General features: G+C 58.3%; 53 protein-coding genes, 1 tRNA gene and 1 pseudogene (2 of these 55 cut by a window edge). 32 read left to right on the top strand and 23 right to left on the bottom strand.

What is annotated here, in order from left to right; translation table 11 throughout:
* The 3 genes from ACR0ER_RS15145 to ACR0ER_RS15135 form a co-directional block, all read left to right on the top strand.
* Positions 1-236, top strand: the end of a protein-coding gene (locus ACR0ER_RS15145; RefSeq protein ID WP_480769652.1) for a helix-turn-helix transcriptional regulator. The gene continues 484 nt to the left of window position 1, outside the view; the window shows 236 of its 720 coding nt (coding positions 485-720); its start codon lies off the left edge, out of view; its stop codon occupies positions 234-236.
* A gap of 129 nt (positions 237-365) precedes the next feature.
* Positions 366-1,991, top strand: coding sequence for a L,D-transpeptidase family protein (locus ACR0ER_RS15140; RefSeq protein WP_480769651.1), 1,626 nt, complete (start codon positions 366-368; stop codon positions 1,989-1,991).
* Positions 1,992-2,103: 112 nt separating this feature from the next.
* On the top strand, positions 2,104-4,848 hold the full coding sequence (locus ACR0ER_RS15135) for an AsmA family protein (protein WP_480769650.1): 2,745 nt from the start codon (positions 2,104-2,106) through the stop codon (positions 4,846-4,848).
* A 3-nt stretch (positions 4,849-4,851) separates the two neighbouring features.
* Here the strand turns inward: ACR0ER_RS15135 and ACR0ER_RS15130 are convergent, their stop codons facing one another.
* The 7 genes from ACR0ER_RS15130 to ACR0ER_RS15100 all read right to left on the bottom strand — a co-directional run bounded on the left by ACR0ER_RS15130 (position 4,852) and on the right by ACR0ER_RS15100 (position 11,600).
* Positions 4,852-5,352 carry a hypothetical protein gene (locus ACR0ER_RS15130; RefSeq protein ID WP_480769649.1) on the bottom strand — a complete coding sequence of 167 codons (501 nt, stop codon included), beginning with the start codon at positions 5,350-5,352 and terminating at the stop codon, positions 4,852-4,854.
* Positions 5,353-6,025: 673 nt separating this feature from the next.
* The gene (locus ACR0ER_RS15125) at positions 6,026-6,229 is read right to left on the bottom strand and encodes a hypothetical protein (protein WP_480769648.1); all 204 of its coding nucleotides are present in this window, start codon (positions 6,227-6,229) and stop codon (positions 6,026-6,028) included.
* Positions 6,230-6,459: 230 nt separating this feature from the next.
* Positions 6,460-8,307, bottom strand: a complete 1,848-nt coding sequence (locus tag ACR0ER_RS15120) for a hypothetical protein (RefSeq protein WP_480769647.1) — start codon at positions 8,305-8,307, stop codon at positions 6,460-6,462.
* A gap of 390 nt (positions 8,308-8,697) precedes the next feature.
* Positions 8,698-8,952, bottom strand: coding sequence for a hypothetical protein (locus tag ACR0ER_RS15115; protein ID WP_480769646.1), 255 nt, complete (start codon positions 8,950-8,952; stop codon positions 8,698-8,700).
* A 174-nt stretch (positions 8,953-9,126) separates the two neighbouring features.
* Positions 9,127-10,326, bottom strand: coding sequence for a tyrosine-type recombinase/integrase (locus ACR0ER_RS15110; RefSeq protein WP_480769645.1), 1,200 nt, complete (start codon positions 10,324-10,326; stop codon positions 9,127-9,129).
* Between the two features lie 151 nt (positions 10,327-10,477).
* Positions 10,478-10,554 (bottom strand) — tRNA-Met (locus ACR0ER_RS15105).
* A gap of 83 nt (positions 10,555-10,637) precedes the next feature.
* Positions 10,638-11,600 (bottom strand): alpha/beta fold hydrolase, encoded by a 963-nt coding sequence (locus tag ACR0ER_RS15100; protein WP_480769644.1) that lies wholly within the window; start codon positions 11,598-11,600, stop codon positions 10,638-10,640.
* A 439-nt stretch (positions 11,601-12,039) separates the two neighbouring features.
* Here ACR0ER_RS15100 and ACR0ER_RS15095 point away from each other — a divergent pair, with 439 nt between their 5' ends.
* The 3 genes from ACR0ER_RS15095 to ACR0ER_RS15085 all read left to right on the top strand — a co-directional run bounded on the left by ACR0ER_RS15095 (position 12,040) and on the right by ACR0ER_RS15085 (position 15,113).
* Positions 12,040-13,587, top strand: a complete 1,548-nt coding sequence (locus ACR0ER_RS15095) for a trimethylamine methyltransferase family protein (RefSeq protein ID WP_170333967.1) — start codon at positions 12,040-12,042, stop codon at positions 13,585-13,587.
* A gap of 63 nt (positions 13,588-13,650) precedes the next feature.
* On the top strand, positions 13,651-14,382 hold the full coding sequence (locus tag ACR0ER_RS15090; RefSeq protein ID WP_480769643.1) for an SDR family NAD(P)-dependent oxidoreductase: 732 nt from the start codon (positions 13,651-13,653) through the stop codon (positions 14,380-14,382).
* Positions 14,379-15,113: an SDR family NAD(P)-dependent oxidoreductase gene (locus ACR0ER_RS15085; RefSeq protein ID WP_480769642.1), complete on the top strand. Its 735-nt coding sequence runs from the start codon at positions 14,379-14,381 to the stop codon at positions 15,111-15,113. Before ACR0ER_RS15090 ends, ACR0ER_RS15085 begins: the two co-directional genes overlap by 4 nt.
* Here ACR0ER_RS15085 and ACR0ER_RS15080 read toward each other — a convergent pair whose 3' ends face one another.
* Genes ACR0ER_RS15080 through ACR0ER_RS15065 form a run of 4 tightly spaced genes read right to left on the bottom strand, consistent with a single transcriptional unit; the run spans position 15,114 to position 19,586 of the window.
* The gene (locus ACR0ER_RS15080; protein WP_480769641.1) at positions 15,114-16,454 is read right to left on the bottom strand and encodes an NAD(P)/FAD-dependent oxidoreductase; all 1,341 of its coding nucleotides are present in this window, start codon (positions 16,452-16,454) and stop codon (positions 15,114-15,116) included.
* Entirely contained in the window at positions 16,451-17,947 is a 1,497-nt protein-coding gene (locus ACR0ER_RS15075; RefSeq protein ID WP_480769640.1) for an aldehyde dehydrogenase, read from the bottom strand. Before ACR0ER_RS15075 ends, ACR0ER_RS15080 begins: the two co-directional genes overlap by 4 nt.
* A 3-nt stretch (positions 17,948-17,950) precedes the next feature.
* Positions 17,951-18,868, bottom strand: coding sequence for a dihydrodipicolinate synthase family protein (locus ACR0ER_RS15070; RefSeq protein WP_480769639.1), 918 nt, complete (start codon positions 18,866-18,868; stop codon positions 17,951-17,953).
* Positions 18,869-18,875: 7 nt separating this feature from the next.
* Positions 18,876-19,586: a GntR family transcriptional regulator gene (locus ACR0ER_RS15065; protein ID WP_480769638.1), complete on the bottom strand. Its 711-nt coding sequence runs from the start codon at positions 19,584-19,586 to the stop codon at positions 18,876-18,878.
* A gap of 139 nt (positions 19,587-19,725) precedes the next feature.
* Between ACR0ER_RS15065 and ACR0ER_RS15060 the strand changes: the two genes are divergently transcribed.
* The 4 genes from ACR0ER_RS15060 to aspT (ACR0ER_RS15045) all read left to right on the top strand — a co-directional run bounded on the left by ACR0ER_RS15060 (position 19,726) and on the right by aspT (ACR0ER_RS15045) (position 25,042).
* Positions 19,726-20,676: a GlxA family transcriptional regulator gene (locus ACR0ER_RS15060; RefSeq protein ID WP_480769637.1), complete on the top strand. Its 951-nt coding sequence runs from the start codon at positions 19,726-19,728 to the stop codon at positions 20,674-20,676.
* 408 nt (positions 20,677-21,084) lie between these two features.
* Entirely contained in the window at positions 21,085-21,591 is a 507-nt protein-coding gene (locus ACR0ER_RS15055; RefSeq protein WP_480769636.1) for a hypothetical protein, read from the top strand.
* 92 nt (positions 21,592-21,683) lie between these two features.
* Complete coding sequence (locus ACR0ER_RS15050) at positions 21,684-23,342, top strand: bifunctional aspartate transaminase/aspartate 4-decarboxylase (protein WP_480769635.1); 1,659 nt, start codon at positions 21,684-21,686, stop codon at positions 23,340-23,342.
* 26 nt (positions 23,343-23,368) lie between these two features.
* Positions 23,369-25,042, top strand: coding sequence for an aspartate-alanine antiporter (gene aspT, locus ACR0ER_RS15045; protein ID WP_480769634.1), 1,674 nt, complete (start codon positions 23,369-23,371; stop codon positions 25,040-25,042).
* Between the two features lies 1 nt (position 25,043).
* Here aspT (ACR0ER_RS15045) and aspT (ACR0ER_RS15040) read toward each other — a convergent pair whose 3' ends face one another.
* Positions 25,044-26,744 (bottom strand): aspartate-alanine antiporter, encoded by a 1,701-nt coding sequence (gene aspT, locus ACR0ER_RS15040; protein ID WP_480769633.1) that lies wholly within the window; start codon positions 26,742-26,744, stop codon positions 25,044-25,046.
* 685 nt (positions 26,745-27,429) lie between these two features.
* On the opposite strand from aspT (ACR0ER_RS15040), the gene ACR0ER_RS15035 reads away from it, so the two are divergent.
* The 4 genes from ACR0ER_RS15035 to ACR0ER_RS15020 all read left to right on the top strand — a co-directional run bounded on the left by ACR0ER_RS15035 (position 27,430) and on the right by ACR0ER_RS15020 (position 32,106).
* The gene (locus tag ACR0ER_RS15035; RefSeq protein WP_170333951.1) at positions 27,430-28,380 is read left to right on the top strand and encodes an ABC transporter substrate-binding protein; all 951 of its coding nucleotides are present in this window, start codon (positions 27,430-27,432) and stop codon (positions 28,378-28,380) included.
* A 77-nt stretch (positions 28,381-28,457) separates the two neighbouring features.
* Positions 28,458-29,495 (top strand): quaternary amine ABC transporter ATP-binding protein, encoded by a 1,038-nt coding sequence (locus tag ACR0ER_RS15030; protein WP_480769632.1) that lies wholly within the window; start codon positions 28,458-28,460, stop codon positions 29,493-29,495.
* Entirely contained in the window at positions 29,488-31,077 is a 1,590-nt protein-coding gene (locus ACR0ER_RS15025) for an ABC transporter permease (protein ID WP_480769631.1), read from the top strand. Before ACR0ER_RS15030 ends, ACR0ER_RS15025 begins: the two co-directional genes overlap by 8 nt.
* Before the next feature lie 54 nt (positions 31,078-31,131).
* Positions 31,132-32,106 (top strand): arginase family protein, encoded by a 975-nt coding sequence (locus ACR0ER_RS15020; protein ID WP_480769630.1) that lies wholly within the window; start codon positions 31,132-31,134, stop codon positions 32,104-32,106.
* On the opposite strand, the gene ACR0ER_RS15015 is transcribed toward ACR0ER_RS15020, so the two are convergent.
* Both ACR0ER_RS15015 and ACR0ER_RS15010 read right to left on the bottom strand, forming a co-directional pair.
* The gene (locus ACR0ER_RS15015) at positions 32,103-33,071 is read right to left on the bottom strand and encodes an agmatinase (RefSeq protein ID WP_480769629.1); all 969 of its coding nucleotides are present in this window, start codon (positions 33,069-33,071) and stop codon (positions 32,103-32,105) included. The two genes, ACR0ER_RS15020 and ACR0ER_RS15015, sit on opposite strands and share 4 nt — an antisense overlap.
* A 30-nt stretch (positions 33,072-33,101) precedes the next feature.
* A complete protein-coding gene (locus ACR0ER_RS15010; protein ID WP_480769628.1) occupies positions 33,102-33,944 on the bottom strand; it encodes a trimethylamine methyltransferase family protein in 843 nt (280 codons plus the stop codon).
* Positions 33,945-34,421: 477 nt separating this feature from the next.
* Between ACR0ER_RS15010 and ACR0ER_RS15005 the strand changes: the two genes are divergently transcribed.
* From ACR0ER_RS15005 to ACR0ER_RS14990, 4 genes and pseudogenes are all read left to right on the top strand, one after another.
* The gene (locus ACR0ER_RS15005) at positions 34,422-35,297 is read left to right on the top strand and encodes an NAD(P)/FAD-dependent oxidoreductase (protein ID WP_480769627.1); all 876 of its coding nucleotides are present in this window, start codon (positions 34,422-34,424) and stop codon (positions 35,295-35,297) included.
* Positions 35,222-36,364 (top strand): annotated as a pseudogene (locus tag ACR0ER_RS15000) (hypothetical protein). The gene ACR0ER_RS15005 and the pseudogene ACR0ER_RS15000 overlap by 76 nt, the downstream one beginning before the upstream one ends.
* Positions 36,365-36,367: 3 nt before the next feature.
* Positions 36,368-36,553 carry a glycine cleavage T C-terminal barrel domain-containing protein gene (locus ACR0ER_RS14995; protein WP_480769626.1) on the top strand — a complete coding sequence of 62 codons (186 nt, stop codon included), beginning with the start codon at positions 36,368-36,370 and terminating at the stop codon, positions 36,551-36,553.
* Between the two features lie 81 nt (positions 36,554-36,634).
* Positions 36,635-37,606, top strand: a complete 972-nt coding sequence (locus ACR0ER_RS14990; RefSeq protein ID WP_480769625.1) for a LysR family transcriptional regulator — start codon at positions 36,635-36,637, stop codon at positions 37,604-37,606.
* Here the strand turns inward: ACR0ER_RS14990 and ACR0ER_RS14985 are convergent.
* A complete protein-coding gene (locus tag ACR0ER_RS14985; protein WP_480769658.1) occupies positions 37,603-37,947 on the bottom strand; it encodes a substrate-binding domain-containing protein in 345 nt (114 codons plus the stop codon). The genes ACR0ER_RS14990 and ACR0ER_RS14985 overlap by 4 nt on opposite strands.
* A gap of 148 nt (positions 37,948-38,095) precedes the next feature.
* Positions 38,096-38,197, bottom strand: coding sequence for a LacI family DNA-binding transcriptional regulator (locus ACR0ER_RS14980; protein ID WP_480769624.1), 102 nt, complete (start codon positions 38,195-38,197; stop codon positions 38,096-38,098).
* Between the two features lie 152 nt (positions 38,198-38,349).
* Here ACR0ER_RS14980 and hisD point away from each other — a divergent pair, with 152 nt between their 5' ends.
* From hisD to comE, 4 genes are all read left to right on the top strand, one after another.
* On the top strand, positions 38,350-39,657 hold the full coding sequence (gene hisD, locus ACR0ER_RS14975) for a histidinol dehydrogenase (protein ID WP_480769623.1): 1,308 nt from the start codon (positions 38,350-38,352) through the stop codon (positions 39,655-39,657).
* Positions 39,658-39,836: 179 nt separating this feature from the next.
* On the top strand, positions 39,837-40,247 hold the full coding sequence (locus tag ACR0ER_RS14970; protein WP_170333935.1) for a universal stress protein: 411 nt from the start codon (positions 39,837-39,839) through the stop codon (positions 40,245-40,247).
* A gap of 48 nt (positions 40,248-40,295) precedes the next feature.
* On the top strand, positions 40,296-40,802 hold the full coding sequence (comD, locus tag ACR0ER_RS14965; RefSeq protein ID WP_480769622.1) for a sulfopyruvate decarboxylase subunit alpha: 507 nt from the start codon (positions 40,296-40,298) through the stop codon (positions 40,800-40,802).
* Positions 40,799-41,353 (top strand): sulfopyruvate decarboxylase subunit beta, encoded by a 555-nt coding sequence (gene comE, locus ACR0ER_RS14960; protein WP_480769621.1) that lies wholly within the window; start codon positions 40,799-40,801, stop codon positions 41,351-41,353. Before comD ends, comE begins: the two co-directional genes overlap by 4 nt.
* 51 nt (positions 41,354-41,404) lie before the next feature.
* Here the strand turns inward: comE and ACR0ER_RS14955 are convergent, their stop codons facing one another.
* Genes ACR0ER_RS14955 through ACR0ER_RS14940 form a run of 4 tightly spaced genes read right to left on the bottom strand, consistent with a single transcriptional unit; the run spans position 41,405 to position 46,942 of the window.
* Positions 41,405-42,145 (bottom strand): maleate cis-trans isomerase family protein, encoded by a 741-nt coding sequence (locus tag ACR0ER_RS14955; RefSeq protein WP_480769620.1) that lies wholly within the window; start codon positions 42,143-42,145, stop codon positions 41,405-41,407.
* Positions 42,142-43,224, bottom strand: coding sequence for a pyridoxal phosphate-dependent aminotransferase (locus ACR0ER_RS14950; RefSeq protein WP_480769619.1), 1,083 nt, complete (start codon positions 43,222-43,224; stop codon positions 42,142-42,144). The genes ACR0ER_RS14955 and ACR0ER_RS14950 overlap by 4 nt, the downstream gene beginning before the upstream one ends.
* A complete protein-coding gene (locus tag ACR0ER_RS14945) occupies positions 43,221-44,870 on the bottom strand; it encodes a hydantoinase B/oxoprolinase family protein (protein WP_480769618.1) in 1,650 nt (549 codons plus the stop codon). The genes ACR0ER_RS14950 and ACR0ER_RS14945 overlap by 4 nt, the downstream gene beginning before the upstream one ends.
* Positions 44,867-46,942, bottom strand: a complete 2,076-nt coding sequence (locus tag ACR0ER_RS14940) for a hydantoinase/oxoprolinase family protein (protein ID WP_480769617.1) — start codon at positions 46,940-46,942, stop codon at positions 44,867-44,869. The genes ACR0ER_RS14945 and ACR0ER_RS14940 overlap by 4 nt, the downstream gene beginning before the upstream one ends.
* A gap of 537 nt (positions 46,943-47,479) precedes the next feature.
* Between ACR0ER_RS14940 and ACR0ER_RS14935 the strand changes: the two genes are divergently transcribed.
* From ACR0ER_RS14935 to ACR0ER_RS14890, 10 genes are all read left to right on the top strand, one after another.
* A complete protein-coding gene (locus tag ACR0ER_RS14935; protein ID WP_480769616.1) occupies positions 47,480-48,199 on the top strand; it encodes a hypothetical protein in 720 nt (239 codons plus the stop codon).
* Between the two features lie 30 nt (positions 48,200-48,229).
* A complete protein-coding gene (locus tag ACR0ER_RS14930) occupies positions 48,230-48,418 on the top strand; it encodes a hypothetical protein (RefSeq protein WP_174823077.1) in 189 nt (62 codons plus the stop codon).
* Between the two features lie 98 nt (positions 48,419-48,516).
* Entirely contained in the window at positions 48,517-48,894 is a 378-nt protein-coding gene (locus tag ACR0ER_RS14925; protein ID WP_480769615.1) for a cytochrome-c peroxidase, read from the top strand.
* 110 nt (positions 48,895-49,004) lie between these two features.
* Positions 49,005-49,253 carry a hypothetical protein gene (locus ACR0ER_RS14920; RefSeq protein ID WP_480769614.1) on the top strand — a complete coding sequence of 83 codons (249 nt, stop codon included), beginning with the start codon at positions 49,005-49,007 and terminating at the stop codon, positions 49,251-49,253.
* A complete protein-coding gene (locus ACR0ER_RS14915; RefSeq protein WP_480769657.1) occupies positions 49,135-49,533 on the top strand; it encodes an MbnP family protein in 399 nt (132 codons plus the stop codon). Before ACR0ER_RS14920 ends, ACR0ER_RS14915 begins: the two co-directional genes overlap by 119 nt.
* Positions 49,534-49,801: 268 nt before the next feature.
* Entirely contained in the window at positions 49,802-50,932 is a 1,131-nt protein-coding gene (locus tag ACR0ER_RS14910; protein ID WP_480769613.1) for an ABC transporter substrate-binding protein, read from the top strand.
* 52 nt (positions 50,933-50,984) lie between these two features.
* Positions 50,985-51,905 (top strand): branched-chain amino acid ABC transporter permease, encoded by a 921-nt coding sequence (locus tag ACR0ER_RS14905; protein WP_480769612.1) that lies wholly within the window; start codon positions 50,985-50,987, stop codon positions 51,903-51,905.
* Positions 51,902-52,888 (top strand): branched-chain amino acid ABC transporter permease, encoded by a 987-nt coding sequence (locus ACR0ER_RS14900; protein WP_480769611.1) that lies wholly within the window; start codon positions 51,902-51,904, stop codon positions 52,886-52,888. The genes ACR0ER_RS14905 and ACR0ER_RS14900 overlap by 4 nt, the downstream gene beginning before the upstream one ends.
* On the top strand, positions 52,881-53,630 hold the full coding sequence (locus ACR0ER_RS14895; protein WP_480769610.1) for an ABC transporter ATP-binding protein: 750 nt from the start codon (positions 52,881-52,883) through the stop codon (positions 53,628-53,630). Before ACR0ER_RS14900 ends, ACR0ER_RS14895 begins: the two co-directional genes overlap by 8 nt.
* A complete protein-coding gene (locus ACR0ER_RS14890) occupies positions 53,627-54,313 on the top strand; it encodes an ABC transporter ATP-binding protein (protein ID WP_480769609.1) in 687 nt (228 codons plus the stop codon). Before ACR0ER_RS14895 ends, ACR0ER_RS14890 begins: the two co-directional genes overlap by 4 nt.
* A gap of 121 nt (positions 54,314-54,434) precedes the next feature.
* Here the strand turns inward: ACR0ER_RS14890 and ACR0ER_RS14885 are convergent, their stop codons facing one another.
* The 3 genes in view from ACR0ER_RS14885 to ACR0ER_RS14875 are tightly spaced (at most 56 nt apart) and all read right to left on the bottom strand, a layout consistent with a single transcriptional unit that may run on beyond the window.
* Entirely contained in the window at positions 54,435-55,187 is a 753-nt protein-coding gene (locus ACR0ER_RS14885; RefSeq protein ID WP_480769608.1) for a porin family protein, read from the bottom strand.
* Between the two features lie 56 nt (positions 55,188-55,243).
* Entirely contained in the window at positions 55,244-56,488 is a 1,245-nt protein-coding gene (locus ACR0ER_RS14880; RefSeq protein ID WP_480769607.1) for a DUF3179 domain-containing (seleno)protein, read from the bottom strand.
* A 31-nt stretch (positions 56,489-56,519) separates the two neighbouring features.
* Positions 56,520-57,204 carry the final stretch of a sulfatase-like hydrolase/transferase gene (locus tag ACR0ER_RS14875; RefSeq protein ID WP_480769606.1) on the bottom strand. 983 nt of this gene lie beyond the right edge of the window, so only the last 685 of its 1,668 coding nucleotides appear in the window; its start codon lies beyond the right edge, outside the window; the stop codon is at positions 56,520-56,522.

The following is a 57,204-nucleotide window of genomic DNA, read 5'->3' as shown; positions in this document are numbered from 1 at the left end:
GGCTGCATCCCAAAACGCTGCAAAGAGAACTTGCAAGACACGGCACCACAGGAGCAAATCTCGTAGACAGAGCGAAAATGCGTCAGGCGGAGCAATGGCTGACCGAGGGGCGCCTTTCCATAACAGATATCGGAAAGAACTTGGGCTACAAAAACCCAAGTGCGTTTACACGAACGTGTCGCCGTTGGTTTGGATCGTCGCCTTACCGGTTAAGGCACGACCTCGATGTTCGATGATATGCCCGTGAAGTAGGTCCGCTTTGCGAGCAAAATCTGAGTACAATAAAATACGATTTGATTATACAAAATGTTGGAGTATCCTTTGTGGCAGTAACTACATATAGATTGACTATTTAGGAGGGGATGGTGAAAGCTCTTAGATCAGCGGTTGCAACTGCACTGACTGCAACGCTGATAACATGCCCTAACTTGGGCGCAGCGGACCAAGTCTCGGAGCAGATAGAAGCGCTGATACGGTCAAATACGAATGCGAGTAGTACACTTTCAAACAGCAAGAGTTTGGACGCAGCAATCCTTGTACCTCGTTTCTATACGGACAGAGAATTTACGCCAGCTTGGACCAGTTTTGAATTGGTTGACGAGCTTTTTGAGGAGTTGGATGGAGCAATTGATCAGGGCTTTACGCCGAGTGACTTCAAACTAGAAGAGCTTCGATCCACATTCAAAGCCTCACAGGATGGCGATGCCTCCAGTCGAGCTTTATTCGATATTCTGGCAACTGACGCGGCCGTAAAACTCGTACACCATTTGGTGTTTGGAAAAGTCGATCCAAATGCGCTAGACGACGATTGGAACTTCTCAAAGCCAGTAATTCAACAAGACCCTTCCGTTGTATTGAGCCAATATCTTCAGGGTGAAGGCTTCAGCGCTTTAATTGAACGCATCGATATCGACAACGCGCAATATACTATGCTCGTTGATGCATTGAGCAAATACAGAGCTATCGCATCAAAGGGGGGCTGGAACACAGTCCCCGAAGAAACGGTTCTGAAGCCGGAAATGGTGGATCCTGCCGTCGCCGAACTGCGCAAAAGGCTAGCGGCAGAAGGCTACGATGGAACAAATGAATTTCCAGAAATCAGCCAAAACGGTATAAATCCAGCTTGGGTTTATGACGACAACTTGGTGCAGTTGGTTAAAACCTTCCAAAATCGTCATGGCTTGGAAGCAGATGGCGTCGTTGGTGGTAAGACTTTCGCGTCTCTCAACAAACCTGTCGAAGATCGCATAAATAAGTTGCGGCTCAGCCTTGAACGAGGCCGCTGGCTCATGCGCGAAATCGACGAAGAGTTCGTGCTGGTAAACATTGCAGGCGCTCGTACTTACTTGGTCACGTCCGATGGGACGCTTTGGACCACTCGGTCGATCACAGGATCAGCCTACCGAAAAACCCCAGTGTTCCGAGATGAAATTGAATATATGGAATTCAATCCGACGTGGACCGTTCCCGCCTCGATTTTTCGGAAGGATAAGCTTTCGCGCATCCGCAAGGACCCAGCCTATCTGGCGCGCAACAATTACGTAGTTCGGAACAAAGACGGGCAGACGATTCCTGCCAACGCTGTGAACTGGGGGGCAAAGAACCCCGGCGTCACTTTGGTTCAGCAGCCGGGCCCAGACAATGCCTTAGGTTTAGTCAAGTTCATGTTTCCCAATAAATACTCTGTGTACTTGCATGATACCAACGACCGCAGTCTTTTCGACCGAAATGAGCGGAACCTAAGTTCCGGCTGCGTGCGTCTTGAGTATCCGTTCGAATTTGCCAGCCTTTTGATGGAGGGAGAGCCCGACTGGAGCCGGCAAAAGATGCAATCCATTCTGGATAGCGGGAAGACAACGCGCGTTAACCTGCCCGAGCCCATGCCTGTCCTTTTGACCTATTGGACTGCGTGGGTCGAGGATGGGGTCGTTCATTTCCGTGAGGACCCATACGAACGAGATGCTCGAATACTTGCAGCTTTGGACCGATGAACACGTCATCCTCGAAGAGATGCGCAATTCTGAGCGTGCTAAATTGCTAATAGGATTGGTGACTTCCAATTGGTGGAAATTCAAAGCAGTGTGAGCAGCAATAGGAGAGCACATGAGGGTTTGGCTCGTAAGAATAGTTGGTATTGTTGCACTTCTCGCCTTCGCTGCAATCGCTTTTGTCTGGTTGTTGCTTGCGTCTCCAATGTTCTCGGACATGCGGCGTGGCCTTTTAGAAAGAGTTCTTTCGGAACAAATTGGCCGGCCACTTCTCGTCAACGATGATGTAAGCGTCGCGCTTGGACGCATTAGTCACATATACGTCGGCGGGGTGATCATTCCGAGCCAGACAATGCCGGAGTCACCACTTGTAGAATTGAACCTGCTGGAACTGGAGCTGGACATTGCCGCTTTGACCAATGGGCGTCTGCATTTTGACAATCTGGTAGTAGAAGGCCTCCAAGCGAATATTCTTACAGCCGCAGACGGTACAACAAGCTGGCGAAAAGACAGGCCAACACCCAAGCCCGCGTCTGAGGAACCTGTATCAGCGGATGAGCAAAAAGACGTCGCTGGCGCTGATAGTACCAATGAGAGCGACACAGAAGGCAGTGGAATCCTGAACTTCCTGAGCGACAAGAATGTCAGCTTCACGTCAATCGGGTTAAACATCGACGACAAGGTCTCGGGCTTCTCGTTTGTGTTTGACCTACAGTCACTCGCTCTTGAACAAGCGGACAATGGACAAAGAACAAAGGTCTCTGGTTCCGGCTCCGTCAACGGTCAGGGTTTCCAAGTCGAAGGCGACTACCCACACGCCGCACCGTTTAGGACACGCGCCAGTTTTGGGGAAATGACCGTAAGCTACGATGGTGAGCCTTTCTCGGAGGACGAAGGGGGTGGCTATCGGGCTGTCTTGGAAATGGACACCGGTGAATTCGGTGATTTTCTAGATGTCATTGGGCTGGAACGCGTTTTAGAAGGCAATGGGCAGCTACAGGCTGAACTCGTGTCTCAGGATGCTCTGAAGATCGAGGCGTTTACAACCACCGTAAGCCTGGAAGATGGGCAGAAACTCGAAGCAGAGGGCGCAATAGATGACCTCTACACCGCTCAGGGTGTCGATCTGCTTTTCAAAGCGCGACTTCATCCTGAAGGACAGCCGCCGCCAGCAGCAAAAAGTATCCAAGAGCTGAAATTCACCGGCTTTGAAATGCATATGGTCGGATCCCTGGCTTCCTTCGAATTTGAGAAGTTGCTGTTCCAAACCAATGCATTTGACCAGGGGTTAGACGTAATCGGTCCAGCCTCTATCGAAAGCATTCGCCGCATGCCAGACGGCCGGCTCGCCATGCTGGGCATTGCGCTGCAAGCCGGGCCAATTGAGGAACCGGTCCTCAAAGCCGAAGGTGAAATCCTTGATCTGCTTCAGCTTCAGGATGTAACTTTCGATGGTGTGCTGAACGGACCCGCCAAGTTGATTTTGCCAAACTTAGACGAAGGCTTTGTTGGTCAGTTTGGCGGCATTAAAGCCGACTTCAACATATCCAATGCAGGCGGCCCGGTTTCTCTCAATAGGTTTAATGCTACCAACTATGGCACCGAACTCTGGGCGCTCGACCTTGCACTATCGGTGAACGAGCTAAAAGGGCTGGCCGGTCTCGATTTCGACGTGGAACTGGATGTCGAGGACGGTGCCCAGTTTCTGACCGCGCTCAACTTGCAACCTGTCGAAATCGGATCACTAGCTATCGATGCTGAAACCTCTAGGCAGGGCGAGGACTTTGATGCCGCAATCCAGTTCGAAGCCGGGTCTTCCGATCTTCTTGCTGCTTTGGATGCGCGGTTTCCCGAAGGTGCATCCGTCGTCCGTGGCAACATTACGAGCGAGAGACTCGATCTCAACGACCTGAAGAACCTGACAGCCGTACTGGACCAACTGAAAAGCCTGGTAGGTGAGGCCTCGCAAGAACCTGACGCCGAAGTTCAGCCCTTGGTTCTGCCGAAGGAGACAGACGTTCAGCCCTTGGTGTTGCCAAAGGACAAAGGGAAACCTGCCGATCTTCTGGATGTGCAACGTGTACTGAAAGAGGCTGATGTCGAGGTGCAGATCGACTTCAAAGAGATAATAGGCCAGCAAGGCGTAACTTCTGTTTCAAGCCAATTGTCTGCAAAAGACGGAACCATAGATTTTGGTCCTCTTCAAATGGCGTATGGCGGCGGAAACTTCAGCCTGCGGGCGGTCATGGACCTGATTGACTCACCTGATTGGCTTTCATTGTCAGGATCGACCTCAGGATGGGAATTTGGTGAAATCCTTGATGAATTGGGAATTGGCATTGATGCCTATGGACGTTTGACCGGTGAGTTCAACGTTTCTGGCAGTATCGCCTCGGCCGAGGCCTTCATCAACTCCATGCGCGGCAATGCGTCTTTGTCGATGTCGCAGGGCTACATAAGCACCAGCCTATTGGAACTGGCGGGGCTGGGTATCTTCCCATGGCTGTTTTCAGAAGAGTTCAGACAAGGTTACACCGATATCACTTGCGTGGTTGCTCCGGTTGAAATTCAGGCCGGGCGAGTCAGTTCAAACTCCGTCGTCATTGAAACGGGATCGGTTCAATTGGTGGCCAGAGGACAAGTGGACTGGCTGAACGATAGCATAGCGCTCAGAGCGGAGCCTCGGCGCGTTGGCAAACCCCTATCCCGAAGCGCCTGGCCCTTTGATGTGACTGGCCAGCTTTCATCGCCGAAGTTCAAGCTGGATGTGGGCGGGTCGAGAAACAAGGCCCCGGAAGGCGCTGATGCCATGCCTGTCGACAGGCGACCCTGTGTGCCAGACATCAATCAATTGCAATAATACCTAATTCTTCAGTGGTTCTGGCTGTTCGGCCTGGCACTCCAGAACGGCCTCAATGGCTTTGGCAGACCCGCTGAGGTCAAGTTCCACCTCGGCCCCGCTTTCGCCAATAATCGTAACACTCTGGCGTTTTCCAAACTCGGTCACGAACGCCGGGTTGTCGAAAAAGGCGTAGCCACCGGGCACGCCATTCTTGAAGACCCCAACCGCTTCGCCTTCGAATTTCGCATCACCAAAATCGAACTGTACAATCCCGGTCGCCCCGTCCTCGATTTGCACCCAGGCCGGATTAAAGGCTGCAAAAAAGCCACCCGCCTGATTGGGTGCCGCGCCAATTTCAACGGTCATTTCATTTTCAAAGGGTTTCCAAGCTAGACAGCCGTTGCCCTTTTCGGGGTCAATCAGGATTGTCCAGCCCCCGGACTCGCCCCACCGCTCCATGCCGGCGGCATGAAGTAAGCTTGCACAACACAAAGCCAGTATTGTCAGCACATACCTGTACATTTTTAACCCCGGATTAGTTTTGAAGGTTTACTCATCCTACCGATCAAGGAAGATCAATCAAACGATACAAAAGAAGCTTCATCAGGACACAAGTTGTCGGGGCGCAAACGTGAAGTCTGCTTCCAGCTCACACCGCATACGCTGCTATTGGAAGGAATGCCCGCTTTGAGCAGTCTGCTGCACTTTGCAAAGTCCGCTTTCTGCGCATCGAAGACCTTCGCGCCCTGAGCACCACTGGCAACTTTGGGCTCGATGCGGTCATCTGAGTCTTTCTGTCAGATGACGGCTTAGGGGCGGATAGCGGTCATTGTTGGTGGTCATTCCGAGAAATTTCGCCTTAAGGTCTGCATAGAACGGTAGCGGACGTTCGCTGGACGGCTTTCTTAGTGGCCTTGCGGCTCGCCATTTTTCCCCTGCATCTGGCGCTGCAACGGTTGATAATCCGATTGCAGAGCATGGCTCACTCGCCACGGGTTGACCGGGTCGGAAAATCCCACCTGCTAAAACGCGAAAGGACTAGACCTAATCGCGATTACAGGGTCATTCGCCGCCGATTTTGCCCTTTTTCTTTTTTATAAAGACCCTCGGGCACCCTGCCGTTGTTTTTTATAACTTCCATGCGGCGTTGGTCCCTTTGTCTTTTATACAATCCATGATGCGCGCTCGCGGGCGATTACCGGCCTGTTCTTGCGTCACCATGCCCGCCGGGTGCATTCCGCTCACACACGGGCGATTTTCGGGGGTCACTGGCGATTTCCTGAAATGCTGCCGGGTCGTCAATTGCAGCGATTTGCAGCAGGGCGAGACGCTCATGCCGTTTGAGTAACCTCCAAACCAACCGCATCTCGGTGACGTGGTCAGGCTCGCTTTCGGTCATCTCGTTTTCTCCTGTTTAGCCCAATTTTACCGCCATTTTGAAAGTGCACCCCAGTTATTCCAGTCCTGCCCAGTTTTCAGAGACTATTACTGTGAAGTCTCTCTGCGCTGCAGCATAAATTCCCGTAACTAGTCCCTCAGAACTGGAATAACTATGGGTGCGCTGGGGTGCACTTTCTTCGACCGTGCCGCAGTGCAGCAGAAATTTGTTGATGGTTTTGGGCTTTCCCATCACTCTTTCCGATCAATCCACACGTTTTCGATGCCATAAATGGGTTTTCTGTTGGGTCGAATGCCGACCTTTTGCCGGGTCAATTTCCATGTTCCGGCCTGTGTCTGGGCCGGTGCCCCCATGATCGACCTAAGCTTGATTGGGACATTCTTTGCCCCGATCCGTTTAAGCGCGTCGGCGTCCGTTTCGCCGTCTTCTTTTTCAAGGTAAATCAGGGCGGCAAGTTCGTCTGGGCAATACTCAATCAATTCACTGTAGGTCATGCCGTAAAACGGGCCGACCAGCTTGAACTGCCGATCTGGGTTTTTCGACATGTTTTCCATCTGGGTAATTTCTCGAACGTGTTTCATCCGTTCACACAGAGCGATGATTTCCTCGGTCTTGTGGCCTTCGCCCTCGGCGCTTTCTTCCCAGCTTTCAAACAGGTTTTCCCGATGTCCTGCTTGCACGGCATTGCCCACGTGCTTTGCCCATCCGGGGAACCGGCCTTTGACCGTGCTAGTGTTGTTCTTCTGACCCTCCTGCCAGATGCGGTAGAGCGCGCTGATTAGTCTGCTTCGATTAGCTTCGGCCTCGGCGAAAATGTCGACCTTGTAATCGCGGGTGGCAGGGCTGTCGGTGGTGGGTTCGATCCTGCAAGTCACAACGCGGTTGGGAAGGTCGCCGCCGGGTTCAATGTTGTTGCCTGTCAGGACGGGGATTGTTGACGTTGGTGTTTCGGTGACTTCGTGACGGCCCAGTGTGCGCGGCCTGTAAACGCCTGCTGTGCTGTAACCCTCAAGATGGGATCGTTTGACCACTTCCCCGCGCGGCACATTGTCGAACAGAACCACGGGGCAGCCTGTCATAATCGTAGCCGCAAGGGTCTTTTCGAATTCTTCCTCTCTGGACGGCCAAGGGGTGATGGGGACGTCGCGCCCTGTGATCAGCTTGTGAATGGCACGGACCACCATCGTTTTTCCCGATGAAGAAAGCGACGCGGTGAAAAAGAACACGGGCGATGGTTCGCCGCCGTAAAGCGTCTTGCGCGTGAGTAAGGTCAATGCAAACGCGATTGCGCGCCGAAAGTCCGCATCACTGGCCCACTCGATTTCATCCAGCCACGCTGCCAGAACAATCCACGCGCTTTCGACGTGTTCAAACTCCGTCAGTTTGATCCGTTGTTCGATGGCATAAAAAATCCCGGTGGCGGGGTCGTATTCGTTGCGGCTTTTGATCAGGTCTCCGTTCTGCGCGATCACGGGGTGGTCGATCACCGTGTGTAATGCTGGCAGGGTGACGCCGCACGGTGCGGTGCCGCCTGTCGCCAAAATGTTCGCGCCCACTTCGCGCGTGGGTCTGACCGCGTGCAGTTTACCTTGCTTGTCCTGTTTGATGAACCGGACCACGTTTTCAATGTCGGTTAAAATCTGGTGTGCGTCGGTTGGTCTGACGATGTGGGTGGCGCTCAGTTCTCGGGTGCGCTGGACCAGTTCGCCGTTTTCGTCTCGCCTGAATTGCAGGACCGGGGGCAGGGCGCGGGTGACCACTTTCCCGATGTGTCCGGCGTAAGAGTAAAGCTGGTTGCGTTCGGCCATTCGGCCCAGAATGATGTTTTGCAGCAAAGACCAAGGCCAGCTTGTGTAAACGTCCTCTCGGGTATCGTTCGGCGTCGAGTGCACGCTGTTGTTGAACCCACGGACGTTGTCTTCCAGCGCGTCTTGGTCGATTTCCGCGCCGTCGGGTTTTGGGTGCGGCTTTTCCGCTTCCTCGGCTTGTTGCTTGGCGAACTCTGCGGTTTTCGCCTTTGCGGCGTCGTCCATTTCGTTTCCGAACATGTCTTTTTCTGGTTTCTGTCCATCAGCCATGGTGCGGCATTCCTGTTTTTTTGCAGGACGCCCAGACTTGCCACCTTTTCGTGAAACCCGTAGACTGCCAGTGATCACTGTAAGTCTTTGGAGCTAGTCTCCGGATTTCAAATTTGGGTGGGACGTCCTTCGGGGCGTCCTCATTCATTTTGGGATTGCTCGCGTCCTGTTGCCGTCTTGTCCAAGAATTGCCCCGGATGCGTGGGGTGCGGAGTTTCACCGTCATTGACCGGGGGCCTTGGGTCCGCCCGATTTGCCTGTTTTTCAGTCTGGCGTGTTTGGCGATTTGGGTCCAGTGAGATCGTCCCATCCCTGATCAATCCAGCCCCATTTCGTCGTCTGGCGAGATGAGATTGAGGACCATCGCTTTTCTACCTGAAAATTCGGCGATCATGCGGCCTCCGCTTCGATCTCTGCCTCGCGGTGGGCGATAATGTCTTTGACCCGCCACTTGGCTGGCATCCCGCTTTCGGGCGTGTTGACCTGTTTTGGGAATTCATTGGCTTTCAGCTTTTTCCACGCGAGGCTTCGGCTGTAAGGAAGGTATCCACGCTTCTCGCGGGTGCTTACGAACTCGCGCATTTCCACCAGTTCGTCGGGTGGCATCGCCGCAAACTCGGCAGGCGTCATTGGAAATCGGGTCACCCCGGCATCCTTGTCTCGGGGCGCAGTCAGGACAGAAGCGCAAAACGAAACGACTGCGCCCCGGTTGGAGCATCGCCTGCGCGCCTTTCTGTCCTTTCTGAAATGTCGCGGGGTGATCCGGTCACCCTGCAACGGTCAAACGCTACCCGCCCAAGGCTGGTCAGTCAACGCCACTCACTCGGCGGCAATGGGTAATGGTTCGACAACCCTGACCTGATCCAGCCAATCGGCCCACGCCTGCATCATGCGCTGGCGTTCTGTGCGCCACTGGGTTCGGTTGTACGCGCGCCCATGTAGGTCGCGGGGTTGGTGGCTCAGTTGCATCTCGACAGTGGCCTCGTCAAAACCCATGCGCTCGACCAGCGTCGTACGGGCAATGGCACGCGCACCATGTGCAGTCATCTTTCCCTTAAAGCCCAGCCGGTCGATAAATTGGCTTGTAGCTACATCTGCCGGTGGCCTTCCACCCAATGTGGCAAAGACCCAGTCGCTGTCCCGGTTGCGCTGTCTTAGGTCAGCCAGTAGGGTGAGGCTCTGGGCACTCAGCGGTACGATGTGATCGATCAGCCCCACCTTGGTCACGTCGAAGACCCACTCGTGCGTGGTCCAGCCGATTTGGTCCCAGCGCATCCTGCGGACCTCGCCGGGCCGTTGAAAGGTCAGCAAGCACATCTGCATCAGCGGCTTGCTGATCGTTGGCGTGTTCCAGCCCCACAGCTTGGTCAGAAAAGGCCGCAATGCGTCCGGCTCTGTTAGCGCGGGGCGGTGCTGTTCCGGTGGCGTGTCAGGCAACGCGGCGGTCATCCCGGTGGCCGGGTTGGTTCGGCGCAGGCCTAGTGCGATGCTGAACGTCAACACCTGACCGATCATTGCTGTGACCCGTTTGGCGGTGTCGATGGCACCCCGGTCGGCGATGGGTTTGACCGCCGTCAGCACGTCGATGGCTTCGATCTGGTCGATGGGCATTTGCCCAATGGCGGGCCAGACGTCCTTGGTCATGCGATTGGTGAAGCGGTTTTTGTGTCCAGCACACCAGCGGGTTTTGGTGTCGAGATACGCCTGCGTCAATTCCTTAAAGGTCGTTCCGCTGATAACCTTGGCGCGGGTCTGTTCCCTGCGGCGTTCGACTGTAGGGTTTTTTCCCTCTGCGATGGTGTCGCGCGCAGCCTGCGCCTTTTCGCGCGCCTCTGCCAGCCCAACCGTCGGGTATTCACCCAGCGCGACATCAGTGTCTCGACCGTCTTTTCGCACCCGAAGTTTCCAATGTTTTGCCCCGTTTGGCTTGATCATAAGAACCAGCCCGCGCCCGTCTGACAGCTTTTTGACCCGCTCGGCTGGCCTTTCCTTCCTGATTTTCAGGTCCGTGAGTTTCATCGTTACCCCCAAATCAACCCCCGTTTTGACCCCCACATTACGTGGATTGGTCTGGACGGGTTGTGTACGGGCAACACATTAAGGAAACAGTCAAGTCATTGCAATTCAACGACTTTATGGACGGGTCTGGACAGGTCTGGATGGGGTGGGATGGTAGCGGAGGAGGGACTTGAACCCCCGACACGCGGATTATGATTCCGCTGCTCTAACCAACTGAGCTACTCCGCCATGAGTGAGAGGCGATTTACGGGAGGGGCTGAGAAGGGTCAAGAGGGAAAAGACGGTTAAAGCCGGATTCTTTTTTGCCCCGGTCAAACCGCTTCGGGCTGGGCGGGTATAGCTTTGGCGATCCGCCGAATGAATGCTGCGCAGGCGTCCGGTTTGGTTATCAGGATCATGTGGCCAGCGCCCTCGATCCGTTCGAGGGGTAGGCCGAAACGGGCCATCGGCTCGCCCTGCGCCTCCGGCGACAGAATAGCGTCCTGTGCGCCATACAGAATTCCGCCGGGAACGGTCAGTTCTCCATACCTCGCCATCTGCGTCTCCAAGCTGGCGTCAATGCCCGCAACATCCTGCGCTCCGGTGATGAAAGCTGAGGGTCGCAGTCCCAGTGCGCCGCCCGCGCGGTCGAGGAAATCGGCAGGCGCGGGTTCGGGGGCAAAAACGATCCCGAGGGTGTGCGGCGCGGTTTTAGCGGCCAGCGGTACGGCCAGAGTGTTGCCGATCAGGCTTCGCAGCCATTCGGTGCGAATCTCCAGCGGTTTGAAGACTTGTGGCGTGGACGGAAGCTTTTGAGTCAACGGAGCCAATAAGGCCAGTGCCTTGGTTTTTTCGGGATAGTCCAGCGCCATGGCCAACGCGATCGCACCACCCAGAGAGTGGCCGACCAGAACCGCGTCAGTAATGCCCTTGTAGTCCATTAGCTCTTGGATCATGCGGGCCTGTTCGGGAAGGCGCCCCAGATCGGACGTGTCGCGGGTCGAATACCCGCAGCCGGGCCGGTCGACTGCGATGACGTGGTAGTCGTCGACCAGCATATCGACCAGCGCGTATGTGAAATGCTGCAACTGACCTGCAAGCCCGTGGATCATGACGATGGTCTGTTTCGAGGGGTCGCCTCGCTCTACAAAATGAATGCTGCCGCCGCTTACAGGTGTGACAACGCCAAGCTGAGGGACTCGTTTTTGCCCATCAGCGGTCAGCTTGCGGGTCCAAAGATGCAAGCTGACAAAAAACGCGATGACCAGAAGGGCAATTATCAGGATAGTGTTCATCTCAGCAGTCTCCGCCGTGGCAAGGGCAGGGTGGTATTGTTCCAGCCCGGTCTGGATCATACGTTTTTAATACTCGGATACGGGCTCTCGCTAAAGCGTTGTGTTACAAACCTGACCGTTCTGATGTCCGGAGCAATCGCCCGATTGCCTTGTGTAACTTGAGACTTGCAAGGCGACACAACCGATTTTCGACCCTTCATCTCGGTAGGCTTTTTGAAGGTAGGTTTGCACCTCGACCCATTGATCATAGTTGCGAGTGCAGTCCGGGTTTTAAAAGAGCTAGTGCTTTGCGGTTTGGCAAGACAAACTAGCGCCAAACCGCTGAGGCGACGCTTCATGTTTCAAAAACGGTGTCGCTTCCTGCAAACAGATATCGCAATCAGTGAGGTGAAAGGCTCGCGAATCCCCCAATCTGGGAAGCAAGATTGGAGGATTGCCCGTGAACATTCGAACCGCGTCCCGCGCAGGCGGCCGTTCAGCCCGTCGCGCCCTGCGCACCGCCCCGAATTTTGAAATGCTGCCCGGCCTGACCCGAGGCATCCCCTTGTGCGAGGTGATGGACGGTAGCCAGGTTGAACGCATCGACAATGCCGCCATGGACATTCTGGAAAACGTTGGCGTCCAGTTTCGAGACCCGATTGCCATAGAGGACTGGAAAAAGGCGGGTGCCAAGGTCGATGGTGAACTTGTTTATCTGGACCGCAACATGGTGCGAGAGCTGATCTCGACCATTCCGACGCAGTTCACCTACCACGCCCGCAACCCCAAAAACAACGTCAAGCTGGGTGGTAAGCATTCGGTGTTCGTGCCGATGACTGGCGCGCCGTTTTTGCGCGATTTGGATGATGTGCGCCGCAATCCGCTGTTGGAAGATCTGGCGATGTTCCACAAGCTGAGCCACATGATGCCCGCGCTGCACAGCTCGGCCCACCACATTGTCGAGCCCTATGATCACCCGATCAGTCAGCGCCATCTGCAGATTACGTACTCATCGATGAAATACTCGGACAAGATGTTTATGGGTATGACCACCTCGCCCAAGAACGCCGAGGATGTGATGGATATGTGCGATATCCTGTTCGGTGAAGGCTTCATTGACGACCATCCAGTCACAACCGGCAACTGCAACGGTAACAGCCCGCTGGTCTGGGATGAGACCATGTTGGGCGCGATGCGTGCCTTCTGCCGCCGCAATCAGCCGGTTTTGTGCTCTCCCTTTGTTCTGGGCGGTGCGAACACGCCCGCGTCGGTGCCCGCAACTGTGGCGCAGCTGACCGCCGAGGCGCTGAGCGCTCTGGCTTACACACAGGTGATCCGCAAGGGCGCGCCGGCGATCTGGGGGCACTATCTGTCGACAGTGTCCATGAAATCAGGCGCACCGATGGCTGGCACGCCCGAGATTAGTCTGATGAACTTTATGATCGGCCAGATGGCGCGGTTCTATGATGTTCCTTGGCGCACGTCGAACACGCTGGGCGGGGCCAAGACCTTTGACGCGCAGGCGGGCTATGAATCCGCCACCACGCTGCAAGCGGTCATTCATGCCGGTGCCAATTACATTTGGCACTCTGCGGGCTGGAATGAGGCCGGGATGCACTGTTCTGTCGCCAAGTTCATCGTGGACGCGGAGCAATGTGCCATGGCCTATCGCATGGCCGAGGGGCCGAAGTGGCACGATTTCGATCAGGCCATCGCCGCAGTGCCCGATGTCGGCCCCGGCGGGCACTACCTTGGCCACCCGCACACACAGGACAACTTCCAGAGTGCCTTCTTCATGCCTGAACTGTTCGACAACAATTCGATCGAGCAATGGCAGGCTGAGGGCAGTGTCGAGATCACCGAACGCGCGCTCAAACACGCCAGGAAACTGTTGTCCGAATACCAGGAACCTAAGCTGGACGAGGCGAAGAACGAAGAGCTTCTGGATTACATCGCCCGCCGCGAGCGGGAAATTCCTGCGGCTGACGAGCTGAACCAGAGCTACTAAGGAATTCTCCCTGCAACTCACCCGCCCAGATCATCGGGCGGGTTTTTTCCAATCGGAGGGATAATGGAACTACAGGGAAAAGCCGCTCTCATCACCGGGGCAGCCGGTGGGATCGGCGCTGCCATCTTGCAGCGCCTGCGTCAGGCGGGCGCGCGGGTTGCGGTTGCTGACCGCGTGACCGAGGGGATCAAGGCAGAAGCCCATCTACCCGGCGATCTGTTGGACGCGACCTATGCCGACACGCTGCCCCGGAACGCAGCGGAGGCTCTGAGTGGTCTGGACATCATCATCAACAACGCCGGTGTGATTACGCGCGGTTCAGTCACCGAGACATCGGATCAGGACTGGGCGCTGTCGCTAGGCGTAAATGTCGAGGCCCCTTTTCGTGTCTGCCGGGCTGCAATCCCAATTCTGGCCGCAGGTGGTGGCGGGGCTATAGTCAACACCGCATCCTGCTGGGGCCTGCGCCCTGGCCCCAACCACGCGGTTTACTGTATGACCAAGGCCGCGATTGCCTCGCTGACCCAGTGCATGGGCATGGACCACGCCCATCAGGGCATCCGCATCAACGCCGTCTGCCCGAATGAGGTGAACACGCCGATGCTGCGCTCGGGCTTTGAAATGCGCGGGTTCGATCCGGATACCGCCGTGGCCGAACTGGGCCAGACCGTCCCATTGGGCCGCATTGCCGAACCCGAGGATATCGCTGACGTGGTGATGTTTCTGGTCTCGGATTCTGCACGCTATGTTTGTGGCACGTTGTTGGAAGTGAACGGAGGGAAGCCGGTTTCATGAGCCGATTTGAGGGCAAAACCGCGCTTGTCACCGGCGGGCGCAGTGGAATTGGCCGGGCCATTGCCGCACGGTTGAGGCAGGACGGGGCGCGTGTGTTCACGGCACAACGTGGGGCAGATCCTGATTTCGATGGCATCGCGGCCGATTTTGCCGATCCCGACAGCCCGCAAGCCGTGGTTGATCAGGTCATCGACCGAGCAGGGCGGCTGGACATTCTGGTCAACAATGCAGGGATGATGCAGGAAGCCTCGGTTGTTGAGATGAGCCTTGAGGACTGGCAGCGCAATCTGATGGTCAACCTCACCGCTCCGTTCCTGCTGATCAAGGCGGCACTGCCGCACTTGCGACGGACGCGTGGCAATATCGTCAATATCGGTTCGATCGAAGGGTTGGGCAGTAATCCCGGCCACGCCGCCTATTGCGCGTCCAAGGCCGGCCTGCATGGCTTGACGTGCGCGGTGGCCGTGGATCACGGCGCCGACGGCATCCGCTGTAATGCCGTCGCACCGGGTTGGATCGATACTGAACTGAATGTGGGTTTCATCGCATCGATGCCGAACCCCGAGGCGTTCCGCGAAGATATCAGGCGCATTCACCCTGTAGCCCGCACTGGTGCACCGGAGGAGGTCGCGGCGCTGGTTGCGTTTCTGGCCTCAGACGAGGCCAGCTTCATCACCGGGCAGGTCTATACCGTGGATGGCGGGCGCATGGCCAAGCTGAGCCTGCCCTGATCACTCATCCCGCGCGCGCCATTCCTTCCAGCGCAGAACGGCATTTGCACCGATCTCGCGGAAGGGCTGCGGTGGCAGGCGCTTGGGCTGATCTTCGGCCTCGAAAAAACGGGTGATGTCCGAGCTTTGGCCGCAGGCGCGTTCTGCTGCTGCGATCCCGGTGAGAGTCCCGCGTGCAGTGCCCAGCCCGTTCTGGACGCAACCGGAATAGACGCCTGGTTCGATCTCGCGCGTGACCGAGACACTGTTCAGGCTCAGGCACAGGTGGCCGGCCCAGTGGTATTCCATCTCCATCCCCGCCAATTGCGGGAACCGCTGGTCGAACTTGCGCTGCATCACCTTTGATGCCCGCGCCAGATCGCGAGTGGTTGCGGCCATGCCGGGACGCAACGCCGCGCAGGTGCGGGTGATGACGCGATTGCCGCCCTGTCCACTGTCGATCCGCCGCATCGTGGTGCCCATCGGATCGGACGGAGTCACGCCCCATCGCGTTTGCCCGCCCAGACGGGCCAGCGCGTTACCGTCCAGTTCCGGTGTCATCGCGGCGAACAGGAACAGTTGCATCAGCCGGTCACGCTCGATACCGAAGCTTTCGAGATGGCCGTTGACCGTCAGGATCACAGCACCCGTGCTGACCGCCGATCGCTGGGTTTTCACCAGCCACGCGCCGCCTTGTTTTTCGAACCCGGTGACGGCCGAGTTTTCATGCAGCGCCACGCCGTCCCCCACCAACCCGGCCGCCAGCCCGCGTATATAGCCCGCAGGCTGCAACATGACCGTTCCGGGCGTGTAGAGCCCGGACCGGTAGTGGCGTGAACCGGTCAGGTCGAACATCTGCTGCGGATCCAGCATTTCGCTGGTTTCACCCAGCGTCTCCAGATGCTGCGCATAGCTGACGTTATGGGCGTGACCTGCCGCGCTGGCTGCGCCATTCACCTTGCCCGCCGGATCAAAGAAGTTCGGGTCGATCCCGTATTGCGCGACCGCTGCGCGGGCAAAGGCGATCGCCTGACGGTTCAGTCCGATCATCACCTTGTCGTCGCCCGCCCCGGCATAATCGTCCGACGCCAGATCATGCGGCAGGTCGATCATAAAGCCCGAGTTCCGCCCCGCAGCACCCTCGGCCACGCGTCCGGCCTCAAGCACAACGACCCTGGCATCGGGTTGCAGTTGGGTCAGGCGCCGGGCCGCCGACAGCCCGGCGAATCCGGCACCGGCTATGGTGAAATCGGCGGTCAGGTCACCGTCCAATTCCTGCGCGGGCGGCTGAGCGCCAAGGATGGCGCTCCATGCCGCTGGTCCACGATGGACCGGCAGGGTTCTGGCGGTATAGGCGCTCAATCGACGGCCTCATCAGCGTCATCGGCAAGGTCGATCCAGATGGTCTTCAGCTGAGTGTACTGGTCATGCGCGTGGACCGAGTTGTCACGCCCGCCAAAGCCCGACTGCTTGTAGCCGCCGAAGGGCGTGGTGATGTCGCCTTCACCAAAGCTGTTCACCGTCACGGTACCCGCCCGGATGGCCCGCGCACCCCGGATGGCACGTTTTGCGTTGGCCGTGAAGATCGAGGCACAGAGGCCGTATTCGGTGTCATTGGCGATCTTGATCGCCTCGTCAAAGCTGGAAACCTCAATCACCGAAAGGACCGGACCAAAGATCTCCTCGCGCGCCAGGGCGGAGTCGTTGCCGGGCACTTCGACCACGGTGGCTTCGACGAACCCATTCTCGGCCTTGCCGCCAATCACGACATTCTCAGCCTGATCCAGATAGCCACAGACCTTGTTGTAATGGCCTTCGCTGACCAATGCGCCCATGCGGGCTTCGGGGTCCAGCGGGTCGCCGATGTTCCACTGTTTGGCGTGGTGCGCGATGCGGTCCAGCAGTTCCGCCTTAACATCCTTGTGCACGATCAGGCGGGACGAGGCCGAGCAGTTCTCGCCCATATTCCAGAATGCACCGTTGACGATATGCGCCGCAACGCGGTCGAGGTTCTCGGCGTCGTCCATCACGATGGCGGGGTTCTTGCCGCCCATTTCCAGCACCACCTCTTTGGCATTGCTTTCCGCCGAATAGGTCAGGAACCGTTTGCCGGTGACGGTCGAGCCGGTGAAGGACACCATGTCGACATCCATATGCCGCCCGATAGGTTCGCCGACCTCTGCGCCACCACCCGGCACGATGTTCAGAACGCCGCGCGGCAGCCCGGCTTCCATAGCCAGTTCGGCCATACGCAGGGCCGTCAGTGTGGTTTCCGCTGCAGGTTTCACCACCACCGAGCATCCCGCCGCCAACGCAGGACCGATCTTCCACGCCAACATCAGCAGCGGGAAATTCCATGGCAGTACCAGACCCACCACGCCAATCGGCTCGCGCACGACCATAGCGATGTGATCGTCACTGGCGGGTGAGACCTGATCATAGATCTTGTCAATCGCCTCGGCGTGCCATTTCAGGCAGTGAATGGTTTCGGGCACGTCTACGGTTTCGCAATCATAGATGGCCTTACCGCTGTCGATGCTCTCCATCACCGCCAGTTCGCGCGCGTTACGAGTCATCAGCTTGCATAGACGGACCAACACATCCTTGCGCTCGGACGGGTGCAGTTTCGACCAGCGGCCGTCGTCAAACGCCTCGCGCGCCTTTTCAACGGCGAAGTCCACATCCGCCGCGCCGCAAGCGGCTATGTCCGCCAGCGTGTCACCGGTCGCGGGGTTCACAGTGGTGAAGGTTTCACCCGAGATTGCCGGACGGAACGCGCCGTCGATAAAAGCACCGGTCGGCAGTTTCAGGCCTGCGGCGATGGATTTGTATTCGTCCTGTGTCAGCAATTCCATGCCTTAGCCCTCCGCCACGATATCTGCGATTTTTTTCTTCAACACGCGCGTCACCTGTTCCAGTGCGCGTTTGTCGTCCTTGTTCAGCCCCTTTAGCGGAGGTCGCATTGCGCCCGCATTGATCCCGTTCATGGTCACGCCATGTTTGATCGTCTGGATGAACTTGCCACCCTGTTCCAGCACCCGCATTAGCGGCATCATTGCTGACATGATCCGGCGGCCTTTGGTGAAATTGCCCTCGATCACACAGGCATTGTACAGCGCCACATGTTCGGCCGGCAGGAAGTTCGACCCGCCGCAGACCCAGAAGGGCGCGCCCCAAGCGAAGAACTCCAACGCCTGATCGTCCATGCCGCAGCCTAGTTGGATGTGCGGATAGTCACGGGCCAGCAGGTGCACTCGGTTGATATCGCCCGAGCTTTCCTTAATGCCGCAGAAATTCCGGCTGCGGCCCACGCGGTCAAAAAATTCCTCGCCCATCATCGTGCCGGTGCGGTGCGGATAGTTGTACAGCATCACCGGCAGGTCGGCGGCCTTGTCGATGGCCAGCGCATTCAGCGCGTTTTCGCGGTCGGTTGGCACCGAATAGGGTGGGCTGGCCAACAGGATAGAATCTGCGCCGATCTCACGCGCGCCAGAGGCCAGCGCGATCGATTCCGACGTCAGCATTGCGCCGGTTCCAACGACCAGCGGCAGTCGGCCCTTCAGACGCTCATGCGTGAATCGCGCCAGTTCCAGCCGTTCTTCAACCGTCTGGGCATAATTCTCGCCAGTCGATCCGCCTGAGATCAGCCCGTGCACGCCGTTTTCGATCAGGTATTCGATCACGTCGGACAGGGCGTCCCAATTCACGTTGCCATCCTCGTGATAGGGCGTGACCACAGGGGTATAGATCCCCTCAAATCTGAAAATTGGGTTCATTCTGTCCTCATGCAGGTTTCGAAAGGGGCGGGACGCCCATCGGGACATCCAGCGCGTCAGGCATCACGAACAGCTCGATCTGATCGCGTGACAGGTTCCAGTGATCCTCGGCCAGCTGCGCAGCAGCCGCCTCGTCGCCCGCCTCGATGGCGGCGATGATGGCGTCATGCTGGGCGCTTGCTTCGGACAGGTTTTCGGACATTTTGGCCGTCTGCGGTCGATAAAAGGTCATACCGATCCGGGCGTGATCGATCAGTAACCGGTTGAACGACGGCAGCAGGTAGACATTGCCCGACATCGCGCCGGTGACATCGTGAAACCGGTTATTGGCCAGCGCCCGATCTTCGGCCGATCCCGTACGCAGCGCGGCCTTGAACGCCTGTTGCGCCTCTTTCAGATCCTCAATCTGCGCGTGCGTCGCGTTCTGAGCCGCCAGCCGCAGGATTGCGCCATAGACCATCGGCGCGGCCAGAAAGAAATCGCGCAGGGTGGTATAGGACATCTCGGATACGCGGGCGCTGCGGTTGGTGCGCAGGTCCAAGTAGCCTTCGCCCGCCAATTGCCGGAACACCTCGCGCAACGGCGTGCGCGACAGGCCGAACGCATCGGACAGATGTGCCTCGTCCAGATCGGTGCCGGGTTGCAGGCGCCGGGTCAGGATGGACACCCGCAGATGCTCGGTCAACTCAGCCTTGCGGGATTTGGCATCGTCTTTCATCCATCCCTCCTTTGATGGGTGGTGCGAATCTCGTCGCGCCCGCGGTGCACATTGTGTACTCCAAGAAAATACAACTTGTATACATAAAAAAATCGTGCAGCATGGATCATCAACTAAGCCAAGCTGAACGGGACGCCTGATGAGCCAACCGCGCCACATCACTTTCATTCTGGTCGAGGAATTCTCGCACCTCGCCTTCTCCTGCGCGGTCGAGCCGCTGAGAATCGCGAATCTTGTCAGCGGCGAAGACCTCTATGACTGGACCTTCCTTTCCGAACATGGCGAGCAGGCCGTGTGTTCCAACGGATCGGTCACGCTGGTGCATGGCGGTTTGGAGGCGCTGTCCAAGACCGATCAGCTTTTCGTTTTGTCGGGCATTCATATGCGCAATCACGTCACGCGCGCGTTGCTGGCAACCTTGCGGCGCGAACGGGCGCGGGGGACGGCCATTGGCGCGTTGTGTTCCGGTGCATGGTTGCTGGCCGAGGCCGGGTTTCTGGACGGTATGCAGGCGGCTATTCACTGGGAGTACCACGATGCCTTCATGGAGGCGTTCCCCGAAGTGAACCTTGTGCGCAGCGTTTTTGTGGCCGACGAAAAACACATCACCGCTTCGGGTGGCACGGCAACAGCCGACCTGTTGCTGCACCTGATCGAACGCGACCACGGTGAGGAACTGGCCATCGCCGTGGCCGATCAGATGGTCTACAACGCAGTGCGCAATGCCACCGCAAAACAGCGGGTGTCGCTGCAATCGCGCAATGGGATGCGTAATGCCCACCTGGCCAAGGCGATCCATATCATGCAGGACTGTATCGAAGCGCCGGTATCGCCGTCGCAGATTGCCGAGGATCTGGGCATCTCGACCCGGCAGCTGGAAAGGCTGTTCGGCAAATACCTTAATACGTCACCCAAGAAGTACTTCATGGAACTGCGCCTTGAGCGCGCCCAGAAACTGTTGCTGCAAACCGAAGCCTCGGTGACCGAGGTCGCCATGGCCTGCGGGTTCGAAAGCCCAGGCCACTTTTCGCGGGTGTACCGATCCAGCTTTGGCGTCACGCCGCACGCGCAGAAAAGCAAAATCGACTGAGCGACGTCGGCGGGGGGAGCTGCTCTGGCCGTCGGCGAGCCCGGTTGGTCAGGCGCTCACCCCCTGGTCCCGCTCGTACCCCCTCGTTAAATTGAAACTCGTAAACTGATCAGCAGGATTGAGTTTTATTAGATGCGGAAATGGGCATAACTTTTGCAAGATCGTGTCAGATCTATGCAGGTTTCAGCCCAAATCGCGGTGTTTGCCTCAATTCAGGATGGCAAAGAACCCACAATAAAGCCAAACGCTTTCAGTCGGTCGTCGCTTATGTTTGCGTTATTACTTGCTTTGTGTCATTTTTATTAAGCCAACAAAGAGACGATTTCTGCAAAAAATGGCGTTAAATCGCAACCGATTTCACTTGAGAGTTTCCAAGTCCTCATCAGGAGTTAAACTTGGAGGACGTCTATGAATTTGGAATCCCCTGAAGCCGCAGTGGAATTTGCGCCGCGTGTTATTTCTATTGCCAAGCGCGAGAGACAGATTTGCCAAGCCTCCAAAGCTGCTAAGAACGCGTTCGACCGAATCGCCCGCGTGGCCACGAATGGGGGCACGGTGCATGGCGAGTTACAGGGCCGGGTGTTTTCCATTTTCCGCTGGTACTTTCTGTCCGCCTTTTGCACGCGCCTGTTGACGGATGCGGCGCATCGGTTGGAGCATCAGACATTGCAGGTCTCGGTGGATATTTTCAGCGCGGTCAAAATGATTCTGACCGAAAGCGAAATCGAACGCTCGATGGAACTGGTCAGTGTTGAGCGCACGTCTCCTGTTGTTGTGCGCGCGAATGATATCGGCAGCCGGGGGCACACAGTGGGCTGGGTCGCTGCCGGGTTGCATGAGAACGGTCGGGATTTCCCGGACGAGATTCAGAACGCCCTGGCCGGTGCGCTGGCGGCATCGGCCCGGATCAACTAATCCACCCGTTTCTGATTGCCCCTACGTCAGGGCCTGACTGCACAGTTTACACAAACACAAATCCTTGCGTACGATCCGGTTGAATTCTTCCGATGGATTTAACGCAAGGGTTTGATGCGATGTCAGAAACACTGGACCTGCACAAGTTTGAAAATCTAAGTCCCTTTCAGATCAAAGACGAACTCATCAAGCTGGCCGAGAAAGAGTCGCGCCAGATGGCTTTGCCCTATCTGAACGCAGGGCGCGGCAATCCCAACTGGATTGCCACCAAAGCGCGCAAGGCGTTCTTCCTGTTGGGGCAGTTCGCGATGACCGAAGCGCAGCGCCATCGCGATGAGCGACAGGTTGGGTTGGCCGGAATGCCGCAAGGGCCGGGCTGTTATGATCGGCTCAAGGCTTATTGTTCGGCCTCTGAGGATAAAAACGGACCTCCGGGCGCGGATACTCTGGCCGCCGTGGTGGATTTCGCGATTGAGAAACTCGGCTTCACGCCGGACGACTTCGTGCTCGAACTGACTGACGGCATTGTCGGCGACCACTATCCCATGCCGGACCGCTGCATGAAGCACAATGAAGCCATCGTCCATGAATATGTGATGTGGGCGATGTGCGCAGGGCATCGACCAGACGCAAAGTTCGACATCTATGCGGTCGAGGGCGGCACCGCTGCGATGTGCTATATCTTCAAGGCACTCAAGAACCAGCGGCTGCTGAACGCGGGTGACACTATCGCGCTGGGTACGCCGATCTTTACGCCTTATCTGGAAATGCCTGTGTTGGAAGATTACGGGCTGAACGTGGTGGACGTGTCCTCGGAAGAGGAAGACAATTTCCAACTGACCGACGAAGACCTCGAACAACTGGCCGACCCGAAGGTCAAAGCGTTGTTTCTGGTCAATCCGGGCAACCCGTCCTCGGTCGCGATCAGCCCCGAGGTCATGGCCCGGCTGGTTGAGTTCGTAAAAACCCGCCGTCCCGACCTGATCATCCTGACTGATGACGTCTATGGCACGTTCATACCGAACTTCCAGTCGGTGATGGGGCATCTGCCCGAGAACACGATCGGGGTTTACTCCTATTCCAAGTATTTCGGGTGCACCGGCTGGCGTCTGGGTGCGATTTTGGTGGCCGAGAACAACATCTTCGACAAGATGATCGCCGAGGCTCCGGACGAGACCAAAGCCGTTGTGAATGCGCGGTACGAGACACTGACCCCGGATCCAAGCTCGTTCAAATTCATCGACCGGATCGTTGCCGACAGCCGCGACGTGGCGCTGAACCACACGGCGGGTCTGTCGCTGCCGCAGCAGGTGATGATGACGCTGTTCTCGCTGGTCGAGTTGATGGATGAAGAAAAAGCCTATCAGAAGTTCTGCTGGGGCATCCTGAAACATCGCTTTGATGAGCTGGTCGATGGGATGGGCATCGAAGTGCCGGATAATCCTCTGTTCGACAAGTATTACGGGATCATCGATTTTGAGTTCTGGCTGCGCAAATATGTCGGCGAAGAAGTCGTCGAGTGGATCAAGGATAACGTCCACCCGCTGGATATCTCGTTCAAGCTGGCACAGGACCACGGGATCGTCTTGCTGAACGGGTCGGGCTTTGACGCACCGAACTGGTCGGCACGGGTGTCCTTCGCCAATCTCGATGACAGCGCCTATCGTCAGATCGGTCGCGCGGTGCGGGCGGTGGCCATTGGCTATGTGCAGGCCTATCGCGCGTCGAAAGGGTTGCCGCTGCACGGCTGAGACAGAACTGCGGGGAGGCTGCTGCTTTGGAACTGGTCGGGTCAATCTTTGGTCATCATCCTGCTCTGGCTTTGTTTTGCAGCCTCGCGCTTGGCTATGCGCTGGGAAAAATCACTATCGGATCTTTCACCGTTGGGTCGGTGGCGGGTTGTCTGCTGGCCGGCGTGCTAGTTGGTCAGACCGGGGTGGTCGTGTCGGACGACCTGAAACAGGCCTTCTTCCTGCTGTTCCTGTTTTCCATCGGCTACCGAACTGGACCGCAATTCTTTCGATCCCTGAACGTCCGCGCATTGCCGCAGATTGCAATCACCGTGCTGCTTTGCGTTGTGGCACTTTTCGTTGCCGCGGTGCTGGCCCCGCTGATGGGCTTGTCTGTGGGGATTGCGGCGGGTCTGCTGGCTGGTGGTGTCACCGAAAGCGCTACGCTAGGTGTGGCGATTGATGCATTTGCCAAAACCGGGGCAGATGAGGCCGCGCGGCAGATTTTCGACGGTGAGATCGCCACTGGTTTCGCCTTGGCTTATTTCGTTGGCGTGATTGCCACGATCTTTTTTCACACCCAACTTGCCCCACGGTTCTATGGCCGTTCGCTAAAAGAGGCCTGCGCGGAATATGAGGCCGAACTGGACGACAACGGCGCCCCGATGCTGTCTGAGCATCGCGATTTCGAAGCCCGCGCCTATCGCATCAATCCCGAATTCGCCGGGCACAGAATTTCCGAGCTTGAAGCCCGCGTGCCCGAGCATGTTCGCGCCTTCTTTGATCGGGTACGGCGCGGGGATAAAATCCTGCCGACCACGCGGGACATGGTTTTGCAAGAAGGCGACATTGCCGCCATTGCAGGTTTGAGGTCCTACCTGATCGAGCATACAAGCATGCTGGGGGAAGAGGTTGAAGACCCCGAACTTCTCGATCTTCCGGTGCAAACCAACGATATCGTCGTAACCAATAAAGAGGTGGTCAATCAAACCCTAGCCGAACTGTCCGCCCGCCCCGAGGCGCGCACCATCTACCTGCGTGGGATCATGCGCAGTGGCGAGCGGTTGCCTATCTTTCGAGGCGTGACCCTGCATAAGGGGGATGTACTGACCGTGTCCGGCACCCGCAGCCATATTGAGGACGCGGCCAATCGGTTGGGCTATCTGGACCGCGAAACCAACCAGACGGACATGATCTTTGTGGCCTTCTTTATCCTGCTGGGTGGTCTGATCGGTATCCCGGCGCTGAAATACGGCGCGATTGAGCTGGGTCTGGGCACTTCGGTCGGGGTGCTGTTGGGAGGGCTGGTGGCGGGGTGGTTGCGCTCGGCTCACCGGACGTTTGGCTTTGTCCCCGAGGCGACGTTGTGGATTTTTGACTCGCTGGGCTTGTGCGTATTCGTGGCCTGCGTGGGCATTACCTCGGGGCCGAGCTTTGTCACTGGGGTCATGGAAAGCGGGCCGACGCTGATTTTCGGGTCGGTGGCAATCGTATTGCTGGCCCACGGATCGGCGGTATTTGTCGGTCACAAGGTTTTTGGCATCAACGAAGGCGTTCTGGCTGGCACCTGCTGCGGGGCAGGAACATCCGCCCCGGGTCTGGCCGCCGTGCAGGAGGCGGCACAAAGCCAGGTTCCGACATTGGGCTATGGCCTCGGCTATGCCGTGGGCAACGTGCTGTTGGCCCTGTGGGGCTCGGTCATCGTGATCCTGTTGATGTAGATCACGGCACGAAGGCAACGACCAAGGGCCCCCACAAGGTCAGGAAGATATTCGCCACCGCGTAGGTCATCGTGAAGGCAGGCGTCGGTGTCGCGTTCCCGGCCTTTTCCAGAAGCGTCGCAAAGCCCGGATTGCCCGAGCGTGACCCGGTCACAACCGCGCAGGCCTCGACCGGGTTTTTGATGCGCAGGACGAAATAGTTGATAGGGAACTGAACGATCATCGGCATCAGCGTGACGACGACCCCCAGCAACAGAAGGGTAATGCCGTATTCCTGTATCGCCTCAAGCGCGGGCTTGCCTGCATTCAGGCCGACAACCCCGACGAATACGGCCAGACCAAAACTCTGCAGGAAATTCGCAGCACCTCTGTTGATGCCGCCGATTTTGGGCCGCCGGATACGCAGGTATCCGATGATCAACCCGGTCACGAGGCACCCAAGGCCGGACCCCAGCGCCACTTTGGTGCCCGCAATCACAAAGCTAATTTCCCCGATCAGATAACCGACGGCCACACCGATCCCCAGCGCGATGAAATTCGTGACTGAGGCCGATGGCGGCACATAGCCTGCGACTTTCGACACCCGGTTCAGGTCGTCTTTGTGACCGACGATGGAAACCTCATCGCCCGCGTGGATTTCGGTGTTGTGCAGGACGGGCACGTCATGCCCCATGCGGGTGATCTTTGAGACATGGACCCCGCGCCGCTGATCCGCGGTCAAGGCATCGCGCAGTTCCGACAGGGTCTTGCCCGCCAGTTTGCGGTTGGTGATGACGACATTGCGGCGCTCTTCCACGACGGTCAGTTCGGGCGGGTATTCTCCGATCTCACCACTTGCGGTGCCCTCAAACTGCGTCAGGGTTGCAACCAGTGCCGACACGACGATTACGTCACCCGCGTTGACGACTGTTTCTGGTGTCGGGTCAACCGGGGCGCCATCCTGTAGCAGCTTCTCGACGATCAGATCGCCGTCGTATCCACCCTCAATTGCCTTCACGGATTGGCCCGCAATTGAAGCGTCGTTATTCACCTGATAGGCGCGGGCGTCGAACCGGTTCATTGGAAGGAACTCGCCTTCCTCCAGCTTGCGGCCACCCCCGCTAAGCTTTTGGGCCAGCTTAATCGCCTCTTGCCGCAGGTCGACGCGCATGATGATCGGAATGACGCTGACCGCCAGGATCGGGCCGATCGAGCCAAAGATATAGGTGACCGAATACCCCACCGCGATGTTGGTCTTGAGCTTTTCGGCCTCATCCGCAGCTAGTCCCAGCAGGTCGATGGCGTTGCCGGCGGTGCCGATGATGGCCGACTGTGTCAGCCCTCCGGCGGCCAGACCGGCTGCCAGCCCCTTGTCCAACCCGGCCAATCGGGCAACGACGATGACAAAGAACAACCCCCAGAGCGTCATCATGAACGCGGCCAGCAGCTTGGTCAGGGCGGTTCGGTTCAGGGCAGCGAAAAACTGCGGCCCGCCGTTGTAACCAACCATGAAAATAAACAGCGAGAAAAAGACGTTCTGAACATCGGTGCTTAGGTTTATGCCGCCGATCTGTCCCACGAAGACCGCCACCAGCAGGGTTCCCGCGATGCCGCCCAATTCGAACTTTCCGACCCGAAATTTGCCAACGCCGTATCCCAGCCCCAAACAAAGAAAGAGCGCCATGATCGGAAAGGCGCGGAGCTGTTCTGTGATCAATTCCATCTAGAATTCTCCAGGTTGCAAGTCTGGTTACGATAACGCCGCGAACGACATCTCAGTGCGCTGATAACGCTTTGAAATTCAGATTGTTTTCGTTGCGCTCAGGTAAACACTGACTTTGTGATCTGTCAAATTGTCACGTATTTTTCAGGCCACGCGCACAAAGGGCCGTGTCGACGAACCCCGATCACCAACTTGTACGCACCGTGAAACGTGGCATTTCTTAGTGGACCTGTGTGCCTTGTTAGCGAACTTACAGAGGGAACCTTTTCTTCCACACGCGTGTGGAAGGTTGTGTCCGGATTGAATTTGCCAAAGTTTGTTTGGCCAAATCGCACGATTATAGGCCAGTTATGGTCCACATGTCAGCACTTGGTCTGAATGCACCCTTACAGAAAATACATTAAAGTGAGCGGCTTATTTCTTGGGAGTATGCTGTGTGTGGAATGCCTCTATTTGCAAAAAACGAAAACTAAATTACGATAATGCCGTATAGTAAGGATTGCCACATGTAAGTCTTGAAGGGCGGCGTGCTGGCATGGTTCAATTTTCTGGCCAACCCGGCGCAGCAAGCCGCTGGCCAAGAAACCGGGGAAGTTCCGCCTTCCCGCCACTGCTCGCAAGGTGCATCACCGCCCAATAGGGACACAAAAACAAGCGCCGCGGACGACCAACATGGAGATATCAGATGAAAAAACTTGCAACGCTTTTGGGAGGCGCATCGATGGCGGTCGCCGGACCGGCCATGGCTGCGGATATCGTGATCGGTGTGCCGAACTGGCCGTCGGTGAATGCCACGGCACATATTCTGAAAGTGGCGATCGAACAGAACCTTGGGCTTGAGGTCGAGCTGCAGAACGGAACCAACCCGATCGTGTTCGAGGCGATGGATTCCGGTGCGATGCATGTTCATCCCGAAGTTTGGATGCCGAACCAGAAGAACCTGCACGATACCTATGTCACCGACAAAGGCACTGTTGCCTTCAACCCTAACGGCGTTGAGGCGTTTCAGGGCATGTGTGTCGACAAAGCGACTGCGGATGCCAACGATATCCGCTCAATCGACGACCTGACCAATCCCGATATCGCCGCGTTATTTGACAGCAATGGCGATGGTCAGGGTGAGGTTTGGATCGGCGCGCCGGGTTGGGCCTCGACCAATGTCGAGAAAATCCGCGCCAAGTCCTACGGCTATGATCAGGTGATGGAGCTGACCGAGATCGACGAGACGGTGGCCTATGCCAACCTCGACAACGCGATCAAGGCGGGCGATCCGTGGGTCGGGTTCTGCTATACGCCGCACTATGTGTTTGCTCTGCATGACATGCAGATTCTGGAAGAACCGGCTTATGACGCGTCCAAGTGGAACGTGTTGCAGCCCACAGACGATCCGGATTGGCTTGAGAAGTCCGACGCTGGTGTGGCCTGGGATCTGGCCTATCTGCACCTGCACTATGCTAAGTCCCTTGAGGAAGAGTTCCCCGAAGTTGCCCAAATGCTGGCCAACATGCAGCTGGACACCGATACAGTCTCGGCCATGACCTATGCACTGGTGATCGAAGGCCAAGAACCGCTGGCCTATGCTGAAGAATGGGTGGCAGCCAACGAAGATGCTGTTCTGAACTGGATGTCTCAGTGATTGACGCCAACCGGAATTGAAAACCGGACAGGCCGTCGGACATGTCCGGCGGCCTGTTTTGCATCAAAGGGACAAGTATGACCGAAACAGTCGTAAAACTGACGGATGTGTGGAAGATATTCGGGGCACGCGCCGAAGAAGCCATGGAAGCCGTACGGAACGAAGGCATTGGAAAGCCCGAAGTTCTGGAGAGATTCAACTGCGTCGTGGGTGTGCAAGGGGCCACCTTCGAAGTGCCGCGGGGCGAGATTTTCTGCATCATGGGCCTGTCGGGCTCGGGCAAATCCACGCTGGTGCGGCATGTGAACCGCCTGATCGAGCCGACCTCGGGCAAGATCGAGATTTTGGGCCATGACGTGTCCAAGATTTCCGAGGCGGAGCTGCGCCGTATCCGGGCACAGCAGATCGGGATGGTGTTTCAGCACATGGCGCTGATGCCGCACCGCTCGGTGCGCGAAAACGTGGCGTATCCGTTGGAGATTCGCAAAGTGTCGAAGTCCAAGCGCTGGGCGGTTTCGGATCACGCGCTGGGTCTGGTGGACCTGACAGGCTACGAGGATCGCCTGCCCAAGGAACTATCGGGCGGTATGCAGCAGAGGGTGGGGATTGCCCGCGCGTTGGCGTCGGATCCGGAAATCCTGCTGATGGACGAGCCATTCTCGGCCCTTGACCCGCTGATCCGTCTGCAATTGCAAGACCAGTTCAAGGCGCTGGTGGCGCAGTTGCAGAAGACGACGCTGTTCATCACGCACGATCTGGACGAAGCCATCCGCATCGGCCACCGCATCGCCATCATGAAAGACGGGGTGATCGTGCAGATCGGTACACCTGAGGATATCGTCATGAACCCGGCCGACGATTATGTGCGCGAGTTTGTGCAGGGCATTTCAAAACTGAAACTGGTTAAGGCGCATTCGATCATGGAACCGATGGGCAGCTATTCCGGCCCACTCGAAGGCGCGCCGCGCGCCGATGAGGGCGCGGATCTGGACCAACTGATCGATCTGGCGGTGAACACTGATATGCCGGTCGTCATCACCGATGCAGGCAGTGACGTCGGCATCGTGACCAAGCCGCGTCTGCTGCGCGGAATTCAGGGGGGCAAAAATGACTGATGCAGCAATGGAAATGAAAGTCACGGCCGCTTCTGATATCGAGGTTGACCGCGAGGCACTGGACCAGTCCATTCACGAATTTGTCGGTCCGAACGGTGATTACTATGTCACCGCATTCCACAAAATCCACGATGCCACCAGCGCCGTGCCCAACACGTTCAACATTTGGGCGGCGGTGCTGGGACCGTTCTGGTCGGCGTCGCGGGCCATCTGGGGGATGTTCTGGACGTTCCTAATCCTTGAGATCATCGCCTGGGTTCAGATCGGACGCGGTGCATGGGGCAATCCCGGCGCTGATCTGGCCGAACGGGCGGAACGGCAGCAGTCGCGCGCCAACGAATTGCTGGAACGCGCGGCAGCCGCAACGGAACAGGCTGATATCGACCGGTTCAATCGTTTGGCCGAGAATATCCAGAAGGCGGCAGACAGCAGTCTGGCGCAAGCTCAGGCGGCTCAGGCCGAGGCGTCGGGGATCATGATCACCGGGCTTTTGATGCTGCTGGTGTTTAAGCTGGCCCAAGGGTTCTATGCGGACCGGGTCTATGAAAAGCAGTACTCGAAATGGCGGATCGATCCGACCAGTACGGAAAGCGGTCGGTCGACACGCAATACGGTTCTGGGCGCGATTCTAGTGGCCGCGATTGCGCCGTTGATCATCTACAAGTTCACGGTGAACGCTTCGCTTGCGATGCTGGATGCTTTCCCGGAAGAACAAGTTTCAGCGCTGATACTAGGCGAAGGGGAGGGCACGATCTTCTCGAACCTGGCCAGTTGGATGGAGGCGCAGATTGATGCCGCCGCCGCCGCTGGGGGCGATGTCTTTGACGGCATTGTCGCCGGTGTCCGCTCGGTTTTGGATGCTTTGACGATCGCTCTGATCGGGTCGCCGTGGCCGGTGGTGATGCTTGTCATCTGCGTAACCGCATGGCGTGCGGCTGGGCCGCGTGTGGCGATCTTTACCGCCTCGTCGCTGGCCTATATCGCGCTGCTGGGCTACTGGGATGTGGCGATGGAGACCGTGGCTCTGGTCGGTGCCGCGGTGCTGCTGTGCGTTGTGTTCGGCATTCCGCTGGGTATCTGGTTCGGAAAGTCCAAGCGGGCCTACCGCGCTGCTGAACCAGTGCTGGACCTGATGCAGACATTGCCAGCCTTCGTCTACCTGATCCCGATCATCGCCTTCTTTGGCACCGGCAACCCGCCGGGCATTCTGGCCACGATCATCTTTGGCATGCCACCGGTGATCCGCTTGACCGCGCTGGGGATGCGCGGGGTTCCAGAAAGCATCAAAGAAGCGGCGGTCGCCTTTGGCGCGTCCAAGTGGCAGTTGCTGAAGGATGTGGAGATCCCGCTGGCCTTGCCATCGATCATGACCGGCGTGAACCAGACCATCCTGATGTGTCTGTCGATGGTGGTGATCATCTCGCTGATCGGCGGCGGCGGTCTGGGCAAGGAAATCCTTGAGGCGCTGCAATACGCAGCAAAGGGGCCGGGCTTGCTGGGCGGGTTCGCCATCCTGTTCCTCGCCATGGTAATGGACCGGATTGTTCAAGGTGCCTTCCGGCGAGAAGACGAGAAAATCTAAACCCATACGCCCCCGGTTGCCGCCGGGGGCGTTTTTCATTGAACGGGGAAGACAATGACCGATCGCTACGAACAGTCCATGATGGACAATCTCTATTGGTGGGGCGTGCCCACCTTGTTTCGCTGCCCCAACGAGGGTCCCGAGGGTCAGGACATCGCGCTGGTAGGCGTGCCGCATTCCACCGGTAACGGTACGACCGAACGGGATCAGCATCTGGGCCCGCGCGCTTTACGTCATGTCTCGGCCGTGCAACGCCGGGTGCATTCGGTGTTTGGGATCGACCCGTGGAACAGCGCGCGGATTGCCGATGTGGGCGACGTGCCGTTTCCCCGTGCAAATGACAACGAGGATTGCATCGAGCGCATCACCCAGTTTTACACGGGTATCGACGCGGCAGGCGCGCGGCCGGTGTCTGTTGGGGGCGACCATTCGATCACCGGCGGGATCGTGCAGGCGCTGGGCAACGGCAAGCTGGCGGGCGGAGAGCCGGTCAGTTTCCTGCATCTGGACGCACACACGGATGTGTTCACCAAGGTCGACCACTTTCTGGGCGCCAAGAAATCAGCTGCCCATTGGGGGGCGTATCTGGCCGATCAGGGGCAGGTCGATCCGACGCGGTCGATGCAGATCGGGTTGCGGGGGCACCCGCGCAGTCTGGATTGGCTGCAGCCGTCCTATGACTATGGCTACAACATCGTCACCATGCGCGAGTTCCGCCAGCGCGGGCTAGAGGATGTCGTGGCGCAGACACGCGAGGTTCTGGGTGACCGTCCGGTCTATATCACGTTCGATCTGGATTGCCTCGACCCGACGGTCGCGCCCGCCGTGTCCAATCTGGAACCTGGCGAGAAAGGGTTCGACATTGACGAGGCAGTCGGCATTCTGCGGGCCGCGCGGGGCCTGAATATCGTGGGCGGGGATGTCGTCTGCATGATGCCCACCAAGGATAGCCCCAACAATATCACCGCGCTGACGGCAGCAGCGGTGATGTTCGAGATGATCTCGATGATCGCGGAAAACGTCGGTTAGCGCCGCGCATCCACCGCCTGCGCCAAAACGCAGAGCAGTTCGAACATCAGCGAGATGCCCAGCCACGCCGTGCCGCCCTCGGGGTCGAAGGGCGGTGCGACCTCGACCAGATCGGCACCAACCAGATTGATACCGGCCATCTGGCGAATGACCTGCTGCGCCTGAAAGCTGTTCGGGCCACCAATTTCGGGCGTACCGGTGCCGGGGGCATAGGTCGGGTCAACGAAGTCGATGTCATAGGTGCAATAGGTGGGCGCGGTGCCGACGATGCTGCGCACTTCGGTCATGACGTCGTTGATACCGCGGTCGAACAGTTCCTCGATCCGGATGATGCGGATACCCTGTGCTTCACCCCATTCGATGTCTTCGGTGTTGTAGGCGGTGCCGCGAATGCCGACTTGCACAAAGCGTTTAGGGTCCACCAGCCCTTCCTCGATCGCGCGGCGGAAGGGGGTGCCGTGGGTGAATTTGTGACCGCCGAAATAGGTGTCGAACAGGTCAGTGTGACTGTCGAACTGGATCAGCCCCAGCGGACCGGATTTGGCCAGTGCACGCAGGACGGGCAGGGTGGTCAGGTGATCGCCCCCGGCGGTCAGCGGAGTGATGCCGCGCGCAGTCAGATTGGCGTAGAAGCCGGTCACCCGCTCCAGTGTGTCCTGGATATCCACCGGGTTCGGCGCGACGTCCCCCAGATCGGCGCAATTGACCATCGAAAAAGGCGCAACCCCGGTCACCGGGTTCATCGCGCGGATCATCGTCGAATAATCCCGCAACTGGCGTGGCCCGTGCCGGGCTCCGGGGCGGTTGGTGGTGCCGCCATCCCAAGGGATGCCGATCAGACCCAGCTCAACCTCGGCAATACGGTCGTGGTCCAGCGTCATGCTGGGCAAGCGCATGAAGGTGGGGATGCCAGCGAACCGGGCAAGCTCCATCGCCGAAACCGGCTGAAAAAACGAATTGGTCATGTGCTCCCCTTCACTAGCTCTGGGGCGAGCCTAGCGGCAGATCTGCGACTTGGAAATGGGGTTGCGCGCATAGGACAGGATGCGAAAGCGCTTGCGGATATCAGCGTCTTGTTCAGGTGTCAGGTATGCCGGGTGATGGGTGGCCAGAACCCCTTTGGCCTTTGCACGCGCAGCGGACCATGCGTCGGTTGCGCCTTCCTCCTGCCAGGTACGCGGCTCGTTCCGGTCGGCGAGGGACGAGTAGAAGTAATCCCGCTCCATCGCCTCATAGTTATGCGTGCTGCCAAGGAAATGGCCGTCACCCGGAACCGACTGGCAGATCGCATCCAACCCCAGATTTTCCTCAGTCACCTCGATCCCACGCAAGGCCCGATAAGTGTGAGAGTGCATTTCATCGTCCAGAACAAACGCTTCGAAACTGGCCCCTAACAGCGATGCGGTCATGCCCGGGCTTTCATAGATCAGGTTGCCCTCGGCCAGCGCGGCGGCCAGAGAGGTCATTCCTTTTTCAGCCCCATATTGCGCATCGATGGCTTTGGCGTCGGTCATCGACGCAGCCACGCCCGAGGGCAGGCTCAGCCAGTTGGTAATCTGCGCTGAGGCCGCGTTCAGAATGGTGGTTTCCCCGCTCCCCCGGCGAAGGTCCCGGAGCGCAAATCCACGATCAGCGGCCAGCCGGCCGGGCACGCTGCCCATGCCCAGCGTCTCAAGCAAGCGCAGGGCGGTGTCGTAGGTTTGCTCAAGCTCAGTTGGGGTCAGTGATTTGAACGTGCCCCCCTTCTGACCCGGCGGGCAGGGATCGACCCCAGGTTTTGCCGCGCGTTGCGCGTGCCGGGCGCGGCGACCGCTTCGTTTGCTGACCTCTAAAACCATCCAACTCCTTTCCTGCAATTTTTCCGGGCACACCAAGCGGCAAGGCTGCTCCCCCCGTAAAGGGGAACTGTAAGTTTCAGAAATCTCAATCACAGTTATTTTTAGAACAGTCCCGGCCCCCATTTGTCGGTTCAATCCGTTCTTCCGCAAAACTTGCCTCGGATCAGAGGGAGCAGAGCCAATGAAATTGCGCACAAAAGTGGTTGTGATCGGGGGCGGGATCGCCGGGTGTTAGACGCTGTATCACCTTTCGCAAGAGGGGTGGGCGGGTGTGGTTCTGGTCGAGCGGAATGAGTTGACCTCGGGCAAGACATGGCATTCTGCGGCGCAGGTGACGAATTTCGGCATGAACCAAACGACGTTGGGTCTGAAAACGCACTCGATCCAACTGTACAAGGAACCGGCCGAGGATCCGGATTATCTGATCGACTACCACCATGGCGATGGGGCATTCGTCCGGCCAACACCGAAGCGCAGATGCAAGGGTATCGCCATTTCGCCTCGATGTCGCGCGGCATGGATGTTCCATTCGAGGTGATCGTTGCCGAGGAATGTGCCCGCAGCCACCCGCTGATCTCGACCGAGAACCTGATCGGCGGGCTGTGGGACCCGATGGATGGCGCCATCGGCCCGGCGCAATTGTGTCAGGCGCTGGTCCGTCGGGCGCGCAAGGCCGGGGCGGAGGTCTATCGCAATATGCGGGGGGTTGGTTTGACCCAGCACAACGACGACACCTGGACCGTCCACACCGAACACGGAGGTATCGATTGTGACATCGTGGCAAATGCCTGCGGTTACAGGGTGAACGAGGTTAGCGCGATGATGGGGGTGCATCATCCGGTCTCTTCCATGGAGCATCAGTATTCCCTGACCGAAGAAATCCCGGCCATTCGTGATGTAGGGCAAAGGATGCCTCTACTGCGGTGCCCGATCAGCGACTACTATTGTCGGCAGGAAAAGAACGGGCTGCTGCTGGGGTTTTACGAACAGGACTGCAAGACATGGGGTATGGACGGGATCGATCCGAACTTTGTCAACGCCCTGTACCCGGATGATCTGGACCGTGTGACAGACATGCATGAAGGTGCTTTTGCCCGAATGCCCGCGCTGATGGAGGTCGGCGTCCACACCGTTGTCAACGGCCCGATCACCTATACGATCGACGGGCGCCACTGGTCGGGCCGATCCAGGGCAAGCGCAACGCGTTCTGCATCATCGGTCTCCGCGCCGGGTTGGGCGAGGGTGGCGGTCACGGTTGGCTTCTGGCCCAGCAGATCGTGCATGGTAAGGCCTGTTACGACACATGGTGTCTGGACCCGCGGAGGTTCACCGGTCATGCGAATGTTGAACTGACGGCGTTGAAGGCCATCGAAAACTACCAAAACGAATTCCGCTTTCACTTCCCACACGAACACCGCCCTGCCGGACGACCAGCTAAAACAACGCCACTGGCTCCTGCTCTGGCGGCGGAGGGCGCTGAATTCACCGTGGTCAATGGTTGGGAGAGAGTCGAGTACATCAAGCCCACTCCTGATTTCGCACCGTCGCTCAGTTTCGATTTTGACGAAACATTTGATCTGGCCGCGGATGAGGTCGCCAATGTGCAAAACGGTGTCGGGCTGGTCGAGGTGAACGGGTTCAGCCGGGTCGAGATCTCGGGCGCGGACAGGCACGCCTTTTGGGACGGGATGTTCTGCGGCACCGTCACTCGGCGCGATGGTCGGGTTGGGTTACCTGCTGAACCATCACGGTATGGTCAAGGCCAAGGCGACTGTTGCCAACCTGCCCGCCAGCGATCGGGTCCGGATCGGCCGTGATACGGGACCGCCGTCGCCAACGAGTATTACGACATGGACTGGCTGACCCAGCACTTGCGGGAGGGCGAGGACGTGCAGTTGCGCAGCCTGACCAACGATCAGACCATTTTGGAGCTGGCCGCCCCCAAGGCGTGCGATGTCCTGTCCACCTGTGTCCGTGGCGACTGGTCGGTTGAGGCTTTCCCGTGGCTCTGCGTGCGCGAGTGTTGCGTCGGCATCGCCCCGGCAACGGTGATGGGCGTAAGTTTCTCGGGTGAGTTGGCTTATAAAATCCATGTTCCCATCGTCTCGCTCTACGCCGCCTATCTTGCATTGCGACAGTCCGGAAAGGCCCATGGTCTGAAACTGTTCAGCGCGCGGGCAGTGGAGTCCATGCGCATGGAGAAGAGCTTTCTGCATTGGAAAGCCGATCTGATCACGGAGTTTGACCCGTTTGAAACAGGCCTCGACCGTTTTGTAAAACTGGACAAGGACGATTTCATCGGACGCGACGCGTTGCTGAAAAGACAGGCCGAGGGACCACGCAAAAAGCTGGTCGCATTGCAAATTCACGCTTCGCGGCAACCCGCCCATCCCGGGGCGTCGTTGTTGCAGGGCGAATAGGTCGTGGGCACGATCACCTCAGGCGATTGGGGGCATCGCACGGGCCTGAGTTTGGCGCATGGCTTCGTGCAGCCCGATCTGGACGACATCGGAACTGAGATGGAGTTGAATTCCTGTGGCCATCGCGTACGAGCGACGGTTATCCCTCCGTCGCCCTATGATCCGGGGTTTGAACGTGTGAGAGCGTGACCCCTCGGCCAACTTCACCATTGCCGTGTGCGTCAATCTTTGCTTGGTTTGTTTAGAAGAAACCGAAACAACGGGTGTGCGGTGTCAAAATCTCTGAGCCTTCGCTGGCTGGAAGTTTTCCGGCTGGTCGCCAAATCGGGATCGATTCAACAGGTCGCGTCGGAAACGGGGTTGTCGATCAGCACCGTATCAAATCATCTGCGCAGTCTTGAAGGTGCGTTGGGCGTTGATCTGGTCGATCACGGGCGTCGCCCGATGGGGCTAACCCCGGCAGGCGAGGTATTTGCGCGCTATGTTCGCGATGGGCTGACGGTCCTGAAACGGGGCGAGGCTGAAATCCGTTCCGGCAATTGGAGGCACGCAACGGATCTGCGGTTGGCCCTTATCGACGATTTTGACAACCAGATCGCACCGGATCTGTTCCGTTTCTTGGCGCAGGCCCTGCCGCGTTGCAGTTTTCGCCACTACACGCGCCCAAGTCATGAGATCATTGCCAATCTGCAAGAGCACAAATTGGATGCCGGTGTCGCTACCCGGCCCTCGGACCGGACCGAAGGGTTGATCGAATACCCGCTGATGCGCGATCCGTTTATCGTAATCCTGCCCAACGCGTTCAACGGTACGCCAGAGGAACTGCTGAGGCCGGATGCGGAATTGCCATTGCTGCGCTACTCACGGGACTTTATGATTGGCAAGCAGATCGAAATTCAGCTGACCCGCAGCAAGTATAACCTGCCCAATCGATTCGAACTGGAGTGCAACCACTCGATCATCGGTCTGGTCGCCGAGGGCAGCGGCTGGGCGATCACAACAGCCGCCTGTTTCCACCGCGCGCAAAGGTTCCATGACAGCGTTCGGGCGCTTCCGTTTCCTGGGCGCAACTTTGTGCGAACGGTGTCCCTGTTCACAACCGAAGTTTATCCCGAAACGACTTCGAAGCTAATTCAGAAAGTGATGGCAAAGCTGATCCGTCAGCACTTCACCGACCCCATGGGAGAGGCCCACTCCTGGTTAAAGGATGATTTCCGGACCATGGAAGCCGAGGCTGCCTAGGTGCTGGCCGGTGGTCCGAGGGATTGACGCTCGACGATATGCGTGGCCAGTCGCGTGCTTGCGCCGGGGGGCCGATTTTCCAGCATATCGACCAGTGCCACCGCTGCCCGGCGACCCATTTCCCGGTGAGGCACAAGCACGGTTGTCAGCGCAGGGGCGGCGACGCGGGCCAGTTCGATATCGTCAAACCCGGTGACTGAAACATCCTTAGGTACCTGCAGGCCCATCTCTCGCGCCCGGTGCAGTGCGCCGACGGCCAGAACGTCGTTGCCGCACAGGATGGCGGTCGGGCGGACGTCTTGTGACATCAGCTTGGAAAACGCCTCGGCACCGTTTTCGATCTGATAGGGGGTTTGAGGATCGTCAAATCTGACGATGAAAGCCCGTTCTGCCGGACCGCGTCTCGTATGCCTTCGAACCGTAGGTGTGCCCTATCGTTACCCGTGGTGATGCCGGAAATCACTCCGATCCGTTGGTGGCCCAGCCCGATCACGCGGTTTGCCGGCCCGGCCATCGCGACACGGTTGCCGTCGAAACGCCTGCCAGTTTGGCGACATCAGCCAGAGTGGGGGTGGGGCAAAGTTTCGACATTTTCAAACCTGAGATTTGCTTTTGTCAATAAGTCTAAGATCAAGTTATTATTAAGAAAAGTGGAAATGTAAGCTCTTGCATTTTGGGTGTATGCACTTACAAAACTGAGTGGGCCGATTCCGGGAAAAGGCCAGAGAATAGGATCCGAAACCATGCCTCGTGACTATTTAAAGAAAGCGACTTTGACGGCGCAATCCCATGCCTCCGAAGTGCATGATACGGTCAGGACTATCCTTGCCGATATTGAGGTGGGCGGCGATGCCAAGGCGCTAGAATACGCAGCCAAATTCGACAAGTTCGACGGCAACGTCCTGATGACACAGGACGAGATCGACGCCGCCATCGCGCGGCTCCCGGAGAAGCTGAAGACCGATATCCGCTTTGCCCACGATAACGTGCGCCGCTTTGCCGAAACGCAGAAGGCCACCGTGGCCGATGTACAGACCGAAATCGTTCCGGGGTTCGTTGCTGGTCAAAAAGCGATCCCGGTGGATGCGGCGGGCTGCTATGTGCCCGGTGGTCGCTATAGCCACATCGCCAGTGCGATTATGACCGTCACTACGGCCAAGGTCGCCGGATGCCGTCACATCACCGCCTGTTCTCCACCGCGTCCGGGTGAGGGCGTTGCGCCCGCGATTGTCTATGCTGCCCATATCTGTGGGGCGGACAGCATTCTGGCCATGGGCGGTGTGCAGGGCGTGGCCGCGATGACCTATGGGCTGTTCGGCCTGCCGCGGGCCAATATCCTTGTGGGGCCGGGCAATCAGTTCGTCGCTGAGGCCAAGCGTATTCTCTATGGCAAAGTTGGCATCGACATGATCGCAGGCCCTACCGACAGCCTGATTCTCGCCGACAGCAGCGCGGATGCGCATGTGGTGGCCACTGACTTGGTCAGTCAGGCCGAGCATGGGTACAATTCGCCTGTCTGGTTGGTGACGGATGACAGTGAATTGGCGCGGAAGGTTTTGGAACTGGTGCCGGTGCTCATCGACGATCTGCCCGAACTGAACCGCGAAAACGCCGCCGCCGCGTGGCGCGATTATGCCGAGGTGATCGTCTGTTCGGATCGTGAGGAAATGGCCACCTGTTCGGATGAATACGCCCCCGAGCATCTGACCGTTCAGGCTGAGGACCTGGATTGGTGGCTGGGCCGGCTGACCTGTTATGGGTCGCTGTTTCTGGGTGAGGAAACAACCGTGTCTTACGGCGACAAGGCCACCGGCACCAACCACGTACTGCCGACCTCGGGCGCGGCCAGCTATACCGGGGGGCTAAGCGTCCATAAATACATGAAGATCGTCACCTGGCAGCGAGCCACGCGCGAAGGATCGAAGCCTGTCGCCGTCGCCACCGCCCGCATTTCCCGGCTTGAGGGGATGGAAGGCCACGCCCGAGCGGCGGATGTGCGTCTGGCCAAATACTTTCCCGACGAGCAGTTTGATCTGCACGCGGATGGTTGAACAACGAATGCCCTTCGATCCGTCCACGCCAGTGCCTCAGAGCTGGAAATGCGCATTGCCTTGCAGGAAATCACTTTTTTCGGCACCGTATATATTTACGGCCGAGGATATCCGGCAGACCGCGCAGGTCATTTTGACGGCCGTCTGTGGGCCATGGCCCGGCAGAAACGGAGGGATTCATGTATAAGAAAATTCTTGTTCCAATGGCGCTGGACCATGGCATTTCACAGCACACGCTGGAAGTTGCCCGGGCGTTATCGGCAGAGGATAGCGAAATTGTTGCGCTGCATGTGTATGAAATGCCGCAAGGCTCGGTCAGTGCTTATCTGGACAAGGACGCCGTGGCCGATGGGTTTCGCGCGGCTGCCAGCCTGCTGCGTGAAAAGACCGAGGAGTTGGAGGGCATCCAGCCCGAAATCGTCAAGGGCCACACCGCCCGGACCATTATCGACTACGCCAACAACAATGACTTCGACTGCATCGTCATCGGTTCGCACAAGCCTGGCCTCAGCGATTATTTCCTGGGCTCGACCGCGTCGCGTGTGGTCCGCCATGCCGGATGCGCCGTGCATGTGCATCGAAGGATCTGAATCAACAATCGCGCTCCCGGCGCCCCAAGCAGGACGGACAGACCGGATATGAACATAGACAAGAAGATCACGGATGATCTGGTCGCAAACGATATCTCGTTTGTCACCACAGTGCCGTGCAAGCAGTTGGCCGGGGTCATCGAAGAAATCGACCAGCGCGACGGTATTTATCACATCCCCTCGAACAAGGAAGACGAGGGCATGGGCCTTTGCGCGGGCGCATGGATGGGCGGCAAGCGTCCCGCCATCATCATGCAGAACACGGCCATCGGCGTAACGATCAACACGCTGACTACGCTGATCCAGTATTACAGAATGCCGCTGCCCATGCTGATTTCCTATCGCGGAGAGCTGCGCGAACCCATCGCCTGTCAGGTGGAAATGGCCGTGCATACCAAGGCCCTGCTTGCGCAGCTGAATATCCCGACATACCACTTTCACCATCAGTCGGATGTGGCCGAGCTGGACGCGATCCTGAAATACACCTTCATGTGCAACAAGCCGGTCGCCATCCTGACCGACGCCAATTTCTGGGGAGGCTATGGCGACCAATGATCCGTTCCGAAATCCTGAAGGAAATAGCCCCGATTCTGCGTGATCAACTGGTCGTCTGTAACATTGGCATCCCCAGCCAAGAGCTACACACGATCGACGACCAGCCCACCAATTTCTATATGCTGGGCACGATGGGGCTGGCCTCGTCGATCGGGCTTGGGCTGGCGCTGTCGCAGCCGAAACCGGTCATCGTGATTGATGGGGACGGGTCTGTGCTGACCAATTTGGGCACCCTGCCGACCATCGCGAACAATGTGGCTGATAACTATATCCTGCTGATCATCGACAACGGCTCTTACGGGTCGACCGGGGATCAGCCGACCTACGCGGGGCGGAAGACTTCGCTGGCGAAAATGGCCGAGGCGGCGGGCTGTGACCGCGTGATCGAATGCCCCGCCGAGGACACCGGTCGCGTACTGCAAGAAGCGCTGGATGCTAAGCGGATGACAATCATCGTCAGCAAATGTGAAAGCGGAAACGCCAAGATGCCGCCGATCACGAAGGACCCGGTGGTGATCCGCGACCGGTTCATGAAGGCCGTTCAGGCCTGAGGAATTCAAGGCGCGGATAGGGAACACAATATTCGCGCGTTTGGAGAGGTTTCACTGCGAATGTTCCAATAGCTGCCCGAACCCTGAGACGGGTTCTTTGATATCCAACAGCTGCAACGCCTGAAACAGCATTGCCTGATTTGAACTGATCACCGGTTTGCCGACCGCTTCCTCCAATCGGGCCAGAGCCTCGATACTGCGCATGTCGGTGCAGGACAGGACCAACGCGTCTGCCTCGGGGTGATCCGCCGCGTGGCCCAGTTCAAAAACCGCCTCGGGGTCTAACGCGCCTTGACCTTCGTTGTCCAATGCTTCGGTCACCTCGGAGCGCTGAATGGTCTCAAATCCCAGCTTGGCCAGAAAGCCAATCGCCATATCGTTGATCGCCGGAACATAAGGCGAAGCGAACCCGATGCGCCTAGCGCCGAGCGTGGCCAGAGCATGACCTAATGCCCCTGCCGCAGTGACTGTTTTGGCTCCGCTTGCGGCGCTGATCCGTGTGGCCAGTTCACGGTCAAACTCGGGACCATGGGTCAGGGTGGCCGAGGTACATCCGTAGAGGACGACATCCGGCTTTGCACCCATCAACAGGCGTAGGGGCTCGTCCAGATCGGCGGCCCCCAGATCGTGCATCTGGGCCTCGTCAGGGATTTCATCTTCGTCATATCCACCCATCCGGGCCACGTGCAACGAAATGCCCGGAGGGGCCATCATCGCCAGATCGGGTTCCAGATTGGTGTTGGTAAAGGGGACAAGAACCCCGAACTTTGCGCGACCTCTGGACGTGCTCATGGCTGACTCTCCTGTTTCCATTGCGTCAGGATTTCTATTGCTGTTTCCGCTGCGCCCTGCGGCCCAACGGTCATGCGCAGGGTATGCGGTAGACCCGCGCCGCCCTGCGGGCGCAGGAAGACGCCCTCGGATCGCAGTTTTTGGTCTGCGCTTGCCGCAGTCTTGGCGCCGCCCATGTTCAACAACAGGAAATTGGTGAAACTGGGGTAGGAGGCGAAGCCTGCGTCCTTTAACGCGGTCGCCGCCTGATCGCGCAGAGCAGCCGTCATCTCACAAGTCTCACGCATATAGGCGTCGTCCCGCACCGCTTCTGCGGCGGCGATTTGGGCGCTGGCAGGGATGTTGTTCGGGTTCATCACCTTGCGTAGTTCTTCGGCAATGCCCGGCGGGAACAACCCCCAACCGACGCGAAACCCGGCCATGCCGTACGCCTTCGAAAACGTCCGCAGCACGACCGTGTTGCCCTCGGCAACCATATCAAAACACCGCGCGCCCAGATGGTCTGAGAACTCACCATAGGCTTCGTCGATCACCAGCAGGATGTCGGGTGGCAGCCCTTGCCGCAAACGTATGAGTTCGGACTTTGGGATGCGCGTTCCGGTCGGATTGCCCGGGTTCGCGACAAAGATAATCCCGGTGTCCGGTCGGACCGCTGCTAGCAAGCTATCGACACTGACGGTGACATCCACTTCCTGGGCAGTATCGAACCTCGCATTGGCCATGCACGCTGCCGTCTGAAAGAAAGGATAGGCATGGACCGGGGCCAGCACCGCCCGCTCCGGCCCCGAAAACACGCGGGCAAGGCAACCGATCAGATCAAGCGATCCGTTGCCGCACAAAATCCCATCCGCATCAATCCCGTGCAGGTCCGCCAGAGCGTTTCGCAGGTCCGTCCAATCAGGATCGGGATAGAGCATCGACGTCCCCATGGCCTGTGCCGCTGCCTCAAGTGCTTTGGGGCTGGGCGGGCGCAGACTTTCGTTCTGGGATAATGAGATCAGGGTTTTGCCCTCGGGTGCGGCAAGGTCGGCCAGCGCATAGGGCGACATGCGCGCGATATGTGGGTGTGGGTAGGTCATGTCTGCCTCCGGTATTGGGTCCGGGCCATGCCTTGACTGATTAAGCCTGCGCGAAGGTCGTTCTGCACCGCGTTTTCCGAGCGTTCCTCAGGTCGACCGAACCCGCCCCCACCAGGCGTTTCGAACATCAGCGTTTCACCGGCCTTGATCCGAACCTCTCCTTTGCCGGGAAGTTGTCGGTTGCCGGGCTGCACGGTGATGCGTCCGGGCGCGCCGTCCAAGCCACCGTCCCGACCGCAGGCGGGGTTCTTGATCCGCTCAACCGACAGGAACAGCATAAGGTCCTGATCCTTGGATGCGCTGAGTTCAATTTGCTGTCCAAGCCCACCCCGCAGACGCCCGGCACCGCCGGAATCTGCCCGCAGCTCTCGGCGGTGAAACAGCACTGGTGCGACGGCTTCGGTGGTCTCTACCTGACTGCCCCAGACACCGCTGGGAAAGGCTGTAGCCGACAGGCCGTCCAACTGAGGGCGGGCGCCAGTGCCGCCGTTGAAGACCAGTTCCAAGGCAAAGAGGTCATCGCCGCGGTCAACCGCCTCGGGCGCGTGGCGCAGAGGCAGATCGTACATACACGAAGCCCCTTCGGCCGGGACCTTGTCGGGCAGAGCCTGAGACAGGCAACCATAGACCAGATCAGGTGTCATCTGTCCCAGCGTGTGCCGCATCGCGACCGGGGCCGGGGGCTGCGCGTTCAGGATACAGCCCTCTGGGCCGGTCACCCGGAATGGGTCGAGCGAGCCTGCATTGTTCGGGATATCCGCCCCGATGATGCAGCGCAGGGCAAATACGGAATAGGCCGTGGCATAGTTCAGCGGCACGTTGATCCCTTTGCCGACGCAACCCGCAGTGCCGTCGAAATCCAACAGCAGATGGTCGTCTGCAATGGTGAGGGCGGCGCGCAGTTCGATTTCGTCGTCGTAGCCATCAACCTTCAGCACATGGTGCCACGTGCCCTTGGGCAGGGTCGCGATGGCGTCCAGCGTACCGCGCCGAGAGGTGTCGATGATGTAATCCGACAGCGTATTCAGATTGGTGAGACCGAATTCCTGCATCATCTGCACCAGCCGCGTTGATCCGGCTTCGCAAGAGGCAATCAGGGCGTAGATGTCGCCCTCATTGGCGATAGGCTCGCGCGAGTTGGCTTTGACGATGTCCAGAAGCAGCGTATTCACTTCGCCCTGACTGACCAGCTTGCAGGGCGGGATCAGCAGGCCTTCGTCATAGATATCCGACCCTTCGGGACCCATGCCCAGCCCACCCAGATCGACCAGATGCGAGGTGCAGGCAGTGTAACCGATCACCGTGTCCTGATAGAACACCGGCATCATCAGCAGAAAGTCATTCAGGTGCCCCGATGCGATCCATGGATCGTTGGTCATGTAGATATCGCCGGGTTTCATCTCGCTTTGGGCAAAACGCGCACACAGGGTTTTGACCGCCTCGGCCATGGTGTTGATATGACCGGGCGTGCCGGTCACGGCTTGCGCCAGCATCCGGCCTTGTGCGTCGAAAATCCCGGCCGAGATATCGCCACATTCACGCACAATCGGGCTAAAGGCGGCGCGGATCAGCGCTTGTCCCTGCTCCTCAACCACGGCCAAAAGCCGGTTCCACATCACCTGTAGGCGTGTATCTGACTGGATCATGCTTTGTCCTCCTCTTGCCGGGTCAGCCAGATATTGCCCTGGCCGTCGACGGTGGCGCTGAAATCAGCACTGACGAAAGTGGTTGTTTGGGCTTCAACGATCAGTGCCGGGCCTTTGAGGGCCGCTCCGGGCGTCAGATCACCGCGGTTGAACACGCCAGCTGGGCGCCACGCCCCGGTGACGTCGCATAGGATCTGCCGGTGTTCGGTTGCCCCGGCGATGTGTTCCGTCGGGGTGTCAGGATAGGGCTCATGTGCGGGGGCGGGGGAAGAAACGGACAGCCCCCAGTTCAGGATTTCGATGGTCATGCCGGGCACGATCCGGCTGAACTGACGGCTGTATTCCGTTTCAAAGGCCTCTCGCAATGCAGTGAGGTCCGAGGCAGCCAAATCCCGGTCGGGCAAGCGGATTTCGATCTCGTGCCCTTGCCCGTGATACCGCATATAGGCGATCCGGCGTTGTAGTAGTGTACCTTTGGGGGCACCGGCGCGGACGACTTGTTCGGCCTCGGCCTGCATGGCGCCAAAGAAGTGGTTCAACCCGTCGATGTTCAGACTGTCCAGCCGGGCATAGCGTGATCGGATGACCTCGTAAGACACGGGCGCAAACAGGAAGCCAACTGCCGAGCCCACCCCCGGATCGCGCGGGATCAGCACCCGCCGCATCTGGGCACGTCGGGCCACCCGGGTGGCGTGCAAAGGTCCGTTACCTCCGAAGGCGATCATCAACCGGTTGCTGAGGTCCTTGCCGGATTCGACCGCGTGCATCCGGCCTGCGCTGGCCATGCTTTCGTCGACAATTTCACTGACTGCAAAGGCGCCTTGATCCGGGTTGAGGCCAAGGGGGTCGCTCACATCCCGTGCCATCGCCTGTTGCGCTGCATCCGGATCGATCCGTAGCCGCCCTTCGGCAAATCGCCCCGGTTCGATCAGGCCCAGCGTCAGGTCAGCATCGGTAACCGTCGGCTTGTCGCCGCCCTTGCCAAAGGCGGCAGGGCCGGGATCTGATCCTGCGCTGTGTGGTCCGACCTGAATGCGCCCAAGGCGATCGACGCTGGCGATTGAGCCGCCACCCGCTCCGATCTCGATCATCTCGATCACCGGAATACGCACCGGCATCCCCGAGCCCTTGATGAAACGTTCCGCCCGCGAAATTTCAAACTTGCGCGCGGTTTGGGGGCGATAGTCGTCAATCAGGCACAGCTTGGCGGTGGTGCCGCCCATGTCAAAGGACAACACCTCGGTCTCGCCTGTGGCTTCGGCGATGCGTGCGGCCAGTACGGCCCCCCCGGCCGGGCCGGATTCCACCAAACGGATCGGCAATCGGGCGGCGGTGTCCAGCGTGGTCATGCCGCCGCCTGCCGTCATCATCAGGATCGGGCAGGCCAGCCCCATCTGCCGGAACCGGGCCTCAAAATCCTGCAGATACCCAGCCATCAACGGCTGCACATAGGCGTTGGCAATCGTGGTGCAGAGCCGGTCGAACTCGCGCGCTTCGGGGCTGACCTCGTGGCTGAGCGAGATGACCAAATCCGGTATATGGCGCGCCAGCAGGTCGCGCAGTGTCAGCTCATGTGCCGGGTTGGCATAAGCGTGCAGGAGGCAGACGGCGACGGCCTCGACCCCAAGCTCCCGCAGGTCGGCCACCAATGGGCCGATACCAGCCTCATCCAGTGGCTCCAGCTCTTGCCCGCTGGCATCCATGCGCCCGCCTATGGTCAGCGACCGGGTGCGCGGTACGATCAGGTCGGGTTTGACCAGATCGATGGAATACTGGCTATAGCGCCGCTCATACGCGATTTCGAGAATATCGCGGAATCCACGCGTGGTGATCGTAGCCGTCACGGCTCCGCGGCGTTCGATCAGGGCATTGGTGGCCAGCGTGGTGCCATGGATGAATCCGGTCACCTGACGCCAGTCGGCGCCAGCGGTCTCTAGCACATGCGTGGCGCCCGCAACCGCGCCAAGGGCGGGTCGATGTGGCGTGGTGGGGGTTTTGGTGGTCGCCACCACCTGAGATGCGCTGTCCAGCAGGACGGTATCGGTGAACGTACCGCCGATGTCGATTGCCATGCGCAATCCAACTGTTTGATTCATAGGGGTATCAGCCTGAAAAGGTGGAACAGACCCGAAGGCGGGTCAGGTGAAAACGGACTGTTCCCCGCGGGTCAGGCGACCAGATCGCACCCGGTTTCGCGACGCATCATCGGTTGTCGAAAGTTGGCTGTCACAGCTTCAGTTCCCCGTCGTCTGATGACAACAAGATTGAGTCACAAAATGCGCATCCGTCAACACTTCTTTCTAGGCGCGCGGCAGTTTGGTGCAATTCTCTGAATATGAGATGCCGGTAGCTGAGGCGCATCTCACTCAGAAATGTTTCGAAATTTCATCACAAGGGGGTAAGTCACGAAACTCAGTCATTTCACACATTGCATTCTGATCGGCGCGGGCCTGATACTGGCGGGCCTGTCTTCGGCACTGTTACAGGATCGCGAGGGAAGCCAGGGAATGGTGCTGTTGCGCAAGCTGCCGATTCTGGCCACCAGCCACAGCATCGCTCTCATCGAACAGGACCCGGAATCGTAGCAGTTTGGAGAGATCCTCAGCGAAGTGGAACAGCCCGAGATGGAGCATCCGCTGCACCAACTCTACTACATCCCCAACGGCCGATTTTATGCCACGGGGCTTGATCCGTCCTGCAGTCTGGCCGAGGTCGGGCTTTCCCGCGACCAGGGCGGGGGCCCGGTGTTCTCCGGCTTTGACTGTTTGGATACGCAGGGGCAGATGGTCGGCAAAGGCGCACCCTACATCGTGTCTCCACACGGGATTTCAGCCTTTGGTGACAGCATGGTGGTGACGTCGACGGTGTATCCGGATCTGGCCACCGGTGTTGGCAACGTGCTGACGATCATCGATTTGAACACGCGGGAGCCCATCGAAAACATCACGGTCGAGAAGGAAAAGCCGCTAAACTTCCCGTCCTCTCCGGTCGAGGTTTTGTTTGCACGCCCCGACATGCATCCGGATACCGAGCCCGCCATTCTGGCCAACACCATGTTCGGGTTCGAGACGTGGAAAGTGCCGTATGATGCCGACTCCAATACGTTTGGTGAGGCCGAGGTGATCTATAGCGGCGTTGCCAACGAAACCGCAGTGCCGCTGGAATTCTATGGTGCCGAGGATAAGCTGCACATCTCACATGCTCTACCCATTGTAGTGAAAGGTTACGAGTTGGCAGCTTTGCCCGAACTGGTATCCAGCGGGCTGGATATCGTGGCCGATCCGGGCGCGCACCATATGATCTTTTTTCACCTCGGCCTCGGGCCGTGATTTGGTTGCCGTTCAAAACAGTCTTCTGAATTGGGTAACAGCGCGGACAACGATCCGACGGATGTGGATTTCATGGCCGGTCTGAACGGCCGTACGATCTCAGTCCATGATCTTGAAACCGGAAAGCGTCTGGCGACGGTCAACATCAAGGATCGTTACAACAAAGGGGTGGAAAACCTGGAAGGCCTGTTCGGCTCGGGCTTTGTCCACCACCACTAGCGGCGCGGGGGGCTTTATGCGCTAGGGGCTTCTGATTCTCGTCGCTGCAGTTCTTGCGGCGGCGGGGTGGGAGAATTGGGATCGCACGCGCGACCCCGGTGGCAACGCCGATTTCTGATTTCCCGGCACCGTTTGTGTTCGGTCGGTTCGCCGTGCCACCCGACAATCCACTGACGGAAGAGGTCTTCGCGGAGGGCCGACACCTGTTCTATGACCCGATCCTGCCAGGCAACAATCAGGTGTCCTGCGCCACCTGCCACGTACAGGCGCTGGCCTTCACCGACGGACGCGCGAAATCGCTTGAGGAACAGGCACTGCTGCCGATCCAGCACCCGGATGAGATGGGGCAGGATACTGGCGGCCTGCACATGACGCCCGATGAAATGCAGACCTTCACCGCCTTTCTGCACACGCTGACGGACGAGGCGTTCCCGGCCAAATCGCAATTTTCCGGTCCGTTTGATGGAGGTTCCTGATGAAACCGATCCCTGGTTTATAGTTTGCAATAGTCCAGATCGCGGGGTGGTTCCTTCTGACGTTCGGGCAGCAGATAGCCATATCGGCCACACTGAATTTTCACGCGCAAATGGGGGAGGCGCCTTTGATCTACAATCAGTTGGTCTATGAAAATCCGAGTGGGGAAGGGCAATTCAGGATTCGGGACTTTAGTTTCTACATCAGCAACCTTTTCTTGGGGCATGCAGACGAAACCTATGTTGAGACCGACAGCTATCTCCTGTTGCACATTCTACAATGTGGACAAGACGCATTCGATCACTTTGCCCGAAGTGCCTCTGAAATCTGTCGATACCGTTCAGTTCCTGATCGGGGTTGATCCTACAGCAATTGTTTCGATTGCGGCGCGGGGGAAATTAGATCCTAAGAGCCAGATGGCGTGGAACTGGAAGGTCTGGTGTGAAATCTTGGTCGTCGAAGGCGCGCTGATACAAGGGAATGACGTTTCGCCGCTGGTCTATCATGTGGGGTTCTCGGAAGACGCCCGCGAGGTCGAATTCATGCTGCCGCGGGATGTTTTCGCGGGCGGCGACCATGAGGTACATCTGATCGTCGATCTGGCAAAGTTCTTCGACGGGACGGCCCAGGTCGACATGTAGGCCTTGCCGTCGGTCAAGTTCAATCGAACGGAGGCAGAGTTGCTCGCCGACAATTACGCGAACATGATCACCGTCGCCTTCTGAGGTGGGCCGCTTTTTGGGAAAATTCAGCGGTTCAGGTTGAAATCGCCCTCGACGGCGAGGGTGTGATCGGTGATTGTTTGCACGATTGACTGGGCGGAAAAAGACCGCTCAGTCAAAGAAATAGACTAAACGCCGTGAAGGCTGACATAAGTTGCGTCGAAAAGACCAGCGAAGGGAGATGAAGATGAAGAAGTTTCTAGCTGCCGCTGCGGTTTCCGCGCTGTGCGCCACCGGCGCTCTGGCCGAGGTCAAGGTCGGGATGATCACCACGCTGTCTGGTGGCGGTGCCGGTCTGGGTATCGACGTGCGCGACGGGTTCATGCTGGCGATTGCGCAATCGGGCCGTGACGATATCGAGGTCGTGATCGAGGATGACCAGCGCAAGCCGGACATCGCCGTGCAACTGTCCGACAAGATGATCCAGTCCGAACGTGTCGACGTGATGACCGGCATCATCTGGTCCAACCTTGCGATGGCGGTTGTGCCAGCTGCTGTGAACCAGAACGTGTTCTACCTGTCGCCCAACGCAGGTCCGTCGCCTTTGGCGGGGAAGGGCTGCCATCAGAACTATTTCAACGTCGCTTGGCAGAACGACAACCTGCACGAGGCCGCAGGCGCCTATGCCAATGGTGCGGGCTACAAGAACAGCTTCATCCTGGCCCCGAACTATCCGGCGGGCGTGGATGCTCTTACCGGTTATAAACGTTTCTTCGAGGGCGATCTGGCCGGTGAGGTCTATACCGAGTTGGGACAGACAGATTACGCAGCCGAAATCGCGCAAATCCGGGCCAGCGACGCGGATAGCGTGTTCTTCTTCCTGCCCGGCGGCATGGGGATTTCTTTCCTGAAACAATATGCCGACAGCGGCATCGACAAGCCCGTGGTCGGCCCGGCCTTCAGCTTTGATCAGGGTATCCTGCAGGCGGTCGGCGATGCTGCAATGGGTGTGGTGAACACCTCACAATGGAACAAGGATATCGATAATCCGACCAACGCTGCGTTTGTCGAGAGTTTTCAGGCGGAATACGGGCGTCTACCGTCGCTTTACGCCAGCCAAGGGTTCGACACCGCCAACCTGCTGCTGTCTGCGCTGGACAAGGCCGACCCGTCGGATGCGGACGCCTTCCGCGAAGCCCTGCGTGCGGCCGAGTTCGACAGCACCCGCGGTGAGTTCAGCTTTGGCCCGAACCACCACCCTGTTCAGACCATCTATGCCCGCGAAGTGATCAAGGAAGGTGACGTTTTCACCAACAAAATCCTCGGCGTTGCGCTGGAAAACCACTCTGACGCCTACGCGGCCGAGTGTAAAATGTAACTTACCTTCTGCCTGCCCCGGTTGACGGGGCGGGCAGACCACCGGAGTTTCCATGTCCTCGATCCTGATTATCGAGCAGATCCTCAACGGGCTGCAGTTCGGCGTCATGCTGTTCCTGATGGCGGCTGGCCTGACGCTGATTTTCGGCGTCATGGGGCTTATCAATCTAGCCCATGGCTCGCTTTACATGGTCGGGGCCTTTGCGGCCGCTGCCGTGGCAGGAGCCACGGGGTCTTTCCTGCTGGCGTTGGTAGCCGCGCTCGCCGCTGCGGCCTTGGCCGGGGCGATTGTCGAGATGGTGGTGATCCGACGCCTGTATAATGCGCCGCATCTGGATCAGGTGCTGGCCACCTTTGCGCTGATCCTGATCTTTTCTGAAGGCACGCGCTGGGTTTTCGGTTCCTTTCCGCTATTTCTGGACATTCCCGATGCGCTGTCGGGGCCTGTGACCTTGCCCGGCGGCATAGAATACCCGCTCTATCGTCTGACCCTGATCAGCATCGGGCTGGCCGTGGCCGTAGGGCTGTGGGCACTGATTGAACGCACCCGGCTGGGTATCCAGATCCGTGCCGGAGAGAATGACCGCGAGATGATCGCAGCGCTGGGCGTCGATATCTCGAAGCTCTACACGCTGGTCTTTGCGCTGGGCGCAGCGCTGGCCGGTTTGGCGGGTGCCTTGGTCGGCGCGATCCAGTCGGTTCAGGTGGGGATGGGTGAGCCGGTGCTGATCCTGGCCTTTGTGGTCATCGTGATCGGTGGCATCGGCTCGGTACGTGGGGCCTTCATCGGCGCGCTGCTGGTCGGGCTGACGGATACGCTGGGCGGAGTGTTCCTGCCCGAGCTGTTCAAGTTGTTCATGGACAATGGCGCGGCGCAGAAAACCGGTTCGGCGCTGGCCTCGATGGGCATCTATGTGTTGATGGGGCTGGTGCTGATCTGGCGACCCACCGGTCTGTTCGGAGCGCGCGCATGAAGCTGAACGAGAGGTTTCTGAACGCGCTGGTGATCGCGGGTCTACTGGCGCTGCCGCTTTGGGCGGTCTTGGCGGATCAGCCGTTCACGATCACTCTGGTGACGCGGGCGGTGATCCTTGCGTTGGCGGCGGTTGGGCTGAACATCATCCTCGGGATCGGCGGCTTGGTCAGCTTTGGCCACGCGGTGTTCTTTGGGATCGGAGGCTATGCGATGGGCATCCTCGCCTATCACGCGCAGACCTATACCGCGCTTGATCTAGGGATGTTTGCCACTGACGGCACCAAGTCCATGCCGATAATCTGGTTAGTGGCCATGATCCTTTCGGCGCTGGTTGCGTTCTTCATCGGGTTGTTGTCGCTGCGCACCTCGGGCGTGTATTTCATCATGATCACGCTCGCCTTTGGTCAGATGTTCTTCTACTTCGCGATCTCATGGGCCCAGTACGGCGGAGAGGATGGTCTGTCGATCTATGTCCGCAATGGCTTTCCCGGGCTGAATACGCTGGTGCCGATCCAGTTCTACGCTGTGTGCTTCACGCTACTCTGCGTCGTTCTGTTTCTTTTCGCGAGGTTGCAGGCTTCACCCTTTGGGCTGGCACTGAACGCCACACGTCAGACAGCCACGCGGGTCGAGACCGTGGGGCTGAACCCGATGCGGTTGAAACTGCTGGCCTTCGTAATCTCGGGCGCGATCACCGGACTGGCGGGGGCGTTGTTCGCCGACCTGAACCGCTTTGTCTCGCCCTCGATGTTCAGTTGGCAGCTGTCCGGAGAACTGATCGTGTTGATCATTATCGGCGGGGTTGGGCGCCTGATGGGGCCGGTGATCGGGGCTTGCGTCTTTGTCGCTTTGGAACACTTTCTGGGTGAACTCACCGATTTCTGGCACGTCTATCTGGGCGTCGCCCTATTGTGCATCGTGCTGTTCGCGCGTGGTGGGCTGATCGGTCTGCTGACCGGAAAAGAGGGTGCGCATGTCTGATCCCGTTCTTGCTACGCTGAACCTGAAAAAGAGCTTCGGGGCGCTTAAGGCCACCGACGATGTCTCCATCGATCTGAGGCCCGGAGAAATTCATGCCATCATCGGCCCGAATGGCGCAGGCAAATCGACGCTGATCCAGCAGATTTGTGGAGGCTTACAGCCGGATTACGGGCGAGTACTTATGAACGGTCAGGATGTTTCAGGCTTTAGCACGCAGGCGCGGGCGCAGGCCGGGCTGGCGCGAACCTTCCAGATATCTCAGTTGTGCATGGAAGATTCGGTGCTGGAAAACGTGGTGCTGGGCGCGATGGGCGCGGAACGCATGGCGTGGCGGTTCTGGCGACCTGCGCTGAAGTGCCCCGAACTGCGCAACCGGGCCGAGGCCGCATTGGACCGCGTGGGTCTTAGCGATGAACGCGACACACGCTGTGCCAATCTCAGCCACGGCCAACGGCGGCAGTTGGAGGTTGCAGTGGCCCTAACCCTGTCGCCCAAAGCCTTCGTCATGGATGAGCCGATGGCGGGGCTTGGCGTCGAAGGCTCGAAACGGTTGACCGGGTTTTTGGATGGATTGCGGCAGGAAGCCCCCATTCTTCTGGTGGAACATGACATGGATGCGGTGTTTGCCCTGGCTGATCGGATCAGTGTGCTGGTCTACGGCAAGGTCATTGCCTCGGGTACGGCGGACGAAATCCGCTCTAGCCGCGAGGTGCGCGATGCTTATCTGGGGGATGAGGCATGACCCTGCTGCGGCTTGAAAACCTGACCGCCAGCTACGGCGACAGTCAGGCGCTGTTCGGTGTGGACCTTCAGATCGCTCAGGGTGAGGTAACGGCCCTGATGGGGCGCAACGGGATGGGCAAGACCACTACAGTGAAAGCCATTTGCCGGATGATCCGGTCGGAAGGCACGCTGACGCTGGACGGGCGTGATATGCACACGCTACCCAGCCATAAGGTGGCCCGCAAGGGAGTGGGTCTGGTGCCCGAAGGCCGCCGCTGTTTCGCCGATCTCACCGTGCGCGAAAACCTGATCGCGGCCGCGCGTCCCGGTGACTGGACCTTGCGCCGCGTTGCCGAACTTTTCCCAAGGTTGGCAGAACGGCAAGGCCAGCGGGCTGCCTCGCTGTCAGGGGGTGAACAGCAAATGCTGGCGATTGGCCGGGCGCTGATGACCAATCCGCGCCTGCTGATACTGGACGAGGCCACCGAAGGCCTTGCCCCGATTGTCCGGCAGGAAATCTGGGCCGCCCTCCAGCTTCTGCGGCAGGAAACGAGTGTTGCAATCCTGCTGATCGACAAATCGCTGAAGGAACTGGCAGCGGTTTCAGATAAGGCGGTTGTACTGGAGCGTGGCCGCACCGTCTGGGCTGGCGAAATGGCCGCGCTGACATCTGAAATCTCTGAGAAGTACATAGGTGTTTGAAAGCACCCGAACTGCATCAAACTTTGCCCGACCCGAACCCTTCGAGCTGGTGTGGACCATGCCCTGTCCCTCAGGTGCGGTGCTTGCGTCGCACTAGTTTGACAGCTCTAGCGAGTAATACTCAGAATCTGTAGGTCGCCCCGAATAGTGGGCCGGACTGATCGAATTTGTATTCGCTACCGTTAATGTCGTGATCGAACGAGATATAGCGGTATCCACCCCGCAGTACCCATCTTTCGTTGATGGCGTAGTCTGCCGTCAGCAAAACCGACCAGGTCTGACTGCCGCTGCGAAAGCCTCCGTAATCCACGTAGGCGGTGCTGGTCCACGAATCCGACAGGGAAAACCGGGCGCGGACACCGACCACCGGGTCGAACCAGCTGTCGTCGGCAGTATTTGTTCGCGAGGGGGCTCTTTCCGGTGTCAGGGTAAATTCCGTGTCAGTGCTGTACCATCTGAAACCACCTGCCAGATCAACCTTTACCGATTTATCATCGCGCACCCGGTAGCCTAGCAAGGCTGTCAGAAACTGCGTCTTGACCGAGGTCTCCAGTTCTGAATTCGCAGGTCCGCCCAAGGTATTTCCGAAGGAAAGGTTGGTATAGTTATAGTCCGCCAACACACTCCATTGACCATTGGTTGCAGCTAGCGCGCCCATAAAGGCAAAGTCGAGGTTCTCCAGCGCATCCGAAAAGCTTAGCGTTCCGTCGACCTTTCCCGCAGGGGTTTCAAAACTGGTCTCGGTCTCGGGCATAAAAAGATAAATCGTAGCCTCATATGACCACCCGGATTGCTGCGCCGAGGCCGTCGTTGTCGCCGATGCCAGCATGGCCGCAGCGATCGCGCCGCCTTTCAAGCCGTGTTTCAATGCCATCTTGTCCCTCCTTATTGACACCGTCCTGACCGGCCTGCAGCCCGTGTGAAGCGGCGTTATGCTGCTACTGTACCAGATTTTTCCGCGCGCGCGCCTACGCGGTTGATGTCTGTCTCCGGGAAAAACTCGGACCAGACGTGCCAGAACACGCCTGCACGTAGCGTCTCGACCCGTTGTAGTTGCCCCTGATCAGACATTCCCCAGAAGTCGCAGCGCGTGACCGGTTGGCTACTGTCATTGTACCAGACCCCGAGGCTCTCGTATTTCGGGTCCAGGCTGACGACGACATCGCGCCCGCCGACGTTAGCGTTAACGACCCAATCGTTGTCCACGACGAAATCATCCGTCCAGCAGGTGGAATCCTTGCCGATCGTGATCCCCCAGACATAGGTCTTGTTTGGCAGTCGATCATCCGAGCGATCCATGTTGTCCATCACTGGCGCATCTTCTTGATGTTGACGACTGATCCCCCAGCCAAAGGTGATCTCGGTGACCATATCCAGAAGCCGCAGCAATGGATTTGAGGAAGGTTTGTTCAGAAATACCTCTCCGTCGGGAAAAGCCTTTTGGAACCCGCGAAACGTCATGCGGTAGGTCGGCCAGGGTTTCATCTGGGCCTCGGGTTTCACAGGGCAGGCAGGACCGTCGGCGTTCTCGGCGCGGTCAGCTTCGCGGAAGCCATAGATGTGTTGGATCGGCTCACCTGTTTCATTGTCGCGCAGGATCAGGTTGTTGCCGTGTTGGGCCAGAACCTCAAGGTCCAGCCGCTTGCCTTCAATCTGTGGCGCGTATCCCTGCCCGAGGTTGGCCATTGCACAATAGGTCATGACCACGTCCTCGCCGCCCAGCCCGTCCACATCCCCGGCCAGATGAGGGCGCATGATCTGCGCGTCGGGGTGTGCGCGGGCGTGGCCGTTGTTTTCAATCACGATGACCGGTGCAGTCGGGCCGACATACTTCTGCGCTTCGCTGATGGGAAAGAAGGCTGCATCGTTCATCTGGTTGCGCAGGCCCAGATGAACCCAGACATAGGGAAAGCCGTATAGAAAAAGCACTAGCAGCGCAGAAATGATCCACACCCAGAACGGACCTCCCCCCATCAGGAAATGCGCGAGCGTTGCAACGGCAAAGGCACCTAAGCCAATAGCGATTAAACGGTATTCGTTCCGGATAAACCGCACCATATTCTCGCGCTTGACCTTCAACAGCATCTGCGAGATGTCGCCCAGATCCCGGAAATAGACGAACCCGATCCCTAGTGAGACGACCAAGCCGAGAGCGAAAAGAATGTTTCCAACCATTTGCACCTCCTGATTTGCGTTCGGCTTCGGGTTACTGCTGAGGTGAGGCGCGTTTGATCATGAACGCCTCGACTGCTTGTTGGGTTTCAGGGCGGATGTTTTCAATCCCTTCATAAGGCACGCCATAGGCGGGCGTTGTATCGGGGAATTTATCTTTGCGGGCCATGTGGCGGCCCAGAATCCGTGCGAATTCCTGTCCTCCCCAGGCGCCGACCTCGGTCGAGACTGAATACTCTTCACGCGTGTCCCGGTAGAGGTCGAAGAACTTTGCCAGTATCGCGCTTTCTCCGGGTCCCGGTAGTTTCAGCTTTAGCTGGTCTTTCACGATCGCTTCGGGTTTGTTCACCGAATAGACGATGACGTGGTCGCGGCGGGCTTTGGATTCATCTGCGAACAGAAGGGCCGCGGATTGGTCTACACCGTCCACCAGACGATCCCGTGGAATGTGCTGATCCGCACCGGCAAAGCGCGACAAGGTCGTGTACAGGTCTGAGACGTGAATGATGCTGTTCAGCAAACCGTCGGCCTCAATCATTCCGGGCCAGCGAATGAAAGCATCGACGCGGACGCCGCCCTCGGTCGTGTCACCTTTGCCACCTGCATAGATCAGCGGCGTGAATCCGGATTGCGGTGCGTATTTGGTAAAATGCCCGTTATCCCCCATGACGACAACGACGGTGTTTTCCGTCAGGCCCAACTCATCCAAGCGAGCGAAC

The sequence above is a fragment of the Ruegeria sp. CH8 genome (assembly GCF_056536985.1).
The sequence above is the reverse complement of the archived record's forward strand: the minus strand, read 5'-3'. Positions and strand labels throughout refer to the sequence as shown.

Excerpts from the sequence above, each read along its gene's own strand:
- ACR0ER_RS15135 (WP_480769650.1), top strand. The coding sequence starts at position 2,104 with ATGAGGGTTTGGCTCGTAAGAATAGTTGGTATTGTTGCACTTCTCGCC.
- ACR0ER_RS15130 (WP_480769649.1), bottom strand. The coding sequence starts at position 5,352 with ATGTACAGGTATGTGCTGACAATACTGGCTTTGTGTTGTGCAAGCTTA.
- ACR0ER_RS15125 (WP_480769648.1), bottom strand. The coding sequence starts at position 6,229 with ATGACCGAAAGCGAGCCTGACCACGTCACCGAGATGCGGTTGGTTTGG.
- ACR0ER_RS15120 (WP_480769647.1), bottom strand. The coding sequence starts at position 8,307 with ATGGCTGATGGACAGAAACCAGAAAAAGACATGTTCGGAAACGAAATG.
- ACR0ER_RS15110 (WP_480769645.1), bottom strand. The coding sequence starts at position 10,326 with ATGAAACTCACGGACCTGAAAATCAGGAAGGAAAGGCCAGCCGAGCGG.
- ACR0ER_RS15100 (WP_480769644.1), bottom strand. The coding sequence starts at position 11,600 with ATGAACACTATCCTGATAATTGCCCTTCTGGTCATCGCGTTTTTTGTC.
- ACR0ER_RS15090 (WP_480769643.1), top strand. The coding sequence starts at position 13,651 with ATGGAACTACAGGGAAAAGCCGCTCTCATCACCGGGGCAGCCGGTGGG.
- ACR0ER_RS15085 (WP_480769642.1), top strand. The coding sequence starts at position 14,379 with ATGAGCCGATTTGAGGGCAAAACCGCGCTTGTCACCGGCGGGCGCAGT.
- ACR0ER_RS15075 (WP_480769640.1), bottom strand. The coding sequence starts at position 17,947 with ATGGAATTGCTGACACAGGACGAATACAAATCCATCGCCGCAGGCCTG.
- ACR0ER_RS15070 (WP_480769639.1), bottom strand. The coding sequence starts at position 18,868 with ATGAACCCAATTTTCAGATTTGAGGGGATCTATACCCCTGTGGTCACG.
- ACR0ER_RS15065 (WP_480769638.1), bottom strand. The coding sequence starts at position 19,586 with ATGAAAGACGATGCCAAATCCCGCAAGGCTGAGTTGACCGAGCATCTG.
- ACR0ER_RS15060 (WP_480769637.1), top strand. The coding sequence starts at position 19,726 with ATGAGCCAACCGCGCCACATCACTTTCATTCTGGTCGAGGAATTCTCG.
- ACR0ER_RS15055 (WP_480769636.1), top strand. The coding sequence starts at position 21,085 with ATGAATTTGGAATCCCCTGAAGCCGCAGTGGAATTTGCGCCGCGTGTT.
- ACR0ER_RS15050 (WP_480769635.1), top strand. The coding sequence starts at position 21,684 with ATGGATTTAACGCAAGGGTTTGATGCGATGTCAGAAACACTGGACCTG.
- aspT (WP_480769633.1), bottom strand. The coding sequence starts at position 26,744 with ATGGAATTGATCACAGAACAGCTCCGCGCCTTTCCGATCATGGCGCTC.
- ACR0ER_RS15035 (WP_170333951.1), top strand. The coding sequence starts at position 27,430 with ATGAAAAAACTTGCAACGCTTTTGGGAGGCGCATCGATGGCGGTCGCC.
- ACR0ER_RS15030 (WP_480769632.1), top strand. The coding sequence starts at position 28,458 with ATGACCGAAACAGTCGTAAAACTGACGGATGTGTGGAAGATATTCGGG.
- ACR0ER_RS15025 (WP_480769631.1), top strand. The coding sequence starts at position 29,488 with ATGACTGATGCAGCAATGGAAATGAAAGTCACGGCCGCTTCTGATATC.
- ACR0ER_RS15020 (WP_480769630.1), top strand. The coding sequence starts at position 31,132 with ATGACCGATCGCTACGAACAGTCCATGATGGACAATCTCTATTGGTGG.
- ACR0ER_RS15015 (WP_480769629.1), bottom strand. The coding sequence starts at position 33,071 with ATGACCAATTCGTTTTTTCAGCCGGTTTCGGCGATGGAGCTTGCCCGG.
- ACR0ER_RS15010 (WP_480769628.1), bottom strand. The coding sequence starts at position 33,944 with ATGGTTTTAGAGGTCAGCAAACGAAGCGGTCGCCGCGCCCGGCACGCG.
- ACR0ER_RS15005 (WP_480769627.1), top strand. The coding sequence starts at position 34,422 with ATGCAAGGGTATCGCCATTTCGCCTCGATGTCGCGCGGCATGGATGTT.
- ACR0ER_RS14980 (WP_480769624.1), bottom strand. The coding sequence starts at position 38,197 with ATGTCGAAACTTTGCCCCACCCCCACTCTGGCTGATGTCGCCAAACTG.
- hisD (WP_480769623.1), top strand. The coding sequence starts at position 38,350 with ATGCCTCGTGACTATTTAAAGAAAGCGACTTTGACGGCGCAATCCCAT.
- ACR0ER_RS14970 (WP_170333935.1), top strand. The coding sequence starts at position 39,837 with ATGTATAAGAAAATTCTTGTTCCAATGGCGCTGGACCATGGCATTTCA.
- comD (WP_480769622.1), top strand. The coding sequence starts at position 40,296 with ATGAACATAGACAAGAAGATCACGGATGATCTGGTCGCAAACGATATC.
- comE (WP_480769621.1), top strand. The coding sequence starts at position 40,799 with ATGATCCGTTCCGAAATCCTGAAGGAAATAGCCCCGATTCTGCGTGAT.
- ACR0ER_RS14955 (WP_480769620.1), bottom strand. The coding sequence starts at position 42,145 with ATGAGCACGTCCAGAGGTCGCGCAAAGTTCGGGGTTCTTGTCCCCTTT.
- ACR0ER_RS14950 (WP_480769619.1), bottom strand. The coding sequence starts at position 43,224 with ATGACCTACCCACACCCACATATCGCGCGCATGTCGCCCTATGCGCTG.
- ACR0ER_RS14945 (WP_480769618.1), bottom strand. The coding sequence starts at position 44,870 with ATGATCCAGTCAGATACACGCCTACAGGTGATGTGGAACCGGCTTTTG.
- ACR0ER_RS14940 (WP_480769617.1), bottom strand. The coding sequence starts at position 46,942 with ATGGCAATCGACATCGGCGGTACGTTCACCGATACCGTCCTGCTGGAC.
- ACR0ER_RS14920 (WP_480769614.1), top strand. The coding sequence starts at position 49,005 with ATGGGGGAGGCGCCTTTGATCTACAATCAGTTGGTCTATGAAAATCCG.
- ACR0ER_RS14910 (WP_480769613.1), top strand. The coding sequence starts at position 49,802 with ATGAAGAAGTTTCTAGCTGCCGCTGCGGTTTCCGCGCTGTGCGCCACC.
- ACR0ER_RS14905 (WP_480769612.1), top strand. The coding sequence starts at position 50,985 with ATGTCCTCGATCCTGATTATCGAGCAGATCCTCAACGGGCTGCAGTTC.
- ACR0ER_RS14900 (WP_480769611.1), top strand. The coding sequence starts at position 51,902 with ATGAAGCTGAACGAGAGGTTTCTGAACGCGCTGGTGATCGCGGGTCTA.
- ACR0ER_RS14895 (WP_480769610.1), top strand. The coding sequence starts at position 52,881 with ATGTCTGATCCCGTTCTTGCTACGCTGAACCTGAAAAAGAGCTTCGGG.
- ACR0ER_RS14890 (WP_480769609.1), top strand. The coding sequence starts at position 53,627 with ATGACCCTGCTGCGGCTTGAAAACCTGACCGCCAGCTACGGCGACAGT.
- ACR0ER_RS14885 (WP_480769608.1), bottom strand. The coding sequence starts at position 55,187 with ATGGCATTGAAACACGGCTTGAAAGGCGGCGCGATCGCTGCGGCCATG.
- ACR0ER_RS14880 (WP_480769607.1), bottom strand. The coding sequence starts at position 56,488 with ATGGTTGGAAACATTCTTTTCGCTCTCGGCTTGGTCGTCTCACTAGGG.